At 62.0% G+C, this 57671-nt stretch carries 49 protein-coding genes and 1 pseudogene (2 of these 50 only partly in view); 23 read left to right on the top strand and 27 right to left on the bottom strand.

The genetic code is table 11. The annotated features are described in order from the left end of the window. Window positions 1-290 carry the 5' portion of an NAD-dependent epimerase/dehydratase family protein gene (locus tag B9N88_RS04465; RefSeq protein WP_027603504.1) on the bottom strand. It extends 544 nt beyond the left edge of the window, so the window shows 290 of its 834 coding nt (coding positions 1-290); it begins with the start codon at window positions 288-290; its stop codon lies beyond the left edge, outside the window. Window positions 291-371: 81 nt separating this feature from the next. Continuing rightward, complete coding sequence (locus tag B9N88_RS04470) at window positions 372-1097, bottom strand: oligogalacturonate-specific porin KdgM family protein (protein WP_027603505.1); 726 nt, start codon at window positions 1095-1097, stop codon at window positions 372-374. A 359-nt stretch (window positions 1098-1456) separates the two neighbouring features. Between B9N88_RS04470 and B9N88_RS04475 the strand changes: the two genes are divergently transcribed. The 9 genes from B9N88_RS04475 to B9N88_RS04515 all read left to right on the top strand — a co-directional run bounded on the left by B9N88_RS04475 (window position 1457) and on the right by B9N88_RS04515 (window position 12711). After that, window positions 1457-2611, top strand: a complete 1155-nt coding sequence (locus B9N88_RS04475; protein WP_027603506.1) for a mandelate racemase family protein — start codon at window positions 1457-1459, stop codon at window positions 2609-2611. Between the two features lie 72 nt (window positions 2612-2683). Next, on the top strand, window positions 2684-4294 hold the full coding sequence (locus tag B9N88_RS04480; RefSeq protein WP_027603507.1) for an ABC transporter substrate-binding protein: 1611 nt from the start codon (window positions 2684-2686) through the stop codon (window positions 4292-4294). A gap of 20 nt (window positions 4295-4314) precedes the next feature. Further along, on the top strand, window positions 4315-5352 hold the full coding sequence (locus B9N88_RS04485) for an ABC transporter permease (RefSeq protein ID WP_027603508.1): 1038 nt from the start codon (window positions 4315-4317) through the stop codon (window positions 5350-5352). A 45-nt stretch (window positions 5353-5397) separates the two neighbouring features. Then, entirely contained in the window at window positions 5398-7008 is a 1611-nt protein-coding gene (locus tag B9N88_RS04490; RefSeq protein WP_027603509.1) for an ABC transporter substrate-binding protein, read from the top strand. 42 nt (window positions 7009-7050) lie between these two features. Then, window positions 7051-7968, top strand: a complete 918-nt coding sequence (locus B9N88_RS04495; protein WP_027603510.1) for an ABC transporter permease — start codon at window positions 7051-7053, stop codon at window positions 7966-7968. A 14-nt stretch (window positions 7969-7982) separates the two neighbouring features. After that, window positions 7983-8822 carry an ABC transporter ATP-binding protein gene (locus B9N88_RS04500; RefSeq protein ID WP_027603511.1) on the top strand — a complete coding sequence of 280 codons (840 nt, stop codon included), beginning with the start codon at window positions 7983-7985 and terminating at the stop codon, window positions 8820-8822. Between the two features lie 11 nt (window positions 8823-8833). Continuing rightward, entirely contained in the window at window positions 8834-9610 is a 777-nt protein-coding gene (locus B9N88_RS04505) for an ABC transporter ATP-binding protein (RefSeq protein WP_027603512.1), read from the top strand. A gap of 197 nt (window positions 9611-9807) precedes the next feature. Beyond that, a complete protein-coding gene (gene kdgD / locus B9N88_RS04510) occupies window positions 9808-10719 on the top strand; it encodes a 5-dehydro-4-deoxyglucarate dehydratase (RefSeq protein ID WP_027603513.1) in 912 nt (303 codons plus the stop codon). Window positions 10720-10911: 192 nt separating this feature from the next. Then, window positions 10912-12711 (top strand): glycosyl hydrolase family 28 protein, encoded by a 1800-nt coding sequence (locus B9N88_RS04515; RefSeq protein WP_027603514.1) that lies wholly within the window; start codon window positions 10912-10914, stop codon window positions 12709-12711. 684 nt (window positions 12712-13395) lie between these two features. Here the strand turns inward: B9N88_RS04515 and ppk2 are convergent. After that, window positions 13396-14313, bottom strand: coding sequence for a polyphosphate kinase 2 (gene ppk2 / locus B9N88_RS04520; protein ID WP_027603515.1), 918 nt, complete (start codon window positions 14311-14313; stop codon window positions 13396-13398). A 189-nt stretch (window positions 14314-14502) separates the two neighbouring features. Between ppk2 and pstS the strand changes: the two genes are divergently transcribed. The 6 genes from pstS to B9N88_RS04550 all read left to right on the top strand — a co-directional run bounded on the left by pstS (window position 14503) and on the right by B9N88_RS04550 (window position 19682). After that, window positions 14503-15531: a phosphate ABC transporter substrate-binding protein PstS gene (gene pstS / locus B9N88_RS04525; protein ID WP_027603516.1), complete on the top strand. Its 1029-nt coding sequence runs from the start codon at window positions 14503-14505 to the stop codon at window positions 15529-15531. 74 nt (window positions 15532-15605) lie between these two features. Continuing rightward, window positions 15606-16571, top strand: coding sequence for a phosphate ABC transporter permease subunit PstC (pstC, locus tag B9N88_RS04530; protein ID WP_027603517.1), 966 nt, complete (start codon window positions 15606-15608; stop codon window positions 16569-16571). Then, on the top strand, window positions 16571-17482 hold the full coding sequence (gene pstA, locus B9N88_RS04535; RefSeq protein ID WP_027603518.1) for a phosphate ABC transporter permease PstA: 912 nt from the start codon (window positions 16571-16573) through the stop codon (window positions 17480-17482). The genes pstC and pstA overlap by 1 nt, the downstream gene beginning before the upstream one ends. A 76-nt stretch (window positions 17483-17558) precedes the next feature. After that, window positions 17559-18320, top strand: a complete 762-nt coding sequence (gene pstB / locus B9N88_RS04540) for a phosphate ABC transporter ATP-binding protein PstB (protein WP_010210300.1) — start codon at window positions 17559-17561, stop codon at window positions 18318-18320. A 55-nt stretch (window positions 18321-18375) separates the two neighbouring features. After that, window positions 18376-19074, top strand: coding sequence for a hypothetical protein (locus B9N88_RS04545; protein ID WP_027603520.1), 699 nt, complete (start codon window positions 18376-18378; stop codon window positions 19072-19074). A 56-nt stretch (window positions 19075-19130) separates the two neighbouring features. Next, window positions 19131-19682, top strand: a complete 552-nt coding sequence (locus B9N88_RS04550) for a hypothetical protein (RefSeq protein WP_027603521.1) — start codon at window positions 19131-19133, stop codon at window positions 19680-19682. 72 nt (window positions 19683-19754) lie between these two features. Here the strand turns inward: B9N88_RS04550 and B9N88_RS04555 are convergent, their stop codons facing one another. After that, window positions 19755-20006, bottom strand: coding sequence for a hypothetical protein (locus B9N88_RS04555; RefSeq protein ID WP_027603522.1), 252 nt, complete (start codon window positions 20004-20006; stop codon window positions 19755-19757). 169 nt (window positions 20007-20175) lie between these two features. On the opposite strand from B9N88_RS04555, the pseudogene B9N88_RS33190 reads away from it, so the two are divergent. Continuing rightward, window positions 20176-20334, top strand: a pseudogene (locus B9N88_RS33190) (C4-dicarboxylate transporter DctA); the annotation flags it as partial. Between the two features lie 41 nt (window positions 20335-20375). Here B9N88_RS33190 and B9N88_RS04560 read toward each other — a convergent pair. The 5 genes from B9N88_RS04560 to B9N88_RS04580 form a co-directional block, all read right to left on the bottom strand. Next, on the bottom strand, window positions 20376-20723 hold the full coding sequence (locus B9N88_RS04560; protein ID WP_027603523.1) for a BrnA antitoxin family protein: 348 nt from the start codon (window positions 20721-20723) through the stop codon (window positions 20376-20378). A gap of 3 nt (window positions 20724-20726) precedes the next feature. Further along, window positions 20727-21008 carry a BrnT family toxin gene (locus B9N88_RS04565; RefSeq protein WP_027603524.1) on the bottom strand — a complete coding sequence of 94 codons (282 nt, stop codon included), beginning with the start codon at window positions 21006-21008 and terminating at the stop codon, window positions 20727-20729. 339 nt (window positions 21009-21347) lie between these two features. After that, the gene (locus B9N88_RS04570; protein ID WP_027603525.1) at window positions 21348-22688 is read right to left on the bottom strand and encodes a c-type cytochrome; all 1341 of its coding nucleotides are present in this window, start codon (window positions 22686-22688) and stop codon (window positions 21348-21350) included. Between the two features lie 16 nt (window positions 22689-22704). After that, on the bottom strand, window positions 22705-24936 hold the full coding sequence (locus B9N88_RS04575; RefSeq protein WP_027603526.1) for a xanthine dehydrogenase family protein molybdopterin-binding subunit: 2232 nt from the start codon (window positions 24934-24936) through the stop codon (window positions 22705-22707). Then, window positions 24936-25394, bottom strand: coding sequence for a (2Fe-2S)-binding protein (locus B9N88_RS04580; protein ID WP_027603527.1), 459 nt, complete (start codon window positions 25392-25394; stop codon window positions 24936-24938). Before B9N88_RS04580 ends, B9N88_RS04575 begins: the two co-directional genes overlap by 1 nt. Before the next feature lie 410 nt (window positions 25395-25804). Here B9N88_RS04580 and B9N88_RS04585 point away from each other — a divergent pair, with 410 nt between their 5' ends. After that, window positions 25805-27712: a methyl-accepting chemotaxis protein gene (locus B9N88_RS04585; RefSeq protein ID WP_371263346.1), complete on the top strand. Its 1908-nt coding sequence runs from the start codon at window positions 25805-25807 to the stop codon at window positions 27710-27712. 152 nt (window positions 27713-27864) lie between these two features. Here B9N88_RS04585 and B9N88_RS04590 read toward each other — a convergent pair whose 3' ends face one another. After that, a complete protein-coding gene (locus tag B9N88_RS04590) occupies window positions 27865-28767 on the bottom strand; it encodes a LysR family transcriptional regulator (protein ID WP_027603529.1) in 903 nt (300 codons plus the stop codon). Between the two features lie 106 nt (window positions 28768-28873). On the opposite strand from B9N88_RS04590, the gene B9N88_RS04595 reads away from it, so the two are divergent. Together B9N88_RS04595 and B9N88_RS04600 are read left to right on the top strand one after the other, a co-directional pair. Further along, window positions 28874-30238, top strand: a complete 1365-nt coding sequence (locus B9N88_RS04595; RefSeq protein WP_027603530.1) for an MFS transporter — start codon at window positions 28874-28876, stop codon at window positions 30236-30238. Next, complete coding sequence (locus B9N88_RS04600) at window positions 30235-31509, top strand: glucarate dehydratase family protein (protein ID WP_027603531.1); 1275 nt, start codon at window positions 30235-30237, stop codon at window positions 31507-31509. Before B9N88_RS04595 ends, B9N88_RS04600 begins: the two co-directional genes overlap by 4 nt. A gap of 54 nt (window positions 31510-31563) precedes the next feature. Here B9N88_RS04600 and B9N88_RS04605 read toward each other — a convergent pair whose 3' ends face one another. Then, window positions 31564-33246, bottom strand: coding sequence for an AMP-binding protein (locus B9N88_RS04605; RefSeq protein ID WP_027603532.1), 1683 nt, complete (start codon window positions 33244-33246; stop codon window positions 31564-31566). A 263-nt stretch (window positions 33247-33509) separates the two neighbouring features. Here B9N88_RS04605 and B9N88_RS04610 point away from each other — a divergent pair, with 263 nt between their 5' ends. Continuing rightward, window positions 33510-34286 (top strand): ABC transporter substrate-binding protein, encoded by a 777-nt coding sequence (locus tag B9N88_RS04610; RefSeq protein ID WP_027603533.1) that lies wholly within the window; start codon window positions 33510-33512, stop codon window positions 34284-34286. Between the two features lie 55 nt (window positions 34287-34341). Here B9N88_RS04610 and B9N88_RS04615 read toward each other — a convergent pair whose 3' ends face one another. The 6 genes from B9N88_RS04615 to B9N88_RS04640 form a co-directional block, all read right to left on the bottom strand. After that, window positions 34342-34968, bottom strand: a complete 627-nt coding sequence (locus B9N88_RS04615; RefSeq protein ID WP_027603534.1) for a helix-turn-helix transcriptional regulator — start codon at window positions 34966-34968, stop codon at window positions 34342-34344. Beyond that, window positions 34968-36101 (bottom strand): NAD(P)/FAD-dependent oxidoreductase, encoded by a 1134-nt coding sequence (locus B9N88_RS04620; protein WP_027603535.1) that lies wholly within the window; start codon window positions 36099-36101, stop codon window positions 34968-34970. Before B9N88_RS04620 ends, B9N88_RS04615 begins: the two co-directional genes overlap by 1 nt. Next, window positions 36098-37033, bottom strand: coding sequence for an ornithine cyclodeaminase family protein (locus B9N88_RS04625; RefSeq protein ID WP_027603536.1), 936 nt, complete (start codon window positions 37031-37033; stop codon window positions 36098-36100). Before B9N88_RS04625 ends, B9N88_RS04620 begins: the two co-directional genes overlap by 4 nt. Before the next feature lie 113 nt (window positions 37034-37146). Next, window positions 37147-38598, bottom strand: a complete 1452-nt coding sequence (gene adeC, locus B9N88_RS04630) for an AdeC/AdeK/OprM family multidrug efflux complex outer membrane factor (protein WP_027603537.1) — start codon at window positions 38596-38598, stop codon at window positions 37147-37149. Between the two features lies 1 nt (window position 38599). Continuing rightward, window positions 38600-41761, bottom strand: coding sequence for an efflux RND transporter permease subunit (locus B9N88_RS04635; protein WP_027603538.1), 3162 nt, complete (start codon window positions 41759-41761; stop codon window positions 38600-38602). 18 nt (window positions 41762-41779) lie between these two features. Beyond that, window positions 41780-42991, bottom strand: coding sequence for an efflux RND transporter periplasmic adaptor subunit (locus tag B9N88_RS04640; protein ID WP_051429292.1), 1212 nt, complete (start codon window positions 42989-42991; stop codon window positions 41780-41782). A gap of 150 nt (window positions 42992-43141) precedes the next feature. On the opposite strand from B9N88_RS04640, the gene B9N88_RS04645 reads away from it, so the two are divergent. Further along, window positions 43142-43765 (top strand): TetR/AcrR family transcriptional regulator, encoded by a 624-nt coding sequence (locus tag B9N88_RS04645; RefSeq protein WP_027603540.1) that lies wholly within the window; start codon window positions 43142-43144, stop codon window positions 43763-43765. A gap of 16 nt (window positions 43766-43781) precedes the next feature. Here the strand turns inward: B9N88_RS04645 and B9N88_RS04650 are convergent, their stop codons facing one another. The 10 genes from B9N88_RS04650 to B9N88_RS04695 form a co-directional block, all read right to left on the bottom strand. Further along, on the bottom strand, window positions 43782-44762 hold the full coding sequence (locus B9N88_RS04650) for a helix-turn-helix domain-containing protein (RefSeq protein WP_027603541.1): 981 nt from the start codon (window positions 44760-44762) through the stop codon (window positions 43782-43784). 58 nt (window positions 44763-44820) lie between these two features. Beyond that, a complete protein-coding gene (locus B9N88_RS04655; protein ID WP_027603542.1) occupies window positions 44821-46299 on the bottom strand; it encodes an aldehyde dehydrogenase family protein in 1479 nt (492 codons plus the stop codon). 49 nt (window positions 46300-46348) lie between these two features. Continuing rightward, a complete protein-coding gene (locus B9N88_RS04660) occupies window positions 46349-47197 on the bottom strand; it encodes a VOC family protein (RefSeq protein WP_027603543.1) in 849 nt (282 codons plus the stop codon). After that, window positions 47194-48855 (bottom strand): bifunctional 3-(3-hydroxy-phenyl)propionate/3-hydroxycinnamic acid hydroxylase, encoded by a 1662-nt coding sequence (locus tag B9N88_RS04665; protein ID WP_027603544.1) that lies wholly within the window; start codon window positions 48853-48855, stop codon window positions 47194-47196. The genes B9N88_RS04660 and B9N88_RS04665 overlap by 4 nt, the downstream gene beginning before the upstream one ends. 21 nt (window positions 48856-48876) lie before the next feature. Beyond that, window positions 48877-49704 (bottom strand): IclR family transcriptional regulator, encoded by an 828-nt coding sequence (locus B9N88_RS04670; RefSeq protein ID WP_027603545.1) that lies wholly within the window; start codon window positions 49702-49704, stop codon window positions 48877-48879. Window positions 49705-49707: 3 nt separating this feature from the next. After that, entirely contained in the window at window positions 49708-50559 is an 852-nt protein-coding gene (locus B9N88_RS04675; protein ID WP_027603546.1) for a fumarylacetoacetate hydrolase family protein, read from the bottom strand. Between the two features lie 191 nt (window positions 50560-50750). Then, a complete protein-coding gene (locus B9N88_RS04680; RefSeq protein WP_027603547.1) occupies window positions 50751-52196 on the bottom strand; it encodes a carotenoid oxygenase family protein in 1446 nt (481 codons plus the stop codon). Between the two features lie 25 nt (window positions 52197-52221). Beyond that, window positions 52222-53418, bottom strand: coding sequence for an MFS transporter (locus tag B9N88_RS04685; protein ID WP_027603548.1), 1197 nt, complete (start codon window positions 53416-53418; stop codon window positions 52222-52224). 39 nt (window positions 53419-53457) lie between these two features. Then, on the bottom strand, window positions 53458-54450 hold the full coding sequence (locus tag B9N88_RS04690; RefSeq protein WP_027603549.1) for a SphA family protein: 993 nt from the start codon (window positions 54448-54450) through the stop codon (window positions 53458-53460). A gap of 141 nt (window positions 54451-54591) precedes the next feature. Next, window positions 54592-55530: a LysR family transcriptional regulator gene (locus tag B9N88_RS04695; RefSeq protein ID WP_027603550.1), complete on the bottom strand. Its 939-nt coding sequence runs from the start codon at window positions 55528-55530 to the stop codon at window positions 54592-54594. A gap of 107 nt (window positions 55531-55637) precedes the next feature. Between B9N88_RS04695 and B9N88_RS04700 the strand changes: the two genes are divergently transcribed. Beyond that, window positions 55638-57137 carry a CoA-acylating methylmalonate-semialdehyde dehydrogenase gene (locus B9N88_RS04700; protein ID WP_027603551.1) on the top strand — a complete coding sequence of 500 codons (1500 nt, stop codon included), beginning with the start codon at window positions 55638-55640 and terminating at the stop codon, window positions 57135-57137. A gap of 238 nt (window positions 57138-57375) precedes the next feature. Then, window positions 57376-57671, top strand: the 5' portion of a protein-coding gene (locus tag B9N88_RS04705) for a pectate lyase family protein (protein ID WP_027603552.1). The gene runs 643 nt beyond the window's last position; 296 of the gene's 939 nt are visible here — the first part of the coding sequence; it begins with the start codon at window positions 57376-57378; its stop codon lies beyond the right edge, outside the window.

The raw sequence follows: 57671 nt of genomic DNA on the forward strand, positions 1-57671 counted from the left end.
GTGCCGCGAATATTGGCGTCGAGAATCTCCTCGAACGGCCGCTCCACGGAAATCCCGCCCAGGTGAACGATGGCGTCGACGCCGGTGACCAGTGCCGCCACGGCGGCCTTGTCGGCCAGGTTGCAGGTGATCACTTCGTCGTGCTCACCACGGCTGGGGGCCATGGGGCTGATGTCCGAGACGCGGACGATGTCGGCATGGGCCTGCAAGGTGTTCCGCAGGATTTGCCCCAGGCCGCCGGCGGCGCCGGTGAGCAAGATGCGCGTGAAGGGTTTGGGTGGTGTGGTCATGGTCAGGTCTTCCATTGAACGCTGAATGCAGGTGGCTTGCCTGTCGAGCGATGCGCACTCGCCAGGCAAGTCGTGGGGGCTTTACATGAAGTTGTACTGGATGCCCAGGCGCCACCGCGCCTGGCGGTCTTCGGACGTGGCGTTGACCTTCACATCACCAATCTCCATGAACGGGGCCCATTCCTTGTTGAGCTTGTATTTGACGATCAGGTTCTGTTCGTAATCGCTCTTCTTGTTGTCGTAGCGGATGTAGTCAGTCTTGAAGTAGATGAACTGATATTCATACGCCCACTTACTGGCCGGCGTGTAGCCGAGCCAGCCCTCGAAACGATGGGTGGTCTGGTCATCCTTGATGTGGTCGGGCAAGTCCTTGTTGACCTGGTCGCGGTCCAGCTTCTTGGCATCCAGGCGATAGCGCGTGGCGGCGTAGAAGGCGTCGTTGATCTTGTAGTTGTACTTGAGGCCGAACTTGTAGGTGGTCGAGTCTTTCGAGCTGTCCATCTGGAACGCCGGGGTCAACGTCGATTGCGCGCTGAGTTTGTAGTTGTAGCTCACGGTGAACTCGTGCCCGTTGTTGACCATGTTGTCGTAGGCGACGTCTTCACGGTCTCCGGCGGTGCGGTATTTCATTTCCGCTTCAAATCCCAGGCCACTGTCCAGGCGGTAGTTGAGCTTGATTCGGTCAGCGTGGGCGCTGTCCTCCTCGGTGAACTGGTGGCGGTAGTTGATGCTGGCGGAGTCAGCGCTGACATACAGCGGCAGGCCGAGGGTCAGGGCAGTAACGAGCGTGCGTAGGGTGGTGTTCATACGGTCTTCTTTTTTGTTTTTGTTAGGGTCGTTTGACGGTTGCTACGGCAGTGGGTTGTTGCGTATGGCTCTCATCTAAGGTGCCGACATACGTTATCGTACGACAAGATGACTCGTCTATGGGTTATTGATGGTTTTGAAACATCTCGAAATATATGTGCCCAGTGAATAGGGCTTTACAGCAATCCAGGTTATTCCTTGGTTGTCTTTAAAAATAAGGGTTTTGCCGGGATTTACTGAAAATGCATGCAGAAGAGGGGCGGGTTATTGGGTCTTTTCAAGTGTTGTACGATGACCTATGATCGGTCGCAACAGACGACACTTCCGTCACAAATCCAATAAGAAGGCTTACGACGTCCATGAGAATCACAGCAGTCAACGTCCAGGTATTTTCCTACCCGACCCGCCGCGCAGTGGACAGTGCCGGCCATGCACACCCGGGTGATGTCACCCAGGCGCAGATGGCTTTGCTGCGCATCCAGACCGAAGACGGCCAGGAGGGTTATGCCTTCGGCGCCCCTGAACTGATTCGCCCGTATGTACTGGATGGTTTCGTGCGCAAAGTGCTGGTGGGGCAGAACGCCTTCGATCGCGAAAAGATCTGGCACGACCTCGCGCACTGGCAGCGCGGCAGTGCCAGCCAGTTGACCGACCGCGCCCTGGCGCTGGTGGAGCAGGCCCTGTGGGATTGGGCCGGGCGCAAACTGGGTGTGCCGGTGCACAAGTTGATTGGCGGTTTCCGCGACAAGGTGCCGGCCTACGGCTCCACCATGTGTGGCGACGAACTGCCCGGTGGCCTGGCCACCCCTGAAGACTACGGGCGTTTTGCCGAGACCCTGGTGCAACGCGGCTACAAGGCCATCAAGCTGCACACCTGGATGCCGCCGGTGTCCTTCGCCCCGAGCCCGCGCATCGACGTGCAGGCTTGTGCGGCGGTACGCGAAGCGGTCGGCCCGGACATCGCCCTGATGCTCGACGGTTATCACTGGTACAGCCGCACCGAAGCGCTGTACATCGGGCGTGAGCTGGAAAAGCTCGACTTCGCCTGGTTCGAAGAGCCGATGATGGAAGAGTCCGCCGAGTCCTATGCCTGGCTGGCGGGGCAGTTGGACATTCCGGTGCTGGGCCCGGAAACCCTGTCCGGCAAACACCTCGCCCGTGCCAGTTGGGTCAAGCACGATGTGTGCGATATCTTGCGCGCCGGTGTGGCGGGCGTCGGCGGCATTGCGCCGTGCCTGAAGGTTGCGCACCTGGCTGAATCCTTCGGCATGGATTGCGAGATTCATGGCAACGGTGCGGCCAACCTGGCCGTGGTCGGCGCGATCAAGAACTGCACCTGGTATGAGCGTGGCCTGTTGCACCCGTACCTGGATTACGACGAAGTGCCGGCCTACCTCAAGCGTCTGGTAGACCCGATGGACAACGACGGTTTTGTGCACCTGTCCGACTTGCCGGGCCTGGGTGAAGACATCGATTTCAACTTCATCGAGACCAATACGCTTAAAAGCTTCTGACGTGTACAGGGTCAGTCCGGCATCAGTCGGGCTGATCAAGAGCCCTATAAATATAAAAAAGGCACTCTTGTTATGAGCATTTTCCCTTCGCTGTGGGCGCGGGTGTTCGTCGCCGCGCTGGCTGTCACCGCTGTACCTGCAAGCTTCGCAAAAACCCCGGCCGATCAATTGATCGTCGGCATGAGCATGATAAACCTGCTGTCCCTCGACCCGGCGGCGGCCACCGGCCTGGACGTGTCGGAGATCAACGCCAACCTCTATGACATGTTGCTGGTGCAGGACGTCGCCCAGCCGGATCGCCTGGTACCGGCGCTCGCCGAGCGCTGGCAGGTCAGTGATGACCGCAAGACCCTGACCTTCAACCTGCGCACCGGCGTGAAATTCCAGTCCGGCAATGACCTGAGTGCCGAAGACGTTGCCTGGTCGTTGCAGCGCGTGCTCAAGCTCAACCTCGCACTGGCCTCCACCTGGAAGGCCTACGGCTTTACCGCCGAGAACGTCGAGCGCTACATGCGTGCCACGGATGCCTCGACCTTCCTGATCGAGCTGCCCCGGCCCACCGACCCGCTGCTGGTGCTCAACACCCTGGCGACCTCGCCGAGTGCGTTTGTCCTCGATCGCAAAAAAGTCCTCGAACACCAGAAGAACAACGACATGGGCGCCGCCTGGCTGGTGACTCACGCCGCCGGCAGCGGTGCGTTCGTGCTCAATGACTGGCGCGCCAACGACGTGATCCTGATGAGCCGTTTCGACGGGTACTGGGGCGGCCCGGCCAAGCTCAAGCGCATCGTCATGCGCAACATGACCGAGTCGCAGTCGTTGCGCCTGATGATCGAGCGCGGCGACCTGGACATCGCCAAAGGCATGTCTGCGCCGGATATCGAAGCCCTGCAGAAAAGCGCCAAGGTCCGCACCCAGACCTTGCAGCGCGGCACCCTGTACTACGTCGCCCTGAGTGTGAAGCAACCGATGTTCGCTGATGCGCGTGTGCGCAAGGCCGTGCGTGCGCTGATCGATTACCAGGGCATCAACCAGACCGTCATGCCCCATTACGGCGTGATCAACCAACGGCCGCTGCCCCTGGGCCTGGCCGCGCGCCTGCCGGATCCGGGTTACACGCTCAACGTCAAGCAGGCCAAGGCCTGGCTGGCCGAGGCCGGTTATCCGAACGGTTTCAAGACCACCATCCGCGTGCTCGCCGAACCGCCGTTTATCAACATTGCCTCCAACCTGCAGTCGACCCTGGCCCAGGCCGGTATCGACGCCAGCATCATCACCGGCACGGGCAACCAGATCTATGGCGCAATGCGTGAGCGCAGCTTCGACATCATCGTCGGCCGCGGCGGTGGCGGGGCCGAACGGCATCCGCACTCCAGCCTGCGTACGCTGGTGTACAACCCGGATAACCGCGATGAGGCCAAGCTCACCAACTTCCAGGGCTGGCGCACATCCTTCTACAGCCCTGAGCTGAACCAGCTGATCGAGCGCGCGGAAGTCGAGCCTGACACAGGCAAGCAACTGGCCCAGTACCGCGACATTCAGGAGCAGGTCGACCGGCAGGTCGGAGCCATTTTGCCGGTCTCGCAAATGACCGACACCGTGGTGGTGTACGAAGACGTGGCCGACTTCCAGGGCCATACCGCCGCGACCACGCGCTACAAAGACGTCTACAAGAAGCGCTGACCGATTATCAGGAGCTCACTATGTTTGTTATGACTGCCTCTGTCATGGGCGCTCGCGCGTCCAACACGGCCCGGCGCGCGGGTACGGTGCTGGTGACCTTGCTCGGCCTGCTGGCCCTGACGTTCATCATCGGCCGGGTCATGCCGCTCGACCCCGTGCTGGCGGTAGTCGGGCCGGATGCCGACAGTTCCACCTATGATCAGGTGTACCGGTCGATGGGCCTGGACAAGCCGATCTGGACCCAATTCGGTCTTTACCTCAACGACCTGCTCCACGGTGACTTCGGCAATGCGCTGTTGACCGGCCACCCGGTACTCGACGACATCCTGCGGGTATTCCCCGCGACCATCGAACTGGCCACCCTGGCAATCCTGTTCGGCGTGCTGATCGGTTTGCCGCTGGGCGTCTGTGCCGCCAGCAACCAAGGGCGCCTCGGCGATCACGTGGCGCGGGTGATCACTTTGTTCGGCTACTCCACGCCGATTTTCTGGCTGGGCATGATGGGGCTGCTGGTGTTCTACGCCTGGCTCGGCTGGGCCGGTGGAGCGGGGCGCATCGACCTGGCCTACGACGGCATGGTGCCCGAGGTCACCGGCCTGCTGCTGATCGACTCGACCCTGGCACGTGACTGGGATGCCTTCGCCAGCGCCCTGCGCCACATCGTGTTGCCGGCGCTGATCCTCGGCCTGAACTCGGTGGCGTATATCAGCCGCATGACCCGCAGCTTCATGCTCGAGCAGCTGTCCCAGGAGTACATCATCACCGCGCGGGTCAAGGGCCTGTCCCGTCGCCAGGTGGTGTGGGGGCATGCGTTTCGCAACATCCTCGTGCAGTTGCTGACGGTGGTTGCGCTGGCCTACGGCTCGTTGCTGGAGGGCGCGGTGCTGATCGAAACCGTGTTTGCCTGGCCGGGGTTCGGCCAGTACCTGACCAGCAGCCTGATGCTCGGCGACATGAACGCGGTGATGGGCTGTGTGTTGGTGATCGGCTTGATTTTCGTCGCGCTCAACCTGATCAGCGACGCCTTGTACAAGGTGTTCGACCCCCGTACCCGTTAACGCACTGCGCCGTACCGATAAAACTATAAAAAGAAGGAATTTTGCATGAAGACGGTATTTTCAACACTGCACCTTGGCCTGTTGACGGCGGTACTCGCCCTTGGGCCGATGACAACGGCCAGCGCCAAGACCCCCGCCGATCAATTGATCGTCGGCATGAGCATGGTCAACCTGTTTTCCATCGACCCGGCCAATGCGCCCGGCCTGGATGCCTCCGGCGTCAACGCCAACCTCTACGACACGCTGATCAAGCGCGACCAGGGCAACCCGGGAAAACACCTGCCGCAATTGGCCGAACGCTGGGACATCAGCGAAGACGGCAAGCAGGTGACCTTTCATCTGCGCCAGGATGTGAAATTCCATTCGGGCAACCCGCTGACCGCCGAGGACGTGGCGTGGTCGCTGTACCGGGTGATGAAGCTCAATTTCGGCCTGGCCACCACCTGGAAGGCCTACGGCTACAGCGTCGAGAATATCCAATCGCTGATCCGCGCCACGGACGCCCACACCCTGGTCATCGACCTGCCGCAGACCATGGACCCGCTGCTGCTGGTGGACTCCCTGGCGATCTCGCCGAGCGCCGTGGTGGTGGACCGCAAGACGGCCCTGGCGCATGAGAAAAACGGCGACCTCGGCGCCGGCTGGCTGGTGACGAACGAGGCGGGCAGTGGCCCCTTCGTGCTGACCAAATGGAGCGCCAACGATTCGCTGCTGCTGACCCGTTTCGACGGCTACTGGGGCGGGGCGGCCAAGCTCAAGCGCGTGGTGGTACGGCACATGACCGAATCCCAATCCTTGCGCCTGATGCTCGAGCGCGGCGACCTCGACCTGGCCTACGGCATGGCGGCGCCGGACATTCGCGCCATCGACGGTTCGGACAAGATCCAGGTGCAGTCATTGCCGCGCGGCACCATGTACTACGTGGCGATGAGCATGAAGCAACCCGAGTTTGCCAAGACTCAGGTGCGTGAAGCCGTGCGCAACCTGATCGACTACAAGGGCCTGGATGAACAGGTGATGCCGTATTACGGCAAGCTCAATCAGCAGCCGATGCAGTTGGGGCTGGAAGCGCGCTTGCCGGATCCGGGCTATCACATGGATGTGGCCAAGGCGAAAAAGCTGCTGGCCGAGGCGGGTTACCCCAACGGTTTCAACACCACCATTCGCACGCTGTCGGAGCCGCCGTTCATCGACATCGCCGCGCGCCTGCAGGCGACCCTGGCCGAAGGTGGGATCAAGGCCAGCATCGTCACCGGCACCGGCAACCAGGTCTACGGCGCCATGCGCGCGCGCAATTTCGAGATCATCGTGGCCCGTGGCGCCGAGCGCTATCCCCATCCGTATTTCAGCCTGCGTACCTTCGCCTACAACCCCAACAACAGCGATGACGCCGGCTTGCCGAACTTCCAGGGCTGGCGCGCTTCATTCTTCAATCCGCAGCTCAACAGCCTGATCGACCAGGCGGGCGTGACGCGCGATTCGGCACAGCGGGTCAGCCTGTATCACCAGGCGCAGACGCTCTATGACCAGCAGGTGGGGCCGATCCTGATGATCTCGCAGATGACCGACACCGTGGTCAGCGCTGCCGACGTCAAGGGTTTCAGTGGTGACGATGCCGAGGCCACCCGTTACCTGGGTGTCTACAAGCAGCGTTGAGTGGGGCTGCGGCCCTTCAGAATTCACACAGAGAAGATGCTTATGAATGCCAATCTGTCTTCCATCGACACGGCGGCGAAGCGGCCGGTGGATCGCTCGCCGGGCTCCAGCTTCGATGCCTTCTGCAAGAGCGGCCTGCGGGTGCTGCGTCACCTGTTGCGTAACCCCATGACCCTGGCGGGCCTGCTGGTTGCGCTGCTCTTGGTGGTGGTCGCGGCCTTTGCGCCGTGGATCGCCACCCATGACCCGGTCGCGCAGAACCTCGCCACTGCCTTGCAGGCGCCGGGCTCGGCGCACTGGTTCGGCACCGACGAATACGGCCGCGATATTTTCAGTCGGCTGGTCTATGGCTCGCGGATCACGCTGTACATCATTGCGCTGGTAACCGTGATCGTCGGTCCCATCGGGCTGTTTATCGGCACCGTCTCGGGCTACTTCGGCGGGGCGGTCGACACCGTGTTCATGCGCCTGACCGACATCTTTATTTCCTTCCCCAGCCTGGTCCTGGCGCTGGCCTTTATCGCCGCCCTGGGCCCTGGCCTGGAGCATGCGGTGGTGGCGATTGCCTTGACATCATGGCCACCGATTGCGCGGCTGGCGCGGGCTGAAACCCTGTCCCTGCGCAACGCCGACTTTGTCGTCGCCGTGGAGCTGCAAGGCGCGTCGCCAGCGCGGATTATCCTGCGCCATATCGTGCCGATGTGCCTGTCCTCGGTGATCATCCGCCTGACCATGAACATGGCCGGGATCATCCTCACCGCCGCCGCGTTGGGTTTCCTCGGCCTGGGTGCCCAGGCGCCGCTGCCGGAGTGGGGCGCGATGATTTCCACCGGGCGCCGCTACATGCTCGAGTGCTGGTGGCTGGTGGCGGTTCCCGGGGCGGCGATCATGTTGGTCAGCCTGGCCTTCAACCTGTTGGGCGATGGCCTGCGGGACATCCTTGATCCGCGCAGCGAATAATCGGAGAACACCTTATGTCCGCCATCAAATTGAATGTCGAAGGGCTTAATGTGCGCTTCGTCAGTGGCCAGAAAGAAACCCACGCCGTGCGCGACGTGTCCTTTACCTTGGGGCGGGAGAAACTGGCGATTGTCGGTGAGTCCGGCTCAGGCAAGTCCACCGTCGGTCGCAGCCTGCTCAAGCTGCATCCGCCCAGCGCCAGAATCACCGCCAAGGCCATGGCGTTCGGCGAAGTCGACCTGCTCTCGGCCAGTGAAAAAGCGATGCAGAAGATTCGCGGCCAGCGCATCTCGATGATCATGCAAGACCCCAAGTACTCGCTGAACCCGGTGGTCAAGGTGGGCGACCAGATTGCCGAAGCCTACCTGGCCCACCACAAGGCCAGTCGCAGTGATGCGCGCGAACGGGTCATGCAGATGCTCGAGCAGGTGCATATCCGCGATCCGAAGCGGGTCTACAACCTGTACCCCCACGAGGTGTCCGGCGGTATGGGCCAGCGCATCATGATCGCGATGATGGTGATCACGCGTCCGGAAGTGATCATTGCCGATGAGCCCACGTCGGCGCTGGATGTCTCGGTGCGCCAGCAAGTGCTCAGCGTGCTGGAGGAGCTGGTGGACCAGCAGCAGATGGGGCTGATTTTTGTCAGTCACGACCTCAACCTGGTGCGCAACTACTGTGACCGCGTGCTGGTGATGTACGCCGGGCGCGTCGTCGAATCCCTGGCCGCCTGCGACCTGCAATACGCCGAGCATCCCTACACCCGTGGCCTTCTGGCCGCGCTGCCGAGCATGGATAACCGTCGCGTGCACCTGCCGGTGCTCAAGCGCGATCCACTCTGGCTGACTCAATAAGGAACCTGACCATGCCCATGATCCAAGCGCACGCCTTGAACCTGAGTTTCGGCACCGGCGCTGCCATCAACCAGGTGCTGCACGATGTGAGCCTGAGTGTCGCCGACGGCGAATCGTTCGGCCTGGTGGGGGAGTCCGGTTCGGGCAAGACCACCGTGCTGCGCTGCCTGGCCGGGCAATACCGGCATTGGAGCGGGGAGCTGAGCATCGCCGGCGCGCCGTTGCAGCACAAGATTCCCAAGGAGCATTTTCGCAAAGTGCAGATGGTCTTCCAGGACCCCTACGGCTCCCTGCACCCCAGGCACACCATCGACACCGCCCTGCGCGAACCGCTGATTATCCACGGGGTAGGGGACAAGGACGACCGGATCAACGAGATCCTGCTCAAGGTCGGCCTCAACGACAGCTTCCGCTTTCGCTATCCCCATCAGTTGTCCGGTGGGCAGCGCCAACGGGTGGCGATTGCGCGCGCGTTGATCCTTGAGCCCCGCGTGCTGTTGCTGGATGAACCGACCTCGGCCCTGGATGTGTCGGTCCAGGCCGAGATCCTCAACTTGCTGGCGGACCTGCGCCAGCGCGAGAAACTCACCTATCTGCTGGTCACCCATGACCTGGGGGTGGTCACTCACTTGTGCGACCGGGTGGCGGTGATGCAGCACGGCCGGATCGTCGAATTGCTCGACTGCCAGGCCTTGAGCCAGGACCAGGCCGTGCACGACTACACGCGCATGCTGGTGCAGGCCAGTCGTGACTTCAGCCAGGAGTCTGAGCGACGGCGGGTCGGCTGATTTCTGTAGTCATCGTATGACTATGCTTGATTGGTAATGCGCTGATTACTATGAAATGCGATTAATGTGCTGTTTTTATTGAGTTAAATCTAAGGGTGCGAACTAAGGCACTTAGGACTAGCTAACAATCATTTGTAGTTGTACGATGACGTACCTCTTAAGGTATCCCTTTATTTTTTGATTTGAGGTTTGCGAACATGACGCCACAAGAACTAAAAACAGTCCTGTCTTCCGGCTTGCTCTCGTTCCCGGTTACCGATTTTGACGCGGCCGGTGACTTCCGTGCCGACACCTATGCCCGCCGCCTGGAATGGCTGGCACCCTACGGCGCCAGCGCGTTGTTCGCGGCCGGGGGCACCGGGGAATTCTTCTCCCTGGAAGCCAAGGAATACACGCAGATCATCAAGACTGCCGTGGACACCTGCAGGGGCCAGGTGCCCATCCTCGCCGGGGCAGGGGGCCCGACTCGTCAGGCCATCGCCTACGCCCAGGAGGCCGAGCGCCTCGGTGCCGCCGGTATTCTGCTGATGCCTCACTACCTCACCGAAGCCAGCCAGAAAGGCCTGGTGGCCCACGTTGAGCAGGTGTGCAATTCGGTGGATTTCGGCGTGGTGGTGTACAACCGCAACCTGTGCCGTCTCAATGCCGACAGCCTCGAGCAGCTGGCCGAGCGCTGCCCGAACCTGATCGGTTTCAAGGACGGCATCGGTGAAGTCGAATCCATGGTGTCGATCCGTCGTCGCCTCGGCGATCGCCTGACCTACCTCGGCGGGCTGCCGACCGCCGAAGTCTATGCCGCGGCCTACAAGGCCCTGGGCGTGCCGGTGTATTCCTCGGCGGTGTTCAACTTCATCCCGAAAACCGCGATGGATTTCTACCGTGCCGTGGCCGCCGACGACCACGCCACCGTGGGCCGCTTGATCGATGATTTCTTCCTGCCGTACCTGGCGATCCGCAACCGCTGCGAAGGTTATGGCGTGAGTATCGTCAAGGCCGGTGCACGCCTGGTCGGCCACGACGCCGGCCCGGTGCGCGCGCCGTTGACCGACTTGCTGCCTCAAGAAGTGGAGCAGTTGGACGTGCTGATCAAGGCATTGGGCGCCCAGTAAGCCCCCTGTAGGAGCGAGCTTGCTCGCGAAAAAACCACAGACGACTCGGGCCACCCGGTAACGCTGTGTGTTGGTTGACGCGTTTCGCGGGCAAGCCCGCTCCTGCAACCGCCTTATCAACTACCTCGAAAAAACCGGGCGGCAGATGTAGCGCACCTCGGTGTGAATACCGGCAAAAACAAGGAGAACAACATGCCGTATCAACCCTCGAAAAAAACCTCGGTGCGTTGCGCGCTGGCCCTCGTGGCGCTTGGATGCAGCCCGCTGTCATGGGCGCTGCAAGCCCCGTCAAACCTGCAGGTACCGACGCTGGCCTTTGATGACCGGCAAATCATCCTGGTGTGGGAAAAACCTGCCGAGCATGCCGGCATCAAGGATTACCGGGTCTACGCCAACGGCACGCTGCTGGGCAGCGCCAATGCCAACAATGACCAGGTGTCACCGGCCAAACCCTACATCGACCAGTTTTATCGGCAAGACACCGCCAACTTCCACCATCGCATCGGCATTCATAGCTTCACTGCCCGAGGCTTGAAGCCCGACACTGTGTACCGTTTCACCGTGCGTTCGGTGGACGGCAACGGCAAGGAGTCCGCCGACAGCGCCCCGGTGCTGCAACGCACCACCCCGGTTGCGGCGGTATTTGACGTGAAAAAATACGGCGCCAAAGGCGACGGCAGTCACCTCGATACCCAGGCGATCCAGAACGCCATCGATGCCTGCACCGTCGGTTGCAAAGTCTTGCTGCCTGAAGGCACCTACAAAAGCGGCGCGCTCTACCTCAAGAGCAACATGACCCTGGAGATCGCCGAAGGCGCGACCCTGCTCGGCTCCGAGCGCGCCGAAGATTACCCGCTGGCCGGCTACATCCAGTACCCGTATTCCACCACTGTGCGCCCGGCCTCGCTGATCAACGCGTTGCCCCGTGATCCGCGCCAGCATCAGTCATTCGAAAACATCCGCATCGTCGGCCAGGGCACCCTCGACGGCAATGGCTGGAAGCGCGACGCCGATGTCGTCGACGAACGTGGCCAGGCACTGCCGTTCTACCTGCCCAGTGACAATACCCGCTATGCCCGGGACGGCATCCTCGCCAAGGCGCAGGTGGAACAGGCCGTGGCACGCGGCATGAACGTCAAGGACGCCTACGGGCAGATGCGTTCCTCGCTGATTACCCTGCGCAATGTGAAGAATGTGTTCTACGGCGGCTTCACCGTGGTGAACCCGGCGTTCCACGGCATCATGAACCTGGAGACCGAAAACGTGGTGCTGGCCAACACCACCCACACCACCTACGACGCCAACAACGGCGACGGCATCGAGTTCGCCAACAGCAAGGGCGCGATGGTGTTCAACAACTTCTTCGACACCGGCGATGACTGCGTGAACTTTGCGGCCGGCACCGGTGCCGACGCCGTGCACCAGCCGCCGCAGGAAGACGCGTGGATTTTCAACAACTACTTCCGCAAGGGTCATGGCATGGTGGTCGCCGGCAGCCACACCGGTGCCTGGATCCAGAACATCCTGGCCGAAGACAACGTGTCGGACGGCACCGATGCCGGGTTGCGCATGAAGAGCACCAACTTCATGGGCGGCGGCGCGCGCAACGTCACATTCCGCGACTCGGCGATCCGCAATACCGTCAAGCAGGCGTTCATTTTTACCCTCGACTACAACGACCCGAACGCCAAGCTCGATTATCAGCGCTCAACCATCGCGGGGCAGTTCAAGGACATCCGGGTGAGCGACGTGAGCGTCGAGAATGCCCAGGGAGCGGCGATCGAGGTCAAGGGTGATGCAGCGCACAACGCCTACCATCAGGGCCTGGTGTTCGAGCGCGTGCGCTTTCGCGGCGCGGCCAAGGCGCGTATCGATGGACTGAAAGACTCACGCTTCGACCACGTGGTCTTCAGCCAGACCGGCGCTGCCAACCCATGGCAGGTCAGCGATAGCCAAGGGCTGGTGTTCAAGGAGGTGGAGCCGTCACCGTAAGCGCAAACGTTCTGGCGAATGGACCCTCGTAGTGAGCGGGCTTGCCCCGCGCTGGGCTGCGCAGCAGCCCAAAAACACAGCCCCGGAACTGTCTGGCACACTGCAGCGTTCTTATTGGGGCTGCTACGCAGCCCAGCGCGGGGCAAGCCCGCTCACCACAGGTCCGGTGTTCGCTCTTAACTATCCCTGGGTGATAGCCAAGGGCTGGTGTTCAAGGATGTGGAGCCGTCACCGTAAGCGCAAACGTTATGGCGAATGGACCCTGGTAGTGAGCGGGCTTGCCCCGCGCTGGGCTGCGCAGCAGCCCCAAAACACAGCCCCGGAACTGTCTGGCACACTGCGGCGGTCTTATTGGGGCTGCTACGCAGCCCGGCGCGGGGCAAGCCCGCTCACCACAGGTACGGTGTTCGCGCTTAACTCCCCCTGGGTGATAGCCAAGGGCTGGTGTTCAAGGAGGTGGAGCCGGCACCGTAAGCGCAAACGTTAGGGCGAATGGACCCTCGTAGTGAGCGGGCTTGCCCCGCGCTGGGCTGCGCAGCAGCCCCAAAACACAGCCCCGGAACTGTCTGGCACACTGCGACGTTCTTATTGGGGCTGCTACGCAGCCCAGCGCGGGGCAAGCCCGCTCACCACAGGTATGGTGTTCGCTCTTAACTACCCCTGGGGAATCTATTGCGTCCTGCGTTAATAGACCTGCGGCACGATGATTTCCATCGGCGTCGGATTGCGCGAATAGTCCTCCTGCCTGATCCGCTGCGGCAGCTCGATCACCGGCAGTTCCACTTCTTCATAAGGCATCTGCCCGAGCAGGTGGTGGATGCAGTTGAGGCGGGCTTTCTTTTTGTCGTCGGCCTGCACCACCCACCATGGCGCTTCGGCGATGTGGGTGCGCTCGAGCATGACTTCCTTGGCCTTGGTGTACGCCTCCCAGCGCCGGCGCGACTCCAGGTCCATGGGGCTGAGTTTCCACTGTTTGAGCGGATCGTGAATGCGGCTGAGAAAGCGCAGGTGCTGTTCCTGGTCGGAAATGGAGAACCAGTATTTGATCAACTGGATGCCGGAGCGGGCGAGCATGCGTTCGAACTCCGGCACGGTGCGGAAGAATTCCTCGTACTGGTCTTCGTTGCAAAAGCCCATGACTTGTTCGACGCCGGCGCGGTTGTACCAGCTGCGGTCGAACAGCACGATTTCACCGGCGGCCGGCAGGTGCGAGACATACCGCTGGAAGTACCACTGCGTCTGTTCGCGGTCGTTGGGCGCGGGCAGGGCGGCGACGCGGCAGACCCGCGGGTTGAGGCGCTGGGTAATGCGCTTGATCACACCGCCTTTGCCGGCGGCATCGCGCCCCTCGAACAGGATCACCACCTTGGCGCCGGTCTTGACCACCCAGCTTTGCAGCTTCACCAGTTCACCTTGCAGGCGGAACAGTTCGCTGAAGTAAATCCTGCGCGCGGCCTTCTCGGGGCTTTCCTCGACGTGCTCGTCGAACAGCGCGTTGAGGTCGTGCCCGTCTTCGGATAATTCCAGTTCCAGCTCTTCGTCACTGTGATCCAGCAGCTCTCGGTGGATGCGCTGGATCAAGGCGTCGTCTACTGCAGACATGGGAGGCACTCGCGTCGTGGGGGGAGATGGCAAAGTCTTAGTCGCATTTTGTTACCAACCAATTACATCGAAATGTGTGGCTGGGGCGGAAAGACCGGACGAAATAGCGGTTTGCCACCCAATTTTCATAAAAGCGTAACAAAGCTGCTGCAAAGTTCCGGGAGCCCGTAATCACAAGGATTTCCCTGAATGAAACGTCTGATGAAGTCAGCTGCACTCGCCGTTGCGGTTTCTCTAAGTGCCACCTCGGTATTTGCTGCCGAGAACGTCCGTCTGACAGGTTCTGGCGCCAGTTTCCCAGCGCCGATCTACCTCACCTGGTTCAAGGATTTCAGCAAGAAGACCGAAGGCGTCACGGTTGACTACCAGTCCAAAGGCAGTGGCGCGGGTGTACAGGACTTCCTGAACAAAACCGTGGACTTCGCCGCCAGTGACTCGGCCATGAAGGACGAAGACATCGCCAAGGTCGCCGAAGGCGTGCAGTTGCTGCCGATGACCGCAGGCGAAATCGTCCTGGCGTTCAACCTGCCGGGCAATCCTAAAGAACTTAAGTTGCCACGGGATGTGTACTCCAACATCTTCCTGGGCAAGATCACCAAGTGGAACGATCCGCAGATCGTCGCCGCCAACCCTGGCCTGAAACTGCCGGACATGCCGATCACCGTGGTCGTGCGTGCAGACTCCAGCGGCACCACTGCCGTATTCACCAAGCACTTGGCGGCCATCAACCCGCAGTTCCAGAAGGACTTGGGTGAAGGCAACACCGTCAACTGGCCAGCCAGCGACAAATTCATCAAGTCGCCTAAGAACGATGGTGTGACCGCCACCGTACGCCAGACCCCAGGCGCGATTGGCTACATCGAATACGGTTTCGCCAAGCTGGCCAAGGTTGACTTTGCCCAGCTGCAGAACAAGGCCGGCAAGTACGTGGTACCTAACGCCGAAAGCGGTGCCGAAGCCCTGGCAGCGGTGAAAATGCCGGAAAGCCTGGTGGCCTGGCTGCCGGACCCGGACGGCGCCAAGTCCTACCCGATCACGTCCTACACCTGGATGATCTTCCGCAAGGACAACGGCAACCCGGCCAAGGCCAAGGCCATGCGTGAAATGGTCGAGTACAGCCTGACCGAAGGGCAGAAAATCGCCGATTCGATGGGCTATATCCCGCTGCCGAAGTCGGTGGTCGATCAGGTTCGTAAAGCGTCCGCCAACATCCAGTAACGCTTGTGAGGCCTCTCTCGGCGGGCGCTGTCAGCCCGGCCGGGAGGGTTACCCCCCTGTTCCGGAATCAGCCAATGAACACACCGTTTGTCGTACCGGGTAACCCGGATTCTGCCTGCCAGCCACCTTCTGCGAAGGATTTTCTGGTTGACCGCACCTTCCGTGCGCTTGCACGAATAGGCGTGGTTCTGGTGCTGGCGTTGGTGTTTGCCCTGGTGTTCGAAGTCGGGCGCAAGGCCCTTCCAGGCATGGAAAAGCACGGCTTTGACGTGCTGCTGGGCAGCGTCTGGGATGTCAACCAAGGCAAGTACGGCATTCTGCCGGCCATCTGGGGCACGCTCTACAGTGCCTTTATCGCGTTGCTGATCGCAGGTGTTTTCGGCGTCAGCATGGCGATTTTCCTCACCCAGGATTTTTTGCCGGCGAAGCTGGCGGCGGTGTTTCGTACCATCGTCGAACTGCTCGCGGCCATCCCCAGCGTCGTTTACGGCCTGTGGGGCATTTACGTGGTCATCCCGGCAATTCGGCCGTTGACCGCATGGTTGAACACTGAACTTGGCTGGATCCCCTTTTTCGGCACGTCCCTGAGCGGCCCTGGGTTGCTCCCGGCGGCGCTGGTACTGGCCATCATGATTCTGCCGACCATCGCCGCCGTGTCGCAGGATGCGCTCACCGCCGTGCCGATGAAAACCAAGCAAGCCGCCTACGGCATGGGGACCACCCACTGGGAAGCGATTCTCAAGGTGATGGTGCCGTCCGCCGCCACCGGCATCTTCGGTTCCCTGGTGCTGGGCCTGGGCCGCGCACTCGGTGAAACCATGGCCCTGGCCATGCTGGTGGGCAACGCCAACAACATCTCGCTGTCGTTGTTCGCCCCGGCCAACACCCTGGCGGCCTTGCTGGCGCTGAACTTCCCCGAAGCCGGGCCGAACGAGATCGAAGTATTGATGTACGCCGCACTGGTGCTGATGTTGATCACGCTGATCGTCAACATCTTCGGCTCCATGATCATGATGTACGCCCAACGGGGTAATAAGTGATGACTGACCTCACTGCTGCAACTGACCTGACGTCCCCCGCAGGCGCAATGCCCAGCCTCCAGCGCCGGTTCGAAGGCCGTGCCCTGCGCAGCCTGGTGTTGACCACCCTGGTCTGGGCGGGCGCGCTGCTGGCCAGCGTACCGCTGATTTCCGTGCTCTACATGCTCATCACCCGCGGCGGTGCGCGCCTGAGCCTTGAAGTGTTCACCGAGCTGCCGCCCACCGGTTTCGAGACCGGCGGCGGTTTCGGCAACGCGATGGCCGGTACCTTCGTGATGGTCGGCATTGCCGCTGCCATCGCCGTGCCGGTCGGCATCATGGCGGCAATCTTCCTCGCCGAACTGGGCCCGGACAGCAAGCTGGCGAACGCCGCGCGTTTTGCCGCGAAGATGCTCACCGGCCTGCCTTCCATCCTGGCCGGTGTATTCGCCTACGCCCTGGTGGTGATGACCACCGGCACCTACTCGGCCCCGGCCGGTGGCGTGGCACTGGCGGTGCTGATGCTGCCGATCGTGGTGCTGACGGCTGAAGAGTCGATGCGCATGGTGCCCAAGATCATGAAGGACGCCGCCTACGGCATGGGTTGCACCCGCTCCCAGGTGATCTGGAAAATCGTCCTGCCCACCGGCCTGCCGGCAATCCTCACCGGCGTGATGCTCGCCGTGGCCCGCGCCGCCGGCGAAACCGCGCCGCTGTTGTTTACCGCGCTGTTCAGCAACTACTGGATCTACCACGACGGCAGCCTGGCGGTGATGAACCCGACGGCCTCCCTGGCCGTGCTGATCTACAACTTCTCCGGCATGCCCTTCGACAACCAGCTTGAACTCGCATGGGCGGCGTCGCTGGTACTGGTAATGATCGTGCTGGTCGTGAATATCGTGAGCCGTATCTTCGGCAAGCCAAAGTATTGAAAACGGGAGCATCTGAATCTTGAACGTATCAACTGCGCAAATAGCCGCTCCGTTTGTCACCCAGGCGCCTGTGGTCATGGACTGCAAGCTGGACAAGATCTTCTACGGCAACTTCATGGCCGTGCGTGACAGCCATGTGCCGATCGAAAAGAACAAGATCACCGGCTTCATCGGCCCTTCCGGCTGCGGTAAAAGTACCGTGCTGCGTAGCCTCAACCGCATGAACGACCTGGTCAAGGGCTTCCGTTTCGAGGGCCATGTGCACTTCCTCGGCCAGGACGTCTACGGCAAGGGCGTGGACCCGGTGGTCGTGCGCCGCTACATCGGCATGGTATTCCAGCAGCCGAACCCGTTCTCGATGAGCATCTTCGACAACGTCGCCTTCGGCCTGCGCCTGAACCGCTACAAAGGCGACCTGGGCGACCGCGTCAAGCACGCCCTGCAAGGCGCCGCGCTGTGGGATGAGGTCAAGGACAAGCTCAAGGTCAGCGGCCTGTCGCTGTCCGGTGGCCAGCAGCAACGCCTGTGCATCGCCCGTGCCATCGCCACCGAGCCGGAAGTGCTGTTGCTCGATGAGCCGTGCTCGGCGCTTGACCCGATCGCCACCCGCCGGGTCGAGGAGCTGATGGTCGAGCTGAAGAAGGACTACACCATCGCCCTGGTGACCCACAACATGCAGCAGGCCATCCGCGTGGCCGACACCACGGCGTTTTTCTCGGTGGATATTTCCCAGGGCACGCGCACCGGCTACCTGGTGGAGATGGGCCCGACGGCGCAGATCTTCGAGAACCCGCGTGAACAAATGACCGGGGACTACATCAGCGGCAAGTTCAGCTGATGCCCCTGCGGGAGCTGGGATGCTCCCGTATTTTCAACTGCTTATGGGAATGCCGATGCCTGCAACACGACGCCTTGATTTGCCCGCGATTGAACGCGCACTGCGTGAGGTGCAACAGCGCTTTGCCGAGCTCAGCCGGGACTTTACCGAGCCGCGCGACCCGTTGACCGACGAAGTGCTGCACAACGTGCTTGAAGGCTACGCGCTGATTGACGACTATGTCGCGCGGGGCGTCGACCTGTTCGACCTGCAGCAGCTGGACCTGATGCTGGAGATCAACGCCACCGTGCTCTGTGGCAGCGACCCGGCACGGCGCCTGGAATACGCCCACCACCTGGCGGCGACCGAAGAACACTTCTTCAACAATGTCGAAGGTGGCATCAAGGACTTGTACAACTGGTACTGCGCGTATCGCAGTGAATCAGTCTGGAAGCGCGCCGCCGGGGTGTATGTACGCATCCTCAGCAAGCCGCAGCTGTTCATTGAAGGCAACAACCGCAGCGGTTCGCTGATCGTCAGCTATTTGCTGATGCGTGCAGGCCTGCCGCCGTTCGTGCTGACGCTGGAGAACGCCGAGGGCTACTTCAACCCTTCGTCGGTGATCCGCAACTCAGCCAAACATGGAGTCAAGGCGTTGTACGAATTGCCCAAGATCAAGAAAAAATACGCCGCCTTCCTGGAAGAACAGGCGCCGGATCCGCACAAGTTTTTTCTCAAGGACCCGCGCCCGCCCGTTTTTCAAGGAGGCCATTGATGAGTGGTTCTCCCCTATTCGCCAGGGCAGGGCGGGTCCTCCAGCGCATCCTGCCGATGCAGCAGCGCCCGCGTATCCGTATTTCCTTCGATATCGACGACACCCTGGCCTGCCAGCTGCACCACTGCGACGTCGAGCCGAGCCGGCTGCCGGCCTGCGTGCACCGTTGGCTGGGTGAGCCCTTGCGGATCGGCACGCGTTCCCTGACCCGTGAGCTACGTCGCCAGGGCTGCAGCATCTGGGTCTACACCTCGTCCGGTCGCACGCCGTCGTATATCCGCCGCTGGCTGATGCTCTACGGCATCCGCGTCGACGGCGTGGTCAACAGCGTGCTGCACAACCATGCCCTGACGGCACGCGGGCTGTCGAACGCACCCTCGAAATTCCCCCCGGCCTTCGACATCGACCTGCATGTGGATGACTCCGAAGGCGTGCGCAGTGAAGGCCATGACCACGGTTTTCGCGTGGTAGTGGTGGACCCTCAGGACGAAAACTGGGCGCAGCGGGTGTTGGAGGCCGTAGCGCAGGTCCAGGCTCAGTTGGCCTGGCAGCAGCCGCTCCGGTACAAAAAGACAACACGGCAGCGCGCGGAGGTTTTTTCTTCCTGAGGCGCTGTGAAAACCCAGAAAAGCCACTCGGACGAGTGGTTTTTTTGTCTTGCCGCAGCGCCCCGAGCGGCCTCAGTCGGAGCGCGCAGACTCCATGCCGCGCCGGATCCGCATCAGGTCCTGATACGCCTCGGTGCGCTTGGCATCCGCCACCTGTTTCGCCTCGGTAAAGCGCAGCCAGTCACCGGCATCGGCCAGGCTGCTGCCTATGATGGCGTAGGCCTGTGTTTCCAGGCGGTCGGCCTCGTAGAAGAGTTCGGTGTTTGTGGCCAGCTCTGCTTCCCAGCCGGTTTGTTTCGACGCTTCACGCCTATTCGCTGCCATGGCCTTCACCCCAAGGTCGTCATGTGCGAGCGAAGAGTGCAGGGGCCTGGTCGAGGCCGCCGGGTTCGTAGCTCGCGTAGGAGCGACACAAGCCGTTCTCGTGTCTGATAGGTCCTTCAATGTTGATGGATAAACGTGGGGGTTCGTTCAAATTAGTTCGGGGGCGGGCCGCACGCTCGGCTCGATCTATGTGATACCGGCAGCAGGTCTGGTGCTGGTACTGGGCGTCTACCGGTTTAGCTCCGAAGGCGGTGCACTGATCAATGTGATCGGCAACGGCGTGGCCACCCTGTTCATTGCCCGCTGGGATGGGGCGCTGGACCGTTAGCCACTCAAGCGGGAGTTGGGGTAGGTCGCAGAAAGCCTTGGTCAATCGGCCGGTTTGGCTGTGCCCAGCACGCGATTCAACTCGCCAGCGACAGCGATGAGTTGTTGTTCCAGTGCTTCAACTTCAGAGAGGCTAATGCCATTGTTGATAACTTGCAGGGTTTTAGCCCGCTTCTTTGGGGCGGGCGCCAGATTGTGTGCTTGTTGCGAAATCAACGCCTGACGCAACAGATTGTTGATCACGGTTTGATAGCCCGTACCGGCGCTTTCTGCGCGTTCACGGGCGGCATCGATAACCGCATCGTCAAGCATGATGGTGATGCGGGTCTTGCCCTTGTTGCTGGCGACAGCACCGCGTTTGCTGTGGGTGAAATCGTATTCGTCTTTCATTGTTCAAGCCTCCAGATAACGGCGCCGTTCATTTTTTGATGCGAGCCTGGCGCTGATAACGCGTACGAAATTCGGATCGCGGTAAGTGTATGTCACTACCAAAATTCGTCCCCTCGCGTCAGTGCCCATGGTCACCCAGCGCTCTTCATCGTGATCGTGGTCTTGTATCGTCAGGGCGATCTCATCGTTGAACACCGGCTCTGCCTCCGCCAGGCTTATGCCCTTGTGCTTCTGCTGATTGGCGATGTTTTTTGCCTCATCGTATTGAATCCTGAACGTCTTCATTATGCATACTTTATATGTATGAAAAAGCGGTTGAAGGAACCGTCAGTCAGGAAGATGGCCCGCCATAAATAGCGGTAGTGTGAATTTGCCATGTTCCGCTCGGTCAGTTGGGTCTCGATCTTGCTGAGGTTGCCAACATATTTCCGTGCGTAATGGTTAATCCGTTACGTAGAAGGATTCTGTTTTGATTGTCGGAAGAGGCGAGCTTGAACAGGTGAGTAATCGGACAGATCAACGTTCGCGGGGCCGGATCAATACTAAGTTTGTTCACATCAACCCTTATTCCCCGGCATGCTCATTTCACTGACCACGCCGGGGAAAAGATCAGGACAGCGACTTTTAACGCATATGCAAAATAATCGGACTGCTGCTGGCCGGGTCGGTATGCCCGCGCAGCTTGCCGACTGCCGTGGCGTCGACCGCCTCCCCGTGGTTGCCCCAGGTGCTGCGCACGTAGGTCAGCACCTGGGCGATTTCCGCGTCGGACAGTTGCTCACGAAACGCCGGCATGCGGTAGGCGTCCGGTACGCCGGCGGCCACTACCCGCTGTGAGCCGTTGAGGGTGATGTTGATCGCCGAGGCGCTTTCCCTGGCCAATGCCGAGGTGGCGCCGGCCAGGGGTGGCATCCATTCGGGCTGGCCCTTGCCGTCAAGGCCATGGCAGGAGGCGCAGCGGGTCGCGTAGGTGTGGGCACCGGGGACGTCCTGGCGTGTATCGGCGGCTACGTACTGCCAGGGCGTGCCGTCACGCTGTGGGTCGCCGGGCAGTGACTTGAGGTAACGGGCGATGGCGGCCAGGTCGGCGTCTTCCATGAACTGCGTGGAGTTGTTGAACGCTTCGGTCATCGAGCCGTAGACCACCGCATGGGCGTTGCGCCCGGTCTTGAGGAATTGCACGATCTGCGCCTCGCTCCAGCGCCCCAGGCCGGTGTTGGGGTCCTGGCGCAGGCTCGGAGCGTACCAGCCGTCGAGCAGGGCGCCGGCGAGGAACGGCTTGCCGGACTCGTCCAGGGCTTTTTCGTTGAAGGCCAGGCCGCGCGGCGTGTGGCAGCTGCCGCAGTGGCCAGGGCCCTGGACGATGTAGGCGCCACGGTTCCATCGCGCGTCCTGGTTGGGTTTGGCCGCGTAAGTGGCGGTCGGCGCGAAGAGGCCGTTCCACAGGGCAATGGGCCAGCGCAGATTGAGCGGCCAGGGAATATCGCTGGGGATGTTGGGCTCGCTGGCCGGCTGTACGCCTTGCATGAAGAACGCATACATCGCGCGGATATCGTCGTCGCTGAGCTTGGCGTAAGACGGGTAGGGCATCGCCGGGTAGAGCCGCCGCCCGCCCGGTGCTACGCCGTGGCGCACTGCACGGTCGAAGTCGGCGAGGCTGTAGGTGCCGATGCCGTGGGTGCGGTCCGGGGTGATGTTGGTGGCGTGAATGGCGCCCAGCGGCGTGGCCATTTCCAGGCCCCCGGCGAAGGGCGCCTTGCCCGGCAGGCTGTGGCAGGCGACGCAGTCACTGAGGCGGGCGACATATTCGCCGCGACTGACCTGTGCGGGGTCGACGCTGGCGGCCTGTTCCTGCGCGAACGGGGTGGCGGGCTGGCGGGTGACATACCAGGCCAGCAGGCCGGCGGCGACCAGGCAGGGCAGCACCAGCCAGCCTGCGGTTCTTGCGAATCGACGGTTGTTCATGGGCGGTCTCGCTCGGTTAGCTGAAGGTGTGTCGGCTTAATGGCAGGCTGCGAACACGCTGGCCGGTCAACTGCGCTACCGCATTGACCACGGCTGGCGCCACAGCGGGGAGCGGAGGCTCACCGATGCCACCCATCTTCTCGCCACTCTCGACAATCTTCACGTGTACCTGCGCCATCCGTGAGGGCGGCAGGATCGGGTAAAGGTCGTAATTGCGTGCCCGTGGCTTACCGTCCACGTACACCGCTTCCTCCAGCAATGTCTGCGATAAGCCCAAGGCCACCGCGCCATTGACCTGGGCTTGCACAATCGCCGGGTTGACGATGCTGCCGGGGTCGATGGCTTCCCAGATGTGGTGCACCTTGACCTGGCCGTTTTCAAGCGACACTTCGGCGATCACCGCCGCGTGGGAGCCGAACGGCGAGGCCATGGCCACGCCGCGTGCGCGCCGGGTACCGTCTTCGGCGGTGTAGGGGCCACGCTTCCAGCCCCCGGACAACTCGCCCACGGCCTTGAGCAGGGTGGTCAGCCGTGGGTTGTCGCGCAGCAGATGCAGGCGCAGCTCATAGGGATCGCGGCCGCCTTTGTCCGCCAGCTCATCGAGGAAGGCTTCGTAGAAAAAGTCATTCAACGAATTGCCCACCGAACGCCAGTAGCCGAGCATGGCCGGGCCCTTGACGTAGATCTGCGCGATGCGTTTGTTGGGGATGGCGTAGCTCTTGCCCGACAACCCTTCAAGGGCGGTGGGGTCGAGTTTTTCGCCCTGCTTACCGGCGATGGCCTCGGTAGGGCCTTCGGTGGCGCTCACCGCTTCGATCGCCACCGGCAGGCCGTCGGCGTCCAGCGCGGCGCGGAACTTGACCACCGCGACCGGGCGCAACACGTCGCGCAGGAACTCTTCCTCACGGCTCCAGATCAGCTTGACCGGACGGCCCACCGCCTTGGCCAATGCAATCGCCTGGGGGTAGGGGCTGGCCGAGTCATACAGGAAGTGCCGGCCGAAAAAACCGCCCAGCAGCGGCGAGTGCAGGGTCACCTGCGCGGGGTCGAGCCCGGCGCGCTTGGCGATGTCGGCGCGGAACAGATCGGGCGCCTGGTTGGGCAGCCAGATCTCCAGCGAACCGTCGGGGTTGAAGCGCGCCAGGGCTGACGGTGGCTCCAGTTGCCCATGGTTGAGGTACTGGTTGTGGTAGGTGGCTTCGACCTGGGTCTTAGCGTTTTTCAACGCGCCGGCCACATCGCCTTCGTTCTCGTCGTCACGGGCCGGGCCTTGCTGGGCCGCGAGGAAATCGCGAAAGCCGTCGCTGGAAAAATCAGCGGGCATGCCGCGCACTTTTGAGTCGGCCGTCGGTTCCTGCCAGTCGACCTGGATCGCCTCCACCGCACGCTTGGCGTGCCACCAGCGTTCGGCCACCACGGCCACCGCGCCGGGCAGCACGTGCACGGAGTGCACGCCTTTCATGGCTTCGACCTGGGATTGATTGCGCAGGCTGCCCACGGTCATGCCCAGGCGCGGCGCGTGCTGCACGGCGGCGTGGAGCATGCCGTCGACCTTGATGTCGATGCTGTACTGCGCCTTGCCGGTGGATTTGTCATAGGCATCCAGGCGCTTGACCGGTTTGCCGATCCAGCGGAACTGGCTCGGGTCGCGCAGGGTGATGCCGGCCGGGTCGGGCACCGGCATGTCCAGGGCGCGGCCGGCCAACTCGCCGTAGCCCAGGGAACGGCCGGAGGCGGCGTGCACCACGCGGCCGGGTTGGGTGGTCAGTTGGGCCACCGGCACACCAAGCTGCTCGGCGCCGGCCTGCAACAGCATGGCGCGGGCGAGGGCGCCCAGGCGGCGCATGACCGGGTAGCTCATGCGCACCGACATGCTGCCGCCGGTGATGCGCATGCCGTTCTCCATCACCACATAGGCCTCACCGGGTGGCGCGGCTTCGACGATAAAGGTGGCGGGGTCGGCATCCAGCTCTTCGCCGACGATCTGCGCCATGGCGGTGTGGGTACCTTGGCCGCCTTCCATAAAGGGGCTGAGCAGGCGCACCGTACCGTCCGGGCGAATCTCCAGGAACGCCGGTACCTGGGTGCCGCGTTCTGCGGCGGCAGCGGCCTGCACCCTGGCCGAACCCAGTGGCAGGCCAAAACCGATGACCAGTGCACCCACCGCCGTGCTGGCGAGGAAGCGTCGACGCGACAGGTTGATCGGCTCGCCCAGGGTGAGGCCGGGGATGACGGATGGCGTGTTCATCAGGCGCTCTCCTTCCCGGCGGCCAGGTCATGCATGGCGGCATGGATGGCGTTGTAGGTGCCGCAGCGGCACAGGTTGACCATGGCCGCGTCGATTTGCGCAGTGGTCGGCGCGGGGCTGTGCTTGAGCAGCGCGGTGGCTGCCACCACCTGCCCGGACTGGCAGTAACCGCATTGCGCCACCTGATGCTCGACCCAGGCACTGACCACCCGCTTGCCCACTTCATCAGCTTCGATGGCCTCGATGGTGGTGATCTCACGCCCGACCACCCCGGCCACCGGCGTGACGCACGAACGCACGACATTGCCGTCCACCAGCACCGAGCAGGCGCCGCATTGGGCCAGGCCACAGCCGTACTTGGTGCCGGTCAGCCCGAGGTCATCGCGGATCACCCACAGCAGCGGCGTGTCGGCGTCGGCGTCGACCTGATAGGTCTTTTGATTGATGCGTAATTCCATGGCTGGCTCACCTACTGATCATCGGTCGGGATAGCGTGTTTCTTATAAGAAAGGCGATGGGCGCCCATTGTCGAACTCTAGATCAGGGCACAAGGGCCATCTATGAAAAAACCGAACATTCGGAGGATCAGGCAAGTATTCGAGAGGATTGAGTCAGTCAGGCAGGTGCTCGATCAACACAGGGGCCGGCAGCCGATTGGTTTGTGAGGGTTTATTGATCTGGGTCAGTACAACCCCCTATTGGCTCCAGATGGCCGTCCGAGAGCGGTAGCGCCGTTTTCATGGGTGATATTATGGCGCCACTATCTTGGCGTGACAGGCGCCAGTCTGATCCATGGACATGAGGCTTTAGGGAAATGCTTAAGAACGCTCCGCTGCGTCTGAAACTGTTGTTGATTCTGCTGCTGCCCATGCTCGGGTTCCTGACCATGGCCGGCGTGTTTGTGGTGGACAATTACAAAACGCTGCGCGACATGAACACCACGGTGATGGCCAGCGCCACCGCCCAGAAGTTGAGCCAGTTGATTACCACCTTGCAGCGTGAGCGTGGTGCCAGTGGCGTGTTCCTCGGCAGTGGCGGCAAGTCCATGGGCGAGCGGATGGTGCAGATGCGCAGGGATTCCAGCGCGGCCGTCGAGGTGGTGCGCGGTTTGTCCACCTCCGGCGGTGCGAACCTGGACAACGTCCTGCGGGCCCTGGACCAGTTGCCGGCGATGCGTGGGCAGGTCGACAAGCTGAGTATCAACAGCACCGAATCCGGCGCGCGGTATACCGAGATCATTCAAGTGCTGACCGGTTACACCCATTCCCTGGAAGCGAGCGTCAACAACGCGACCATCGTCTACGCCCTGGGGGCCCTGAATCAATTTATCGAAATGAAAGAGCGGGCCGGGCGCGAGCGCGTGGTGCTGGGCCTGGTCTTCAGCCAGGGGCATTTCGATGAGGCGCTGTTGTCGCGCTTCAGCCGCAACCTGGGCGAGTTCGGCGCCTATTACGATGCGTTCCGGCGCAAGGCGCCCGCGGCCTCGCTGGCGCAGTTCGATACGCAAATGCAACAACCTGCCGCCGTCGAAGTCGGCAAGTTGCAGCGCCTGGCGTTTGAGGTGCCGATGGGGCAGGCGCTGGGGATCAAACCCGAAGCCTGGTTTGAAACCTCTACCCAACGCATTGACCTGATGAGCCAAGTGGAGGAAGCCCTGGGCCAAAGTGTCAGCAGCCTGGCGATGCACGAGCGGGATGACGCCCGCCGCGCCCTGTGGCTGACCGTTGGCGCGGTGATCGTGTCCCTGCTGGCGGTGGCGGTGTTGTCCTGGCTGATCATCCGCATGATCGATTCGGCGGTGCGCGACCTCAACCGCGTGCTCAATGACCTGGCAGAGCGCGATCTCAGCGCGCGGGCGACTTATGAAAGCAAGGATGAATTCGGTCAGATCTCGCGCAACCTCAACCGCATGGCGCAAGAGATCAGTGGCGTGGTGCAGGAAATCGGCAACGCCACCGCGCAGGTTGCAACGGCAGCGGAGGAGTCTTCCACGGTGACGATGCAGACCAGCCAGAGCGTCGAGCAACAGCGTCAAAGCACCGAACTGGTGGCCACGGCGATCAACCAGATGAGCGCCACCGTGCGCGAGGTGGCGCACAGCACCAACGATGCGGCGCAGCTGTCGCAGCGGGTCAATACCAGCACCACCCAAGGACGCACCGAGATCGAAGGCACCATCACCCTGATCCGCCAGCTCTCGGGGCAGGCCGAGGACACCGCGCTGATCATTGGCGAACTCAAGCAGGAAAGCGATGGGATTTCCTCCGTGCTCGACGTCATTCGCGGCATTGCCGAGCAAACCAACCTGCTGGCCTTGAACGCGGCCATCGAAGCGGCGCGGGCGGGGGATCATGGGCGCGGATTTGCCGTGGTGGCGTCCGAGGTGCGGGTACTTGCGCAGAAGACCCAGGAGTCCACCGGGAACATTCAGCAGATGATCAGCAACCTGCAAAGTGGTTCGGATCGGGCGAGCTCGTCCATGCAGGAGACTCTGGGCAAGGCCCAGGACGGCGCGCGCAAGGTCGAACGTGCAGGTGAATTGTTGTTGGAGATCGCCGAAGGCGTGGCCAGTATCAGTGATCGCAACCTGCAGATTGCTTCGGCGGCCGAAGAGCAGAGTGCGGTTTCAGAAGACATCAACCGTAACGTCAACGAGATCAACGACCTGGTCATCCAGGTCAGTGCCGGCGCCGAGCAAACCGCAATCACCAGCCAGGAACTGGCGCGCCTGGCCGAGCACCAGCAGCGGCTGGTCAATCGGTTCAAGGTGGCGTGAGGCGAGGGCGGCCTGCTCCGATGGCGGTGGGTCAGTCGACCTCTACAGTGACTGACACTCCGCTATCGGGAGCAAGCCCCCTGCCACAGTTGTTTGGTGGCGATGGGTGGATGGCAGCAAGGCCTTGATGTCGTCCAAGCCTGCTCCTGCAGTCAGTCCGCCCAGCCGTCACGCACCGCACTGCGAATCCCCTCCAGCAACATCGCGAACGCCGGGTTGTCATTGTTCTCGCGCCAGATCAGGTGCAGTTCACTTTGCGCGCCTTCGCCCAGGTCGATATCGCGAAACACCACGTTCTTGAACACCACGCTGCTGGCGCAACGCGGTACCAGCGCCAAGCCCATGCCGGCGTTGACCAGGGCCAGGATGGTCAGAGACGAGCCCAGCCACTGCACATATTCGGGGGCGACCCGGGCCGAGCGCAGCAGGCCGGTGAGCAGTTCGTTGAACGGCGGGTAGGCCGCATGGGCATACATCAGGAACGGCTGGGCGTCGAGGTCGTGGACGCTGACGCTGTCGGCACTGGCCAGTCGATGGCTGCTCGGCACCGCCAGCACGAAGGGCTCGCGCACCAGGCATTCGGTGGCATAACCGGGTTCCAGCAGGGGCGCGCGGACGATGCCCAGGTCGATGCGCCGCGCACGCAGGGCTTCGTATTGCTGGTAGGTGTTCATCTCCGAGAGGTCGATCCTGACCTGGGGCTGCTTGAGCCGTGCCTCGGCAATGACCCTGGGCAAAAACTCATACACCGCGCTGCCGACGAAGCTGATATTCACCGTGCCGATATCGCCCTCGGCAAACCGCCGGGCGGTCACGGCTGCCTGCTGGGCGCGCTCCAGCAGGTTCTGGGCCTCGATGAAAAATGCGCGCCCGGCGGCGGTGAGGGCGACGCTGCGGGTGGTGCGGGTAAACAGCTCTACGCCCAGATGATGTTCGAGCAATTGGATCTGCCGGCTGAGGGGCGGCTGGGTCATGTTCAGGCGTTCGGCGGCGCGGCGAAAATTCAGCTCGGTGGCCACGGTGGTGAAGCAGCGCAGTTGTGTCAGTTCGAACATTGATCTAATCCAGGTATCAATCGAATGCCAAGTTAGATTAGACGGGAACAATCCCCGGCGTCCATCATCGGTGCGTCCCTAAAAAAACAATGAGTGGGAGTTGCCCTTGGATACCGTCCAGAATCCGCCCGACCCGAGCGTGCTCGCCCGCGCAGCCGCCAAGGTCAAGCGCCATGTGCTGCCGTTGTTCGTGGTGATGTTCATCGTCAATTACATCGACCGGGTCAATATCGGCTTTGTGCGCAGCCATATGGAGACCGACCTGGGCATTGGCGCCGCCGCCTATGGCCTGGGTGCCGGGTTGTTTTTCATCGGTTACGCGATCTTCGAAGTGCCGTCCAACCTGCTGCTGCAGCGCTACGGCGCACGGGCCTGGTTGACGCGCATCATGTTCACCTGGGGCGCGGCAGCGATGGCCATGGCCTTTGTCAAAGGCGAAACCAGTTTCTATATCCTGCGCTTCGTGCTCGGCGCGGCCGAAGCCGGTTTTTTCCCCGGCATCATCTACTACTTCACCCAATGGCTGCCGGCCGCCGAGCGCGGCAAGGCGATGGCGATTTTCCTCAGCGGTTCGGCCATCGCCTCGGTGATTTCCGGGCCGGTGTCGGGGGCGTTGCTCAACGTCAGCGGCTTGAGCCTGCATGGCTGGCAGTGGATGTTCCTGATCGAGGGCTTTGCCTCCATCCTGTTGTGCGGGTTTGTGTGGTTCTGGTTGCAGTCTCATCCCCATCAGGCCAAGTGGCTCAGCGCCGAAGAAAAGCAAGCACTGGTGACGGCCATCGCGCTTGAGCAAACGGCCCGCGAAGCCAACCGGAGCGTGCGGCCGTCGATGTTCAAGCTGCTGGCCGACAAACAGATCGCGCTGTTCTGCTTTATCTACTTTTCCATCGCCCTGACCATCTACGGCGCCACGTTCTGGCTGCCGAGCATGATCAAGAAAATGGGCAACCTGGGCGACTTCCAGGTGGGGTTGTTCAACTCGATCCCGTGGTTGATTTCCATCGTCGCCATGTATGGGTTCGCTGCCCTGGCGAGCAAGTGGAAACACCAGCAGGCGTGGGTGGCGCTGATGCTGGTGATCGCCGCCGTCGGCATGCTCATGTCCACCACCGGCGGGCCGGTGTTTGCGTTTGTCGCCATCTGTTTTGCCGCGATTGGCTTCAAGGCCGCCTCGGCGCTGTTCTGGCCGATCCCCCAGGGTTACCTGGATGCGCGCATCGCCGCGGCGGTGATCGCCTTGATCAATTCGGTCGGCAACCTCGGCGGTTTTGTTGCACCCACCACCTTCGGCCTGCTGGAGCAGACCACCGGTTCGATTGAAGGCGGACTGTATGGCCTGGCCGCGACCTCGCTGGTGGCCGCGGTGGTGGTGTTTTTTGCGCGCACCGCACCACGGCCCGGTGTGCCGCCCACCTCCAAACCGACTCATCATCCCGCCTTGCGTCCAGGCCCACAGGGAGCCGCCTCTTGAAAATCGTCCGCGTCACCGTCACCCCCATCGCGTTTCGCGACCCGCCGCTGCTCAACGCCAGCGGTATCCACGAAGCCTTCGCGCTGCGCTCGATCATCGAAATCGAGAGCGACACCGGCTACATCGGCCTTGGCGAGAGCTACGGCGATGCCCCGGCGCTGGCGATCCAGCAACAGGTCAAGGACCAACTGATCGGCCTCGATCCGTTCAACCTCAACCAACTGCGCGCCATCGTGCAGGCCACCGTGGCGGCGCACAAACCCGCGAGCATTGCCGGCGCCGAACTGGCCCCCGGTTCCCATGCGAGCAAGGCAGTGAGCAATGCCTATTCGGCGTTTGAGGTGGCGTTTCTCGACCTGCAGGCGCACTCATTGAATGTGCCGCTGGTGGACCTGCTGGGCGGCGCGATCCGCGACCGGATCCCGTTCAGCGCCTACCTGTTCTTCAAGTATGCCGAGCACATCGACTCGCCCTATAAACCCGACAGTTGGGGCGAAGCCCTCAACGAAGTACAGATCGTCGCCCAGGCGCGGCGGATGATCGACACCTATGGCTTCAAAAGCATCAAGCTCAAGGCCGGTGCGCTGGACCCTGAGCATGAAGTGGCGTGCATCAAGGCCTTGAAAAAGGCCTTTCCAGGCGTGCCGCTGCGCATTGACCCGAATGGCAACTGGTCCCTGGAAACCTCGATTCGCATGGCCGAACTGCTCGGCGATGACCTGCAGTATTACGAAGACCCGACCCCCGGCCTGGAAGGCATGGCCGAGTTGCACACACGCACCGGCTTGCCCCTGGCGACCAACATGGTGGTCACCGATTTCGATGAGTTCCGCCGCAGCGTGGCCCTGGACAGCGTGCAGATCGTGCTCGCCGACCATCATTACTGGGGCGGCCTGCGCGACACCCAGGTATTGGCGAAGATGTGCCAGACCTTTGGCCTGGGCGTGTCGATGCACTCCAACTCACACCTGGGCATCAGCCTGATGGCCATGGCCCACGTGGCCGCGTCGGTGCCCAACCTCGACTACGCCTGTGACACCCACTACCCCTGGCAAGAACCGGACGAAGAAGTGATCAAGGGCGGCAAACTGCCGATTGTCGACGGCTGCGTGAAGATCACCCGCGCACCGGGGCTGGGCCTGGAACTGGACCCTGACCAACTGGGCAAGCTGCATGACCAATACCTCAGCTGCGGCATTCGCCAGCGCGACGACGTGAAGCAGATGCAGCGCTATCAACCGGATTGGAAGACCGTCAAACCGCGTTTCTGAAGCTGGTCGCTTCGTTTTGCCCGGTGGAGCCTTTAGCGGCCGCCGGGCTTTTTTTCAGCTGAAATCTTCCTCGAAGTGTTCCTGTTCACCCCGTGTATCACTCTGGCGTCGCACCACCTCCATCTGTCGCAACTCCACCCGGCGGATTTTGCCGGAAATGGTCTTGGGCAATTCGCTGACAAACTCGATCCGCCGCACCCGCTTGTAGGGCGCCAGATGCTCGCGGGCGAACTCAAGGATGTGGCGTGCCAGCTCGGCGCTGCCCGGGGCGTCGTGGGCCAGGATCAGGAACGCCTTGGGCACCGCCAGGCGCAACGGATCGGGGCTGGGCACCACGGCCACTTCCATCACCGCCGGGTGTTCGATCAGCGCGCTTTCCAGCTCGAAGGGGCTGATCCGGTAGTCGGAGGCCTTGAACACGTCGTCGGCGCGCCCCACGAAGGTGATGTAGCCGTCGGCGTCGATCTGCGCGGTGTCGCCGGTGCGGTAGTAACCGTCGCGCATCACCTCGGCGGTTTTCTCCGGGCTGTCTTCGTAGCCGAGCATCAGGCCCAGTGGGCGTATATCCAGGGGCAGGGCGACTTCACCCTCGGTGCCCGGCACGCCGTCGGCGTCCAGCAGGGCCACCTGGTAGCCCGGCAACGGGCGGCCCATGGAGCCTGGCTTGAGCAACTGGCCCGGGGTGTTGCCGACCAGGGCGGTGGTTTCCGATTGGCCGAAGCCGTCGCGCAGCGGCAGGCCCCAGGCCTGTTGGATCTGCTCGATGATCTCCGGGTTCAGCGGTTCACCGGCGCCCACCAGTTCGCGCAGGTTCAGGCGCGATTTGTAGCTGGCCAGGTCTTCCTGGATCAGCATGCGCCACACCGTGGGCGGGGCGCACAGGCTGGTCACCCTGTACTTTTCCAGCGCGCCGAGCAATGCCTGGGCACTGAACCGCGCGACGTTATGGATAAAGATGCAGGCGCCGGCATTCCACGGTGCGAACAGGCAGCTCCAGGCATGCTTGGCCCAGCCCGGCGAGGAGATGTTCAGGTGCAGGTCGCCGGGTTGCAGGCCGATCCAGTACATGGTCGACAGATGGCCGACCGGATAGCTCTGGTGGCTGTGCAGCACCATCTTCGGTTTTGAGGTGGTGCCGGAGGTGAAATACAGCAGCATCGGGTCCGTGGCCAAGGTACGGCCCTCGACCTCGAACCGCTCGGGGTATTCGAAGGCGGCGCTGTGCGCGACCCAGCCAGTCGGCGCCGCTCCCACGCAGACGCGGCTGCAACCTTCGCCCAGGCCCTCGAACTTGCCGACATGCGCCGCGCCGACCACCAGGTGGCGGACCTGGCCCCGCTCGATGCGGTCGTGCAGGTCGACGGGGTTGAGCAGGGCGGTGGCGGGGATCACCACGGCGCCGAGCTTGAAGGCGGCCAGCATGGTTTCCCACAGCGCCACATCGTTGCCGAGCATCAGCAGCACGCGTTCGCCACGCTTCACACCGAGGGCGCGCAGGTGGTTGGCCACCTGGTTGGAACGCGCGGCCAGTTGCTGGAAGCTGTAGCGCTGGTCGCTGCCGTCCTCTTCGACGATCCACAGCGCGTCGGCGGCATTGCCCTCGGCCATGGCATCGAAGTAGTCCAGGGCCCAATTGAATTCGCTCAGCTGTGGCCAACGAAAATCCCGGGCGGCGGTGGCGTAGTCGGTGCGGTGCGCGAGCAGGAAATCCCGGGCAGCCAGGAAGGACTGGGTCATGGTCGGTGTCCTTAATTATTGTTGTGGGGACTGGCCCTTCGGGTGCACCGAGAGGCTGGACCGAGTATAGGCACGCATAAATAAGAGCAAAACGCTCAAAAACACCGGAGCGTTGTGCAAAAAAGTCATGGGCGATAAGGGCTGGCGAGGAGTGATTGACGGGTGATACGTAAAAGTCCAGTATGGAATTATAAGTACAAAATACCCGCTCCAGCTTTTTCTTCACGCTTGCCAAAACCAATAACAACTCGCGAGACACGACCATGAAGAAACTCTCCCTCATCACCGCCCTGGCCTTGGGCCTGATCGCCTCCAGCCAGCTGCTGGCCGCCGAGAAAACCCTGCGTATCGGCATCGAAGCGGCTTACCCGCCGTTTGCGTCCAAGACCGAAGAGGGCAAGATCGTCGGCTTCGACTACGACATCGGCAATGCGCTGTGCGCGCAGATGAAGGTCAAGTGTGTGTGGGTCGAAGGTGAATTCGACGGCCTGATTCCTTCCCTCAAGGTGAAGAAAATCGACATGGCGTTGTCGTCCATGACCATCAATGACGATCGCAAGAAGTCGGTGGATTTCTCCCACAAGTACTACTTCACCTCGTCGCGCCTGGTGATGAAGGACGGTGCCGTGGTGGACGACCAGTACGCCAGCCTCAAGGGCAAGACCGTGGGTGTGCAGCGCGCCACCACCACCGACCGTTACGCCACCGAGGTGTTCGAACCCAAGGGCATCAACGTCAAGCGCTACAGCAATAACGAAGAGATCTACATGGACCTGGCGGCAGGCCGGCTGGATGCGATCTTTGCCGACACCATTCCCTTGAATGACTTTTTGCAGATGCCTCGGGGCAAGGGCTACGGGTTTGTCGGCCCGGAACTCAAGGACCCGAAATACGTGGGCGAGGGCGCCGGGATCGCGGTGCGCAAGGGCAATACCGCACTGGTCAGCGAACTGAACAGCGCCATCGACGGCATTCGCGCCAGTGGGGAATACCAGAAGATTTCACAGCAGTACTTCAAGGCCGATATCTACGGCGATTGAGCGTCCTGCGCGGGCAAAATGTGGTGGGAGAGGGCAAGCCCCCTCCCACATTTGATCAGCCCTTGAGTTCCTTCAAGTGCTTGTAGACCGTGGCCCGCCCCATGCCCAGCACATTGGCCACATAGTTCGAGGCGCTCTTGCCCTTGAACGCGCCTTCGGCATGCAGCGCCAGTACCAACTCGCGCTTGTGGTCACGGGTGAGCAGGTTCAGGCTCAGTTGGCGCTCGCGCATCCAGGCATGCAGGAACGTGTTGATGCGCTCCTGCCAGTCATCGCGAAACAGCGAGTCCGGTTGCGGGATCAGCTTGCTCGGCGACAGGAACAGGTCCAGCGCGGCCTTGGCGTTTTCGAACAGTGAGATATTCAGGTTGATGCACAGCACTGCCAGCCGGCGACCTGTGTGGTCATGCAGCACGGTGCTCAGGCTGCGGATTTTCTGGCCATCCCAATTGAGCTTTTCGTAGGGGCCGATATTCACGTCGCTGACGTCGGCGCTGAGCATGTCCTCCAGCGCCGAGTCGTCGCCAATGCCCCGTTTGGACAGGTTATTGGCGATGTAATCGACTTTTTGCGTGCGCAGGTCATGCAGCACCACTTCGGCGTGGGGGAAGAACAGCGTGGCGATTGCATCGGCAATCGCACGGAAATTCTGCAGGACTTTTTCGTGTTCGGCGCTGTTCATCAATGGGGCTCCAGGCGGGCGAGGGAGAGCATACCAGCGTCGAGGGCGAACCGTGTCAGTGCCTCCGGCAACGCTTCACCGCGCACCAGCGCTGCACTGGCCTGGCCCATGGCGGGGGAGGTCTGGATCCCATAACCGCCTTGCGCCGCCACCCAGAACAGGCCGGGTACCAGCGGGTCGAAGCCGCTGAGCAAATCACCATCGTGCACAAAGCTGCGCAGGCCGGCCCAGGTGCGCGTCGGGCGGCGGATGCTCAGGGTGGTGGCTTCTTCGATCTGGTAGATGCCCATGGCGATGTCCAGCTCTTCGGGCTGTACATCCTGGGGCTCCACCGGGTCGGCATTCGCCGGCGAGCCGAGGAACATGCCGGCGTCGGGCTTCATGTAGAAGGCTTCGTCGAGGGCCACCAGCATCGGCCAGGCATGGCTGTCCACGCCTTCGGGGCCGGCGAAGATAAATGCCGAGCGCCGCTTGGGTTGCAGGCCGATGGACGCGGCGCCCGCCAGCCCGCCGATATGATCGGCCCAGGCGCCGGCGGCGTTGATAATGATCGGCGCGGTGTAGGCCCCGTCCTGGGTGTTTACGTGCCAGAGGCCCGCGCTGTCACGGCTCAAGCCCAGCACGTGGCTGTCGGTACGCACTTCGCCCTGATTGCGCCGGATCCCGCGCAGATAGCCCTGGTGCAGGGCGTCGGTGTCGATGTCGCTGGCGGTCGGGTCATACAGCGCGCCATGGACTTTTTCCCGGCGCAGGATCGGCAGGCGCGCGCAGGCTTCATCCGCCGTGAGCCGTTCGACCTGGGGCACCGTGGCCTTGGCACTCAGGTACTGGGCCTGCAATTCGGCAGCGTCGCCGTTGAAGTCCACGGTCATTTCGCCGCGCGGCGTCAGCAGCGGGTGCTCGCAGAAACCCGGCGGCGGGTTATCGAAAAACGCGCGGCTGGCCTGGGTCAACGCCCGCACCTGCGGGGTGCCATAGGCCGCCGTGTAGAGCGCCGCCGAGCGTCCGGTGGAGTGATAGGCCGGGTGGGATTCACGCTCCAGCACCAGCACCTTGGCATGCGGCGACAACCAGAAACCCGTGGACGCGCCGGCAATGCCGCCGCCGATGATGATGAAGTCGGCGTGGCTCATAACAGTCTCCAGAGGGCATTGGCCAGGGCGATGTCTTCCAGGCCCAGGCCGATGGAACGGAAAAATACGTGGCGGTCATAGGCCGGGCGCTGTACCTGCTCACTGAGCAGTTCGGGCAGGTCGCCGGCGATGGCGTTTTTATCCCAGCCGTGCTGTTCAGCCGCGATCAGCATCTCGCCGGCCGAGCCGGGGGTGGTCTGGCGATAGTCGCAGAACACCTGCATGGCGTTGAGGCTCTGGGGCGGCACTTCATGGGCACGCGGGGCGTTGGTGCTGATCGAGGTGATCAGCGCCGGCTTGCTCAAGCGCGACGGGTCGATCACCGGGCCGGCCGATGAGGTGCACAGCAGGATCACATCGGCGTCGGCCACCGCCGCATCGCAGCTGTCGGCGACGCTCAAGCGTGGATCCAGGCGTTTGATGGCGTCGGTATTGGCAGTGGCCAGGCTGGGCGAAAACACACTGATGCTCTGCCAGTCCCGCAGGTTTTTCACGTAGTGCAGATGCGCCTGGGCCACCTTGCCGTTGCCGATGATCGCCAGGCGCCGTGCTGCCTGCGGGGCCAACGCCTCCACCGCCAGCGCAGTGGTCGCGGCGGTGCGCGCGGTGGTCAACTCGGCGGCATCGCACAGCAACAGGGGCTCGCCGGTTTGCATCGACATCAACAGCGTCCAGGCCGTTACCAGCGGCCCTTGCTCGCGCACGATATACGGCGAGGTCTTGACCCCGTACACCCCCTCTGCAGCCAGCACGCCCAGGTAATTGATGAAGTCGCCCGCGCCGTGGGGGAACGCCACTAACTGCTGCGCCGGTTGCACCGCATGCCCGGCGGCCAGGGCGCGGAACAGCGTGAGCAGGATCTGCGGTACATCGACTTGGGCGAGCAATTCGCGGGCCTGGGCTTGGTTGATGACAAAAGGGGGGCTGGACATGGAGAGCTTCCAAATTAAACTAATTTGTCCATTATGGACTTTTAGTTTTATTGGGCAACCACTGGGCGCAAAAAATCTGCAGACCTTCTCCCCTACGTTAGAAGCAACGGTGGTCAGTTTGTCACTGAGCTCACCTTGGCGACCACGGCCCCGCGAGTTTCGACCCATCCTCCTCCAAGCACTTTGTAGAAGGTCACCAGGTTTGTCAGGCGCGACAACTGCGTGCCGATCAGGTCCTGTTGCGCGGTGTAGAGCGAACGTTGCGAGTCCAATACCGTGAGGTAACTGTCGATCCCCTGACTGAAGCGTGCCTGTGACAGCCGATAGCTTCTGGCGGTCGCATCTACCAGCGCTTGCTGTGCATCAAGCTGGCGCCCCAGTGTGCCGCGTTGCGCGAGCGCATCGCTGACTTCGCGAAACGCCGTTTGAATCGCCTTCTCGTAGTCCGCTACATAGATGTCTCGATCCGCTGTGGCGCTGGCCAGGTTGGCTTGGTTGGTACCGCCATCGAAGATCGGCAGCGAGAGTTGCGGCGCGAAACTCCAGGTTCCCGAACCGCCTTTGAACATGTTCGACAAACTCGCGCTTGAAGTCCCCGCCGAAGCCGTGAGGGTAATGCTTGGGTAAAACGCCGCACGGGCGGCGCCGATGTAGGCATTGGCGGCCTTCAGGTCGCGCTCGGCCTTGAGTATGTCGGGGCGGCGTTGCAGAAGGTCCGAGGTCAAGCCGGGCGGGATGTTGGCCAAAGGGCTCGCTTCGGCTGTCGAGCGTTCGGGCAGGGTCTTGGGCAGCAGCGCGGCTGGCAGATCGGCACCGACTACCAGGCGCAATGCGTTCAGGTCCTCGGCGACTTGAGCGGTATATTTTTCCACATCGACGCGTGCCGTTTCGACGCTGGTCTGTGCCTGGCTCAGGGTGAGGGCGGAAGATGAACCCAGGTCGAACATGCGCTGGTCGAGTGCGTAGCTGTCTTGCTGGCTGGTGAGCGTATCGTGCGCCAGCTTGAGTCGGTCCTGGTCGGACGCCAGTGTGAGGTAGTCCGTGGCGACTTCCGCGATCAGGCTGATTTGAGTGCTTCGGCGATTCTCAGCCGTGGAGAAGTATTGCTCGAGTGCCTGCGCGCTGAGGCTGCGCAAGCGACCAAACAGGTCCAGTTCGTAGGCACTGAAGCCCAGCGTCGCGCTGTAGCTGTGCGTGACCATGGCCTGGCCCGTCTGGGATTGATCGGCCGGTGTGCGGCTGGCGCTGGAGCTGCCGCTGGCATCGACGCTGGGAAATAACGCCGCGTCTTGAACGCGGTAGGTGGCGCGGGCCTTTTCGATATTGAGCACCGCCACCCTCAGATCGCGGTTGTTGGCCAGGGCCAGCTCGATGACTTTTTGCAGGGACGGGTCGGTGAACACATCGCGCCAGCCCAGGTCAGCGACCGGCACGGTGGGCACTACGCCCTGGTCTTCGGGGAACGTCGCCGGGACGGGCGAGGGTGGAGGCTGGTAGGCCGGTATCAGGCTGCAACCGCTCAACAGAGCCCCCACTACCAGTACAGAACGTGTAAACCGTTGCATATCAGAGACCTTGTGCAGGGGCTGGTTGGGCAGGGGATTGCGTGGATGTCGGCGCAACGGTTTTTGGGTTGAACAGGCGCATCACCAGTACAAAAAACAGTGGAACAAAGACAATCGCCAGGAGCGTGCCGGAGAGCATGCCGCCGATCACTGCGCTGCCCAACGCGTGCTGTGCACCGGCCCCCGCGCCGCTGCCCAATACCATCGGTAACACGCCAAGAATGAATGCCAGGGACGTCATGAGTACCGGACGCAAGCGCATGCGCGCGGCTTCGAGTGCTGAATCCACCAGGCTCTGACCGCCGGCGTAGAGGTCTTTGGCGAACTCCACGATCAGGATGGCGTTTTTCGAGGCGAGGCCAATGGTGGTCAATATCCCGACCTGGAAGTACACGTCGTTCATTTTCCACGTCAGGATTGCGCCGACCAGGGCCCCCAGCACCCCCAGCGGTACTACCAGCACCACTGACAATGGAATCGCCCAGCTCTCATACAGTGCGGCCAGGCACAGGAACACGAACAGGATCGACAGGCTGTACAGCAAGCCGGTCTGGCCGGTCGAGGCTTTTTCCTGGCGCGACAGGCCAGTCCATTCGTAGCCGATGCCGGTCGGCAACTTGGCAACGGCGTCTTGCACGATCGCCAGTGCTTCGCCGCTGGACGCGGCTCCAGGCATGGCCATGCCCAATATCTCTACGGACGGGACGCCGTTATAGCGTTCAAGCCGAGGCGACCCCGAGGCCCACACCGCCTTTGAAAAGGCAGAGAAGGGCACCATGCCGCTGTCACTGTTGCGGATGTACCAGCGATTGATGTCATCGGGGAGCATGCGGTAGGTGGCATCCGCCTGCAGCATGACCTTTTTGACCCTGCCCTTGTCGATGAAGTCATTGACGTAACTGCTGCCCCAGGCAGCCGAGAAATTGTCATTGATATCGGCGATCGACACACCCAGTGCCTGGGCCTTGTCCGGGTCAATCTCGAGCTGCAGTTCAGGCGCGTCTTCCTGGCCGTTGGGCCGCACCGCCACCAGGCGCTTGTCTTTTGCGAGCTCGGCGAGCAGTTGGTTACGCGCACTCATCAAGGCTGCGTGGCCAAGGTTGGCGCGGTCTTGCAGCATCAGGTCGAAGCCGGTGGCATTGCCCAACTCCGCCACGGCCGGCGGGGCGAACGCAAATACCCGTGCGTCCCTGAGCGTCGAAAAGTAAGCCATGGCTTTGCTGGACACACCAGACACACTGAGCGCGTCACCCTTGCGCTCATCCCAGGGCCTGAGTTTGACGAACGCCAGGCCGGTGTTCTGGCCACTGCCGGCAAAGCTGAAGCCGGACACTGTGAACACGCCGGAGACCGCATCTTTCTGATCGACCAGGAAGTGTTGCTCGACCTGATGAATGACTTCATCGGTACGCGCGCCTGTCGCACCGGGTGGCAATTGCACCAGTACGAACAGGGTGCCCTGGTCTTCATCGGGCAGGAAGCCGACCGGCAACTTCATGAAGCCGAAGACCACCGCGGCCAGCACCACGGCGTACACCAGCATGTACCGCCAACCCTTGCCCACGATGTGGCGCACGATGCCTTGGTAGCCAAGGTTGCCTCGGTCAAACGAACGGTTGAACCAGCCGAAGAAACCGGTGGTAGCAGCGCCATGGCCTTGCTCAATGGGTTTGAGTAACGTTGCGCACAGGGCGGGTGTGAGCACCAGCGCTACCAGTACCGACAGCGTCATGGCCGAGACGATGGTGATGGAAAACTGTCGGTAGATCACGCCGCTGGAACCACTGAAAAACGCCATCGGCACAAATACGGCGGCCAGCACCAGGGCGACGCCCACCAAGGCTCCGGTGATCTGGCCCATTGACTTGCGAGTGGCCTCCTTCGGCGATAGCCCTTCCTGGGCCATGATCCGTTCGACGTTTTCCACCACGACAATGGCATCGTCCACCAGCAAACCGATGGCCAGTACCATGGCAAACATGGTCAGCGTATTGATCGTGAAACCGAACGTCGCGAGCACGCCGAAGGTGCCGAGCAGCACCACAGGTACAGCTATCGTCGGAATCAGCGTGGCCCTGAAGTTTTGCAGGAACAGGTACATCACCAGGAAAACCAGTGCCACGGCTTCAACCAGGGTACGTACGACCTCCTCGATCGAAATACGCACGAAGGGCGTGGTGTCATAGGGCTTTTGCACGGCCATGCCGGGCGGGAAGAATTGCTCAAGCTCTGCTACCCGGGCGTCTATCGCCTTGACGGTGTCCAGGGCGTTGGCACCCGCGGCGAGCTTGATAGCCAGGCCCGCAGCGGGTTTGGCGTTGTAACGTCCGGCACTGGTGTAGCTTTCACTGCCCAGTTCTATGCGCGCAACGTCACGCAGGCGCACCTGAGAGCCATCAGTCTGGGTGCGCAGCAGGATGTCTTCGAATTCTTTCGCCGTTCTCAGGCGGGTCTGTGAGGTGATCGTCGCGTTGATCTGCTGGTTGCTGGTAGCGGGGAGGGCGCCCAACTGCCCGGCGGAGACCTGGACGTTCTGCGCCTGGATCGCGGTTTTCACATCGGTTGGCGTAAGGCTGAAGTTGGCCAACTGGTCGGGGTTGAGCCAGATGCGCATGGCGTACTGTGAGCCAAACAGCGTGGTGTCGCCCACCCCTTCAACCCGACTGATCGCATCCTGCACGTTGGCGGCCACGTAGTCCGAGAGGTCGGAGCCGCTCATGCTGCCGTCCTCGGAAGTAAACGCCAGGACATTGAGGAAGTTCGTCGCTGACTTTGTCACCGTCAGGCCCTGGTTCTGCACCTCTTGCGGCAACAGCGGTGTTGCCAGCGCGAGCTTGTTCTGAACCTGCACCTGCGCGGTATCGGGGTTGGTGCCGTTCTCGAACGTGAGTGTGATGGTGGCCGAACCGGAGGACTCACTGGTGGATGACATGTAGCTCAACCGGTCCAGCCCCTTCATCTTCTGCTCGATGATCTGGGTGACCGTGTCTTCCAGTGTCTTGGCCGACGCGCCGGGATAGGTGGCAGTAATTGCCACGGCGGGAGGCGCGATATCCGGGTACTGCGCGATCGGCAGCGTGAGGATCGAAAGGATGCCGGCCAGCATCACGAGAATAGCCAGCACCCATGCGAACACCGGGCGATCAATAAAAAAACGTGCCATGAGTAGCTCTCTCGCAGGTCAGTTTGACGCGGTGGCCTTGATGGCTGGCGCAGGGGGGGCAACGTGGGAGGCGTCGTCAGTCGGTTTGGTTACCCACGGTGTGACATTCACCTCCAGGCCCGGCGCGGCGTTTTGCTGGCCGTCGACTACAAGCTGGTCCCCCGGCTCAAGTCCGGCCTGCACCAACCACTGATCGCCTACTGCCCGCTCGGTCTGTAGTGGTCGACGCTGCAGTTTTTTCTCGCTGTCGACGACATAGGCGAACGGCTTGCCCGCACCATCCCTGGAGACCGCTTGCTGGGGCACCAACAGGGCGTTTTCCTTGACGGCCTCCTGCAGTATCGCGCGCACATACATGCCGGGCAGCAGCTCGCCGTCGGGGTTGGGAAATACCGCCCGCAAGGTGATCGTGCCGGTGTTCTGGTCCACGGTGACATCCGAGAATTCCAGGGTGCCCTCGTGCGGATAAGCGCTGCCATCTTCAAGCAGCAATTGCACCTTGGCCGAGTTGGCGCCGCTCTTTTGCAGTTCGCCTCGGGCCATCGCGTGTTTGAGTTGCAGCAGCGCGGTGCTGGATTGGGAGAGGTCGACGTACAGGGGATCCAGCTGTTGGACCGTCGCCAGTTCCGTGGTCTGGCTGGCGGTAACCAGTGTGCCGGGGGTGACGCTCGACTTGCCGATGCGCCCGGAGATCGGTGAATCCACACGGGCGTAAGACAGATTGATACGGCTGCTTTCAACGTCAGCCTTGGCTGATGCTACCTGGGCTTCGTCCTCGCCGAGGGAGGCGCTTGCATCATCGTAGTCCTGTTGGCTGACCGCCTGGATGGCCAGCAATTGCTTATAGCGTTCGGCCTTGAGCCGCGCAGTCTTGAGGGTTGCTTGCGCTTTGGCGAGCGCTGCTAGATTGCTGTCGTGGGTGGCCTTGTAGGTGGCCGGGTCGATTTGATACAGCGCCTGGCCTGCAGTGACATCGCTGCCTTCCTTGAACAGGCGAGTCTTGATGATCCCGGCAACTTGCGGGCGTACCTGCGCGACCAGGTACGCTGAGGTGCGGCCGGGGAGTTGTGTCGTCAGCGCCAGATGCCGGGGTTGCACGGTGATCACCCCCACGGTCGGTTTGCCCTGTGCAGGTGGAGGACCACCCGGCGGCTTGCCGCAGGCGGTGAGAAAGCAAGCAGCAGTACAGGCTGCGAAGAAGCTTAAGAAGTAAGTCAGGGGCGGGCGCAAGGCATTCTCCAGGGCGGGAAGGAGGAAGCGGATTAGTTATTTAAATACCGTACCGTACGGTAATGTATTGAGGTAAATTTGCGCCGTCAACCGGGATGAACGCCCCTGGGGTATCATCCGGGCGTTTGTGGAAGCAGTGGAGCAAGGGTTATGCGAGTCAAGACTGAAGCCAAACGCGAGTCCATCGTCGAGGCTGCAGCGCAGGTTTTTCTGGAGTTCGGCTTTGATGGTGCGTCCATGACGCAGATCGCCACGCGAGTGGGCGGATCAAAGGGGACGTTGTACGGGTACTTCAGCAGTAAGGAGGAGTTGTTTGTCGAGGTCATGCATGGCATGGCCAAGCGTTTCCTGGAGCCCATCTTCGAAGCGTTGCAGAAGGACCATGATGACTTGCGGCATGCATTGCAGCAGTTCGGCGAGCGCACCCTGGCCGTGTTGTGCCTGGAAGCTTCCATTCAGGCACGCCGCGCGATCATCGCGCAGTCGGGTCGCAGTGACATCGGCTTGCGGTTCTACGAGCGGGGCCCGAAAAAAGGCATGCGCGAAGTGGCCAGTTTCCTGACGCGCCGGATCGAGGCGGGCCAGCTCAGGCCGTGCGACCCGGAGGTCGCAGCCTGCCACCTGATGGCACTGTTGGATTCGGAGACCGTCACTCCTTGTCTGTTGGGCGTCAACCGCAAGCCTTCGACCGCCCATATACGAGCAGCGGTAAGTCGTGCGCTGGATACCTTTCTGGCGGGCTATGCGCTCGGGCCTCACAGCGTTGTCCCCTAGGGAAACGCGGCCTGGCTCATTGGGCGGCGCTGGCCGTTTCACGGTAGAGCCTGGGCGGCATGCCGAATGCTGCCTTGAAATGGCGACTGAAGTGAGCGCTGCTGCCATAGCCCCAGGCGTAAGCAATGTCGGTGAGCGAGCGATGGCTGAGGTCACGGTTGCGTAGGTCTTGCGCGCAGCGCGCCACGCGGCGTTGCCAGATGTACTCGCTGACACTGCAACCGAATTCGTCCTGGAATGCCCGATGCAGACTGCGCACGGAGCAGTGTTCGGCAAACGCGATGCGCTCGATGCTCAGGTCGCGGTCGGCCAGGTGAAGTTCGATATAGCGCTTGAGGCGGTTCTGCTTGTAGTGACGGAAGTCGTGTTCGAGCTTCTTCTCTTCCTGCTTGTTGCCCAGCGCATTGTTCAAAAGCCCGACGATACTGTCGCCGATCAGCGCCGCCGACTGGCTGTTCAGCAGCGGATATTGGCTGTAGGCGTCAACGATAAGGTGCATCAACATCCGCCCAAGCCCGTTGCGTGCGCTGATATGCAGGTCGTCAGCGTCCAGTGCCTGCCCGGCGCCTTCGTTGAACAACAGGATGAAGTGCTCACAGCCTTGTGGGCTGCTGACGTTGAATGGTTGGGCGCAGTCAACCACCAGCAACTCGTCGGGCGCCAAGGCGTTGCTGTGCTTGCCTTGCTGGAAATGACTGACGCCGGCGGTTTGCAGAATCAACATGCGTGACGTATCGGGTGCCTCGACTGCTTTGCTCAGGTGACGGGAGTAGCGGTGCGCGCTGGCGGTCATGCGGCAAAAACGCAGTTTTCCAAGATCGCCGTATTCCAGGCGGCCCTGGAAATCGGCATCGTGCAAAGGTTCGATGTAGGTGGACTCGAGGCGCTTGATGTACTCCGGCGTGCGGCCGAGGTTGTCACTCATAAACTCCTTCCACTTCATCAGGCGGTCGGAGCGCATCACTTGATCGGTAGAAACGCAGGCTAGATTGCTCATGGTTCGCCTCTTTTTATTGTTATGGGGTGGGCCACACCGGGTGGGCCCACCCTGTTTCCTAGAAGGGGTAGTGGTGGCTCCCGGCTTGCCAGGTCACCCAGTGCGCACGGGTGAATTCATCCAGGGCATAGTGACCGTTGAAGCGTCCCAGCCCGGAGTTCTTTTCGCCACCGAACGGAGCATTGGGCTGGTCGTCCACAGTGATGTCGTTAATGTGCGTCATCCCAGCCACGATGCCACGGGAAAAATTCAGCGCGCGGGCCATATCTTTACTGAACACGGCGCTGGACAGCCCATATTCGCTGGCGTTGGCCAGGGTCAGGGCATGTGCCTCATTGTCGGCGATCAATATTGGCAGCAAGGGCCCGAAGGTTTCATCGTGCGCCAGTTCGTGGTCGAAAGGGACATCCCCGTATACATGGGGCGGCAGCACCAGCCCGGACGCGGGGCCACCGTGCAGTTTCTTCAGGCTCGCGCTGTCGGCGGCATTGACCTTGCGCAGCAGGCCGTCCAACTGGCTGCGGTTGATCACCGGGCCAATCACTGTATCGGCGAGGTTAGGGTTGCCGGTTTTCAAGTTGCGCACGCGCTCCACCACCAACGCGCTGAAGTCGGCGTAGAGCGAACGGTCCACAATCACCCGATTGACGCTCATGCAGATCTGGCCCTGATGCAGGAAGCGTCCGACCACTGCTGCATGCGCGGCAAGGTCGATATCCGCATCATCGAGCACCACCAGCGGCGCGTTGCCGCCAAGCTCCAGGGCGACCCGCTTGATGTGCTGGCCGCCGGTGGCGATGCGCCCGACATTGCGCCCGACATCGGTAGACCCGGTAAATGAGATCAGGCTGGGAACGGGGTGCCCCACAAAGGCATCGCCGATTTCCGAGCCGGCGCCGACCACTACATTGAGCGTGCCCTCGGGAAAACCCGCTTCTTCGAACAGGTGCGCAATCAGCAGGCCGCCGGTCACGGCCGTGTCGCTGGCCGGTTTAAGGACCACCGTATTGCCCAGTGCCAACGCCGGAACCACCGAACGCATGCTCAAGTACAGGGGGAAGTTCCAGGGGCTGATGACCCCAATCACCCCGAGCGGCTCACGGAACACGAAGCTTTGTTCGCCGGGCTTGTAGCTGCTCAGGATGCGCCCCTCCACCTGCATGGGCAGCGCAATGCATTCACGCACCAGGTTCAGGGTGAATTGCCACTCCATGGTCGCCTTGATACGGGTACTGCCGGACTCGCGAATCAGCCAGTCGATGATCTCTTCGCGGCGTTGCTGGATGACGTGAGCGAGCTTTTCCAGCTGGGCGCCCCGTGTGGTTGGATGCAACTGCGCCCACGGGGTTTGTGCGCGTTGTGCTGCTGCGTAGGCCGCGTCGAGGTCGGCAACGCTGGCCAGGGGCATTTCGAGCAATGTCTCGCCGTTGAAAGGATTGCGATCGTCCAGCCGTGCTGAGGAACGACCGGTGTGCCAGGTGCCGTCGATGAACTGGTCGCCATTGAGGGCGTAAGGGGTTGGGCGTTGGGCAGTCATGGTTTTACCTTTGGGTCAGTGGGGCACGTGGTTTCAGAGCGAGACGGGCTCAGGTTCTGATCCACGCGCGGCCCCAGGAATTGAGGGTGTGTTCTTCTTGCGGCCAAGTGCCAGGAGGGTCGCTCGCTTCGGTGATTTGCAGCTCCGCCGAGAACTCCAGCCGGTTGCGATCGGCATCCACCACCATGAAGAACAGGTTGTCGCCCGGCCCATGACGACCGGGGCCAAAGAAAATGCTGATGCGCTCCTTGGCAAAGCGATCACCCCAGTCTCGAATGTCATTCCATTCATTGGTTTCGTAACAGTGATGATCCCACTCGTTTTTCGAGCCGCGGAAGAACGCCAGCGAATGGTGCTCATCGTCCGAACGCAGGAAGCACACCATCAACAGGCCGCTCTGTTGGTCGACCACGCTGTCGGACACCGTGAAGCCAACGGTGTTGACGTAGAACTCAATCATCGCTTCCAGCTCGGTGGTCTGGAACACCACATGCTGCAGGCGGCCGGGCATGCCGGGTGGGGTGGCATGGGTGTGTGCCTGGGATACGCCAAAAATCGTCTGGCGACCTTGAGGATCGCGTATTGCAAAGGCGCCCGGGGCGAGCAGTGGCGAGCTGATGTCTTCGGTGGTGCAGTTGCGCTCGCGCAGGCGGCGGTACAGCATGGCGAGTTTCTCTGGGCATGCCAGGTCATACGCCGCCGCCAGCAGGCCGCTGTGCTCGGCCGGGGAGAGCAGCATGGCGCGATTAGGTCCCCTGAGTAGCCAGTGGCCGTCGGCTTGAGGCTGGCCCTGCATGTCCATCATGCGTTGATAGAAGTCGATCTGCCGTTGCGGGTCTTTGCTCGCCAGGTGCAAGTAGCACAGGCGAGCCGGGGTGGACGTTTGCAATGTGTTCATACGCACCTCTCGAGCGTAACGGGCGTTGTGATGGACGGTCGGGGCGTGCGATCGCCCGCGGGCACGGCACCCAGCAAGGACTGCAAGGCCTCGGCAGTGATTGTCTCGGTGGCGCTGTGGAAAATCGCGGCGATGTAGCGATCAGGCCGCAGCAGGAAGAAGCTGGCGCTGGCGCCGAGCAATGCCTCGAGCGCCCCGGCGTGATCGTGCAATACCGTGCAGCCCGGCAGGGCAGGCGGCTTGCTGACGGAACCTGGCAGGATCAGAATCCGCTTCACCTCCAAGTGCGCCCAGAGCGGGTGTTGCAATTGATCCAGGCGTTCGCGATGAGGGTCTCCGTATTGGACCAGGGCGAAACCTGCACCGATGTAATCGTCGAGCAGACGTTCAGTGCCCTGGCTGTCGGTGAGGCTGGGCTGGGGGAACATCTGCCCGCTGCGCACGCCGCCCGCGGCACCGGCGGTGAGCACCAGGCCTTGGCGCAGCCGTGGTTTTGGCTTGAAGCGCATCTGCAGGAAGTAGTCACGCAGCGGCGGTACCCGCCCGATCAGCGAGAATGCACCACTGATCAATCGCGCCCGCAGCACGGTAGCGGGCGCCATCACCACCCCGAGGTTCAGCGCGAGCTTGATCAATGCCCACGCGTGATCGCGGCGTTCGCTTTCGTAGGTGAGCAAAACGGCCGGGGCCATTTTCCCGGTCAGTACGCCGATCAGTTTCCAGGCCAGGTTATGGGCATCGCGCACGCCGCTGTTCATGCCTTGTCCGGCATAGGGCGGCGTGAGGTGTGCCGCGTCACCGGCGAGCAACACACGGTTGACTTGCCAGCGTTCGGCGATGCGGGCGTGAAAGGTGTACACGGTTTTACGCACGATGGAGAGCGGTGCATCGCCCTTGAACGGGCGTAGCAAAGCTTGCAATCGCGCTTGGCTGAGCATCTGCGCGTCGCTTTCGCCGTCCTTGAGCATGAACTCGAAGCGCCGCGTGCGATGCGGGCCGGGGACCTCGACGATCGGGCGGCGCGCATCGCAGTACACGCGGGTTTGCCAGAACGGGTCATCGTCCTGATCGGTGTCCACCACCAGCCAGCGCGAGGCGAAGCTGGAGCCGACCATATTGATCCCAAGCTGTTTACGCACCGGGCTGCGCCCACCATCACAGGCGATCAGGTAGTCGGCCTGCACTTCCAGCAGTTCCTTGTTGGCGTCCACGACCAGCGCGCGCACGCCGTGCTCGTCCTGGGTGAACTCCAGCAGTTCGTGGCTGAAGCGTGCAGTCAGGCAAGCGAAACGCTGCAGGCCGGCCCTCAACGTGCTTTCGAACAGCGGTTGGCGGAACGCATTGCGCTTGGGAAAACCGTATAGCTTGCCGCTGGGTTCGACCTTGCCGAAGCACCGCCCGCCAGGGCGCGTAAAGTAATGCACGCCATAGCCGGCCACCACGTCCGCCAGCACCGCCTGGCTCAAGCCCATGGCCTGCATGGTGCGCAACGACTCATCATCGATCGAGACCGCGCGAGGCTCGGTGACGGTGCCCGGTTTGCTGTCGATAATCCAGGCATCCACGCCGGCCTGGCCCAGCAGGTTGGCCAGGGTCAGCCCGGTAGGGCCGGCACCGACGATCAGGACACGGGTATTGATACTGTTCAGGGTTGTCATTGTTGTTCCCCTACGACTGCATCAGTCCAATGGCTTGGAGGATGGGTTGGCGCTGTGGGTCAGCGCGAGCATGTGCCGCGAGAGGGTGTGGGCCAGCGCGACCATCTGCTCACCCTGTTCCTGCTCCAGCGCCTTGTGCCGCTCGGCTGCCGGGCGCACGCAACTGAGGCTGCCCACCACCTTGCCGTCGCCGTCGAATATCGGTGCGGCCAGGCCGTACACGCCGGGGTCGACTTCGCCTGCACTGGCCACATAGCCCTGGCGCCGCAAGCGTTGCAGCGAGCGGCGGAAGTCTTCCCAGGTGGCACCCAGGTTGCTGGCGCGCACCTCGTCAGGGTGCTCGAGAAACAGCTGGCTGTGCTGGCGGGCGTTCATGTGCGCAAGGATGGCTTTTGAGGTCGCGCCCATGAACAACGGCCGTGGCGAACCACGGGAATAGCTGACGGTGCTGGCCAATTCACCGCACTGGTGAACACACACCACTTGGTCCTTGAACAACCGGCAGATCAGCCAGACTTGTTGCTCACTCCAGCCTGGCAGGTTGGCCTCCAGTTGCTGAGCGGCGCGTACCAGCGGGTCGCTGAGCCGCAGTTGACGGTCCCAGGTAATGATCCTGGCTCCCAGTGCATAGCGCCCGGCCTCGACCTGGAACAACAGATTGGTCTCGGCCAGTTCACGCACGTAGCGGTAGGCGGTGGAGCGGGTAAACCCCAGCGCGCTGACCATGTCGTCGACCGCCCAGATCGGCTGCGCCTCGGTAAACAGATCCAGCACGCGCAGCATGCGCTCCAGGCTGGAACCCTTGGTGTCGCGCTCTGGTGGTTGGGATGATTCATCGATCAGGGTCATGGTTTATTGCTCGTCGACGATGGTGTTACGCAGGGTGCCGATGCGCGAGATCTCCACTTCCACCACATCACCGGGCTGCATCCACACCGGCGGCTCGCGGAAGGCTCCAACCCCGCCGGTGGTGCCGCTGACAATCACGTCACCGGGGGCGAGTTCGGTAAAGGTGGAGCAGTATTCGATCAGTGCGCCGACGTCGAAGATCATGTCGCGCGTGGACGTGTGCTGCATGACCTCGCCGTTGAGCCGGGTGGTCAATTCGAGGTTCTGCGGGTCGCTGATTTCGTCACGGGTTACCAGCCACGGGCCAAACCCGCCGGTGCTCGGGAAGTTCTTGCCGGGGACGAATTGAAGGGTGTGCTTTTGCCAATCGCGCACGCTGCCATCGTTGTAGCAGGCGTAGCCGGCGACGTAATCGAGGGCGTCGGCTTTGCGGATGTGGCGCGCGGTCTTGCCAATGATGATGGCGAGTTCGCCCTCGAAATCCAGCTTGTGCGAGACCGTCGGCCGCACGATGGGTTGCAGGTGAGCGGTCTGGCTGTCGGCAAATCGCGTGAAAATCATTGGGTAAACCGGCATGTCACGCCCGGTTTCGCGCACGTGGGTCGCGTAGTTGATGCCGATGCACAGCACCTTGCCGGGGTTTGGAATGACCGGCAGCAGCGTCACGCCGGCCAGTGCCCGGCGCGGCAGGCTCGACACCTGCTCATCGCTCACCGACCCCAGGCGGCCGAGGGCAAGCGCCTGCTTGAGATCCGCGCCGAGGGTATTTTTCATCGATTCCAGATCAGCCACCTGGTCGCCTTCGACGATGCCATAGGTGGGACGGCCTTCAACGGTGAAGCTTGCAAGTTTCATTCGATAGTCCTTGTTGGCGAGGGAAGCGTGGACAGAATTTCACTCTATTCGCGCTTAAAAATCCTGTAAAGCGGGATTTTTCTTAAATCCCAAATTGCAGAAAAAATGTATATTTTTTGCCTTCGCGCAGCCGCGTGCCTGCCTTCGGGAGCAGGCCATTCGGTGTGCTGGCGGTCGGGTCTAGCCCAGGGTTATCCCTGTGCCCAGCAGCCGTGCAGGGACATGCGCATCCGTAACGGAACCTTGATCCGCGCAATGGGCCCGCTGGCCATGTCTCGCGAATCCAGGATCACCAGTTCGCTGCGCGCCTGGTCCAGCACATTCAGCAGTGCGACCACGTAACCGTCGGCCTCTTCGGCATCCGCGGAACGAGGGATGAATATGGGCTCCTGGAAGCAACTGTTGTCCCCTGGGAACCAGGCGTCGGTGCTGCCCGTCTTGAGGTTCAGATGGGCCAACTGGTTGAAAAACTGAAAGGGCATGGGTCCGTTTGCGGGGTTGTAGGGCAGTGTCGGATCAAAAGCGAGCACAAAGCCGTGTTCGTACGGGCGACCCAGATAGCGCTCATCGCAGCGGGGAAACTCACACATGTAGTCGGTCAACGGTTGCGGCTCGACGTCATCCCGCGCGTCGTTCAGATCAAACGTCCAGCGCATCAGGCTCGAAGGCAGGTCCTCGGGGGCGGGCACCGCACCGTCCGCCTGGGGGAAGAAATAAAACACGTTGCCGCCAGTAACCGGCATGTCCACGTACACTTTGCCGTCTTGATCGAAGGCATTGAGGGTGTGGCCTTGAAAGCTGTCCTTGGGTCCTTTGAACCAGCGGATAGCCTGCGCGTTGCCATTGCGCGGCAGCACGGCAAACAACTGCGGCAGATCAGGTTGCCACTGAAAATGCGGCCCGCCGTTTTTCATGCGTTCTACATCGACGGTCAGCGGAATCAGTGGGAACACGACGTAGTGCTCGGTGACCGCAAAGTCATGCACCATCGCCGCATAAGGTGCCTGGAACCAGATCTCTTTGAGCAGATTGCCGTCGGGTGAGAGTTCGAAATACGCCATATCCGGCGTGCCGTCACCTTTGGCTTCATAACTGAAGGCCAGCAGGTTGCCGGTGACGGGGTCGATCTTGGGGTGGGCGGTAAAGGTCGCCGACTTGATTTGCCCGGCAAAATCCCATTCGCCCAGGGTTTCCAGGGTTTGCAGGTCCATGGCCCAGGGCAGGGCGTCCTCCTTGAGTGCGAGCAGCCTGCCGTTGTGAGGGATCACCGACGTATTGGCGGTGGTGTTGTTTTTGGCCGCCAGTGGGTCATTGGTGTACGCGTTTCGATAGACGCCATTGAGGGAGCGGCCTTCACGGCGCTGCGCGAGCAAGCGATCGGTCTTCACGTAGCGTCGCCGCAGGGACACCTTGCCGTCAGCAAAATAGAAACCGCTGACTATCCCGTCACCGTTGAAAAACATATCGCTGCCCAGCATGGGCGGGTATTGCGGGTCGGGGGCCACCTGATAGAAGACGCCTAGGATGGACGTGGGAAGGGTGCCTTCGACCTCAAGGTCCAGCACCTCGGCTTCGACACGACTGGGGCTATACAGCGCCCCGGAAAATTCAGGGGTTTGCGGGAATCGGGTACTCATGGCTACGACCTCATGTGCGCAGTATTTATTTATCGAGCAGGCCGGCGGGCAGCGCAGGCGCGTCGGGTGTTGAAGGGCCGGACGCGCGGCGAAAACGGGCAACCATCCAGCAGGAGATGACCAGGGCGACGATATACGCCGAGGCCGCCAGCCAGCCGACCGCACGGAAGTGTCCGTCACCGACGACCAGGGCCGCGCCAAACGGGCCGAGGCCCTGGCCCACGAAGATCGCAGCATTGCCCAGGCCTGCGAGTCGGCCGCTCGCGTCCAACTCGGCCGCCATCGAGAGCAGGTAGGGAAGGCTGAAGAACCAGACCATATGGATCAGGCATGCCGTGGTGGCGAACGCCATGGGGCTGTCGCCGTAGACCATGATCAGCGTGGCCATCACCGCCGTGCCGAACCCCAGCAACTGCGGAAACAGCAGCCCCAGGCGTCGCCCGATAAGGCCCGCCAGCGCAGCACCGAGTGCCCCGGCAAGAATACTGCCACCCAGGATGGCGCCGATCTGCTGGGGCTCCAGGCCGATACTTTTGCCGATGCGCTCCTGATACACCCACAGCGCAGAATGGCCAAAAAACAACAGCGCAAACAGCCCGATCAACAAGAGTGACGTCAGGCCGAACGGCTGGGCCAGCCGCGCCGGCGCACCGTCGGCGGGGGTGTACTGCGCAGGCACGCGCCCGCAGCCGAGCAGGGCCAAGGCACTGGCGCCGGCCAGCAGGTAAAACGCGCCGTTGACGCCAAAGGCCATGAGCACCGCTGGCATCGAGGTCACCAGCAACATGCCCCAGAACAGATTGCCGATATTGATCACCGCGAACGTCGCGTCCTTGGCTGTGCGCAGTGCCGCCGAGGCATACACCACCGCCATCACCGCGCCGCCGCTGGCGCCAGAGACGATGCGGCACAGCAGCAGCGATGTTTCGCTGTGGAACCGGGTACTCGCCAGATTGGCGCAGACCAGCACCAGCAAGGCGAGCTGCGCCACCCAGCGGCGATTGACGCGGGTCATCAACAGGGCAAACACCCCGCAGGTGAGCGCCATGGCAATCAGTTCGCCTGCGAAAATCCTACCGATGGCATTGAGCGGGATACCGAGCTGATCGATAAAAGCCCCGCCCAGAATCGGTTGAATCTGCAAGGTGCCAAGGGACGTGACCATCATCAGGCAAATAGCCGCCAGGGATGTTTTGCTGTCGATGCCAGCGGATGCATTCATGAATGCAGTACCTCTATAGGGTGAGCGAGCGCTTGTCGGTCAGAAGGTGTGGGCGTAACGAACCTGCACGGCATAGTCCTGCCGGGAGCGGTTCTCGACACCGGTTTCCTTGTAAGTGTTGAGCCAGAAGCCTTGGCCTTCACTGATTTTCCAGAACATGCCGGGGCCTATGCCCAGCACTTTTTCCCGCGAGTCGCTCAGCCGGTCGCCGTTGATCTGGTCGTCGGTGATCTGCCGGAAGTAATAGCCGTTGATCCCCACCGACACGTTGGGGATGACTTCATAGGACGCCGTGAAGTTGGCCCAGGCCGACTGCCCGGCGCGGCTGTCGCTCACCGGTTTGCCCTCGAAGGAATCCTGCGAACTGCTGGCCGGGTCGCGGTTCTTGAAGTTGTACAGGTAATGCAGGCGCCAACTGACTTCCCAGCGCGGTGCCGGCATCCAGGTTGCGGCCCAGTAGGGGTTCAGGGAGTAATAGTTCGACCCTGGGTTGAGGTCTTTGTGTTTGTCGTATTTACCGGTCGGCAGGATCGTGTCAAAGGCCACCCGCTGCACGAACACCGGGCGCCCGTGCGCATCGACGATAGGATCGAATTGGATCTGCGGCCCGACGGTGACATCGCCAAGCCCCGTGGCGTTGTCTTGCAGCGCCGGTCCATTACTGCCAAAGGTGGCATCCAGTGACACGACGGGTACCAGCAAGCTCCAGCCCAGGTGCGCGCCGCCGCCAATGGTGTCGGGCGAGTAGTAGCTGAGCTGGTTGATCAGCGTGATCACGTTGATTTTGGGATTGTCGAAGGCGCCGTTGGCCTTGCCGCTGTTGGTCCTGAGACTGCTGGCGGTGCTGAACTTCAAGTAGGTGAGATGGGACAGGCCGGGCGGCCCGGCAAAACCATCGTAGAAACTGGTGCCGCCGAGGTTGATGCCACTGGGCTCGGTCACCGAGGGCGCTGGCGGCCCATCGGCGGCGAATACAATTGACGAGGCGAAGCTGAGCACCAGGCTCGCTGGCAAGTATTTGAGTGGGCTCATTGACGTGGCTCTATTATTGGAATTGTGAGCAGAGGGAACTCCCTCGCACAATCACCCTAAGCCAAACCCCGCCGGCGTACTTGCGCGGTACCGCCAGAGTTGACTGATAGCGCCACGGGGCTCGTTTTAACGCCGGCGCTGTCAACCCTCGTAGCGAAACCCACCCGACAACTTGCCCTTCAAATACCCCACCAACGCACTCACCGACTTCGGCACATGGGGCGAATATGGCCGAATCAGGTAGATCTCATCGGCAAACGCGCCCTTGAGTGTCCAGCCCTTGAGCACCTGTACCAGCTTGCCGCTGGCCAGCGCAGCGTGGGCGCTGAAGTCCGGGAGCAGGGCGATGCCCAAGTGGTTGAGCGCCGAATCACGCAGGGCTTCGCTGTTGTTGGTGGCGAAGCTGCCGGCGATGGGCACGGTGAGGCGTTCGACCTTTTTGCTGCCACGCTCGAAGGTCCAGGCGGGCTGGTCGGTGCCGCGCGGGTAGAACAGGCAGTTGTGCGCCGACAGGTCGCCGGGTTCGCGGGGTTCGCCGTGGCGTTGCAGGTAATCGCGGCTGGCGACCAGCACCGAACCGGTGTCGCACAGCTTCCAGGCCACATGGGTTTCCGGCACCTGGAAGCCGTGGCGCACGGCGAGGTCGTAGCCCTCGGCCGCCAGCGAACTCAGGGCATCCGAGACATCCAGCTGGATACGCACCTGCGGGTACTGCTGCAGGAATTCCGCCAAGTGCGGCACCAGCTGTTGCCGGGCGAATGCCACGGGGGCGGTCAAGCGCACCAGGCCACGAATCTCCCCGGCGGAATCGCGCACCGACGAGAAGCTGCGCGCGATTTGCTCATAGGCACCGCGCACTTCACGGGTCAGCGACAACCCGGCATCGGTCAAGCGCACGCTGCGCGTGGTGCGGGTCACCAGCCGCGTGCCGGTGGCTTTCTCGAGGTCGGAAATGCGCTGGCTGACTGCGGATTTACTCACCCCCAGGCGCGCGGCGGCGGCGGTGTAGGTGCCGTGTTCCTCCAGCACTGAGAGCCAGTGAATGTGGGTCCACAGCCCTTCGATCTCGGATTTTTCCATGGGTTTATTGTTCGCTTGTGAGGACAATCAGTTCTTGATTCTGCTCTGGTTTGGAACAAACCGAAAGCCTATCGTGTGTCCCAACGCAACCACCTGGATCGACTGCCATGACTACAACCATCGAGCACTACATCAACGACCAGCGCGTCAGCCGCGATGATCGCTATCAGGACGTCTACAACCCGGCCACCGGCGAAATCACCGGCCGCGTTGCCCTGGCCAGCAGCCAGACCGTGTCCGAAGCCGTCGCCGCTGCCCAGGCCGCTTTTGCCGGTTGGGCCGACACCCCACCCATCCGTCGCGCCCGCGTGCTGTTCGAATACCTGCACCTGCTGCGTGAGCGCAAGGACGACCTGGCGCGCATCATCGTCGCCGAACACGGCAAGGTCTTCACCGATGCCCAGGGCGAAGTCGACCGTGGCATCGACATTCTCGAATTCGCCTGCGGCATCCCCAACCTGCTCAAGGGCGAGCATTCCGACCAGGTCTCCCGTGGCATGGACAACTGGACGATGCGCCAGCCGCTGGGTGTCGTGGCCGGCGTCACGCCGTTCAACTTCCCGGTGATGGTGCCGATGTGGATGTACCCGATCGCCATTGCGGCGGGCAACACCTTCATCCTCAAGCCAAGCCCGACCGATCCAAGTGCTTCGCTGTTCATGGCTGAACTGCTGCGTGAAGCCGGCCTGCCCAAAGGCGTGTTCAACGTGGTGCAGGGCGACAAGGAATCGGTGGACGCGCTGATCGCGCACCCGGACGTCAAGGCTGTGAGCTTTGTCGGCTCCACGCCGATTGCCCAGTACATCTACGAAACCGGTGCGCGCAACGGCAAGCGTGTGCAAGGCCTGGGCGGCGCGAAGAACCATATGGTGGTGATGCCGGACGCGGATATCGAAAAAACCGTCGATGCCTTGATGGGCGCCGCCTACGGCAGTGCCGGCGAACGCTGCATGGCCATTTCCGTAGCGGTGCTGGTCGGCGATGTCGGTGACAAGGTCATCGCCGCCCTGACCGAACGCGCCAGGCACCTGCGCATCACCGACGGCCGCGACCTCAAGGCCGAGATGGGCCCGATTGTGTCCCGCGCCGCACTGGAGCGCATCAGCGGCTACATCGAACAAGGCGTGCAGGCCGGCGCGCAATTGCTGCTCGACGGACGTGACTATGTACCCACCGAGGCTGGCCTGGAAAACGGCTTCTGGCTCGGCGCGACCCTGTTCGACCACGTGACCCAGGAGATGAGCATCTACCGCGAAGAAATTTTCGGCCCGGTACTGGCCTGCGTGCGCGTGAATGACTTCGCCGAGGCGGTGAAGCTGGTCAACGACCACGAATTCGGCAACGGCGTCAGCTGCTTTACCCGCGACGGCAACATTGCCCGCGAATTTGCCCGGCGTATCGAAGTAGGCATGGTCGGCATCAATGTGCCGATCCCGGTGCCGATGGCCTGGCACGGGTTTGGTGGCTGGAAGAAGAGCCTGTTCGGCGACATGCATGCCTACGGCACTGAGGGTGTGCGCTTCTACACCAAGCAGAAATCGATCATGCAGCGCTGGTCGGAGAGCATCGAGCAGGGCGCGGAGTTTGCGATGCCGGTGTCCAAATAACGCTTGGCACCGCAGGGCAAAGGTGGGAGGGGGCAGGCTCCCTCCCACTTTTGGTTGTTTTTCACTTGAGGGTTGACGGCCAGGCGAATGACGAATACTGTACATAAACACAGTGTTTAAGCGCTGATCAACCAGGATGGCAACATCAGCCACGCCAAACACTGTGTGCAAGTTAATGGATTAACTTAATGCGCAGGCTCGTTATACCGAGTCGTTTTTATTGATAGAGAGGGAACTCATGTCCTATCCAGAAAGCAAACTCACCGGCTTGACCGGTTTCGCCCTCGCGGCAAAAGTCACCGGTGGCTGGTCCGGCCCTGTGGTCAGCATTACTACCCTGGATCAACTCAAGGCCAATATCGGCGACACCACGCCTCGGGTATTGGTGATCAACAGTAATATCTCGGCGTCGAGCCTGACCAAAGTCAACTTGGGCGCCAACAAGACCCTGATCGGTTCCTTCCAGAACCGCACGTTGGAGAATATTCACCTGCGTGCAACCGCGCAGTCGCAGAACATCATCCTGCAGAATAT

It is taken from the genome of Pseudomonas sp. LAMO17WK12:I1, from assembly GCF_900177315.1.
GTDB classification, from domain to species: Bacteria; Pseudomonadota; Gammaproteobacteria; order Pseudomonadales; family Pseudomonadaceae; genus Aquipseudomonas; species Aquipseudomonas marginalis.

Coding starts and splice junctions, on each gene's coding strand:
- pstC (WP_027603517.1), top strand. CDS start 15,606: ATGAACACACCGTTTGTCGTACCGGGTAACCCGGATTCTGCCTGCCAG.
- B9N88_RS04565 (WP_027603524.1), bottom strand. CDS start 21,008: ATGAAGACGTTCAGGATTCAATACGATGAGGCAAAAAACATCGCCAAT.
- B9N88_RS04550 (WP_027603521.1), top strand. CDS start 19,131: ATGCAGCAGCGCCCGCGTATCCGTATTTCCTTCGATATCGACGACACC.
- B9N88_RS04670 (WP_027603545.1), bottom strand. CDS start 49,704: ATGACCCTGATCGATGAATCATCCCAACCACCAGAGCGCGACACCAAG.
- B9N88_RS04575 (WP_027603526.1), bottom strand. CDS start 24,936: ATGAACACGCCATCCGTCATCCCCGGCCTCACCCTGGGCGAGCCGATC.
- B9N88_RS04485 (WP_027603508.1), top strand. CDS start 4,315: ATGTTTGTTATGACTGCCTCTGTCATGGGCGCTCGCGCGTCCAACACG.
- B9N88_RS04495 (WP_027603510.1), top strand. CDS start 7,051: ATGAATGCCAATCTGTCTTCCATCGACACGGCGGCGAAGCGGCCGGTG.
- B9N88_RS04490 (WP_027603509.1), top strand. CDS start 5,398: ATGAAGACGGTATTTTCAACACTGCACCTTGGCCTGTTGACGGCGGTA.
- B9N88_RS04690 (WP_027603549.1), bottom strand. CDS start 54,450: ATGAGCCCACTCAAATACTTGCCAGCGAGCCTGGTGCTCAGCTTCGCC.
- B9N88_RS04635 (WP_027603538.1), bottom strand. CDS start 41,761: ATGGCACGTTTTTTTATTGATCGCCCGGTGTTCGCATGGGTGCTGGCT.
- B9N88_RS04625 (WP_027603536.1), bottom strand. CDS start 37,033: ATGTCCAGCCCCCCTTTTGTCATCAACCAAGCCCAGGCCCGCGAATTG.
- B9N88_RS04590 (WP_027603529.1), bottom strand. CDS start 28,767: ATGTTCGAACTGACACAACTGCGCTGCTTCACCACCGTGGCCACCGAG.
- B9N88_RS04470 (WP_027603505.1), bottom strand. CDS start 1,097: ATGAACACCACCCTACGCACGCTCGTTACTGCCCTGACCCTCGGCCTG.
- B9N88_RS04615 (WP_027603534.1), bottom strand. CDS start 34,968: ATGAACAGCGCCGAACACGAAAAAGTCCTGCAGAATTTCCGTGCGATT.
- B9N88_RS04500 (WP_027603511.1), top strand. CDS start 7,983: ATGTCCGCCATCAAATTGAATGTCGAAGGGCTTAATGTGCGCTTCGTC.
- B9N88_RS04560 (WP_027603523.1), bottom strand. CDS start 20,723: ATGAAAGACGAATACGATTTCACCCACAGCAAACGCGGTGCTGTCGCC.
- pstB (WP_010210300.1), top strand. CDS start 17,559: ATGGACTGCAAGCTGGACAAGATCTTCTACGGCAACTTCATGGCCGTG.
- pstS (WP_027603516.1), top strand. CDS start 14,503: ATGAAACGTCTGATGAAGTCAGCTGCACTCGCCGTTGCGGTTTCTCTA.
- B9N88_RS04505 (WP_027603512.1), top strand. CDS start 8,834: ATGCCCATGATCCAAGCGCACGCCTTGAACCTGAGTTTCGGCACCGGC.
- B9N88_RS04650 (WP_027603541.1), bottom strand. CDS start 44,762: ATGAGCAATCTAGCCTGCGTTTCTACCGATCAAGTGATGCGCTCCGAC.
- B9N88_RS04610 (WP_027603533.1), top strand. CDS start 33,510: ATGAAGAAACTCTCCCTCATCACCGCCCTGGCCTTGGGCCTGATCGCC.
- B9N88_RS04620 (WP_027603535.1), bottom strand. CDS start 36,101: ATGAGCCACGCCGACTTCATCATCATCGGCGGCGGCATTGCCGGCGCG.
- B9N88_RS04675 (WP_027603546.1), bottom strand. CDS start 50,559: ATGAAACTTGCAAGCTTCACCGTTGAAGGCCGTCCCACCTATGGCATC.
- B9N88_RS04585 (WP_371263346.1), top strand. CDS start 25,805: ATGCTCGGGTTCCTGACCATGGCCGGCGTGTTTGTGGTGGACAATTAC.
- B9N88_RS04480 (WP_027603507.1), top strand. CDS start 2,684: ATGAGCATTTTCCCTTCGCTGTGGGCGCGGGTGTTCGTCGCCGCGCTG.
- adeC (WP_027603537.1), bottom strand. CDS start 38,598: ATGCAACGGTTTACACGTTCTGTACTGGTAGTGGGGGCTCTGTTGAGC.
- B9N88_RS04570 (WP_027603525.1), bottom strand. CDS start 22,688: ATGAACAACCGTCGATTCGCAAGAACCGCAGGCTGGCTGGTGCTGCCC.
- ppk2 (WP_027603515.1), bottom strand. CDS start 14,313: ATGTCTGCAGTAGACGACGCCTTGATCCAGCGCATCCACCGAGAGCTG.
- B9N88_RS04700 (WP_027603551.1), top strand. CDS start 55,638: ATGACTACAACCATCGAGCACTACATCAACGACCAGCGCGTCAGCCGC.
- B9N88_RS04555 (WP_027603522.1), bottom strand. CDS start 20,006: ATGGCAGCGAATAGGCGTGAAGCGTCGAAACAAACCGGCTGGGAAGCA.
- B9N88_RS04660 (WP_027603543.1), bottom strand. CDS start 47,197: ATGAACACATTGCAAACGTCCACCCCGGCTCGCCTGTGCTACTTGCAC.
- B9N88_RS04475 (WP_027603506.1), top strand. CDS start 1,457: ATGAGAATCACAGCAGTCAACGTCCAGGTATTTTCCTACCCGACCCGC.
- B9N88_RS04580 (WP_027603527.1), bottom strand. CDS start 25,394: ATGGAATTACGCATCAATCAAAAGACCTATCAGGTCGACGCCGACGCC.
- B9N88_RS04515 (WP_027603514.1), top strand. CDS start 10,912: ATGCCGTATCAACCCTCGAAAAAAACCTCGGTGCGTTGCGCGCTGGCC.
- B9N88_RS04545 (WP_027603520.1), top strand. CDS start 18,376: ATGCCTGCAACACGACGCCTTGATTTGCCCGCGATTGAACGCGCACTG.
- B9N88_RS04680 (WP_027603547.1), bottom strand. CDS start 52,196: ATGAGTACCCGATTCCCGCAAACCCCTGAATTTTCCGGGGCGCTGTAT.
- B9N88_RS04665 (WP_027603544.1), bottom strand. CDS start 48,855: ATGACAACCCTGAACAGTATCAATACCCGTGTCCTGATCGTCGGTGCC.
- B9N88_RS04655 (WP_027603542.1), bottom strand. CDS start 46,299: ATGACTGCCCAACGCCCAACCCCTTACGCCCTCAATGGCGACCAGTTC.
- B9N88_RS04685 (WP_027603548.1), bottom strand. CDS start 53,418: ATGAATGCATCCGCTGGCATCGACAGCAAAACATCCCTGGCGGCTATT.
- B9N88_RS04645 (WP_027603540.1), top strand. CDS start 43,142: ATGCGAGTCAAGACTGAAGCCAAACGCGAGTCCATCGTCGAGGCTGCA.
- pstA (WP_027603518.1), top strand. CDS start 16,571: ATGACTGACCTCACTGCTGCAACTGACCTGACGTCCCCCGCAGGCGCA.
- B9N88_RS04695 (WP_027603550.1), bottom strand. CDS start 55,530: ATGGAAAAATCCGAGATCGAAGGGCTGTGGACCCACATTCACTGGCTC.
- B9N88_RS04605 (WP_027603532.1), bottom strand. CDS start 33,246: ATGACCCAGTCCTTCCTGGCTGCCCGGGATTTCCTGCTCGCGCACCGC.
- kdgD (WP_027603513.1), top strand. CDS start 9,808: ATGACGCCACAAGAACTAAAAACAGTCCTGTCTTCCGGCTTGCTCTCG.